The organism is Pseudomonas sp. GNP014 (assembly GCF_054344005.1).
The window spans coordinates 4952219-5008322 of sequence record NZ_JBTGUS010000001.1 but is presented as its reverse complement, the minus strand read 5'-3'; the positions used below and the strand labels follow the sequence as shown (position 1 = coordinate 5008322).

Genomic DNA, 56104 nt, shown 5'->3' with positions numbered 1-56104 from the left:
TCTGCAGGCCGACATAGAAGGTGTTGCCGCCGTATTTGGCCGAGAGCAGGGCGAAGGCGGTCTTGTTGTCGAGGTCACCGGCGCGGGCACTGCCGTCTTCCTTGCCAGTGAAAAAGCCGAGGTTGGCACCCAGTGTCCAGTCGCCCAGCGGCTGGCTGTGGCTGACGTTGAAGTACTGTTGCTGGTAGATGTCGCTGAGTTCGGCGTACCACACGCCGACCAGGGTGCGTTTGTCGTTGAAGGTGTATTCGCCGCCGCCAAAGTTGAAGCGATCGGAAGTGAACGCGCCGCGGCCGTTCATTGACATGTCTTCCATGCTTGCGTCATTGCGTGGGCTGTTGCCGCGAAACTGACCGCCGTAGACGGACAGGCCGTTGATCTCGGTGGAGGTGATCTGGCCGCCGCGAAAGGTCTGCGGCAGTGAGCGTCCGTCGTCCGAACGCAGGACCGGCAACACCGGCATCCATTCGCCGACCTTCAGTTCGGTCTTCGACACCTTGGCCTTCAGCGCCACACCGAGCCGGCCGAAATTGTCGGCCGGGCGCCCGTCATCGTGGATCGGCAGCAGTTGCGTACCGCCGGTGCCTTTACCGCCGTCGAGCTTCTGTGAATACAGCCCCAGCACGTCGAGACCGAAACCGACAGTGCCTTGGGTGAAGCCGGATCTGGCGTCGAGGATGAAGTTCTGCGTCCACTCTTCAGCTTTGCCCTGCGGGTAGGCCGGGTTGACGAAGTTGCGATTGAAGTAGGCGTTGCGCAGGTTCAGCGTGGCCTTGCTGTCGTCGATAAAGCCTTCGGCACCGGCGCTCATCGGCAGGGCGAGGGCGAGGCTGCTGCAGCCGATCAGGCTCAAGGTCGTGCGTGGGCGAGGGGCGGAAAAGCGCGAAGGGCGGACGAAATTGCAGACGAGTGTGCTCACTGTGACGCTCCCTGTTTCGGTTGTTGTTTTTATTATTTGTTATACGTCGTCGTACAACATGGTTGCGGATATTTCCTACGTTTTCGGGGAATGTCAACAGCAAGTTATACGATGACTTGCTGGCGCCTGAATGTTCAATTCGCCACCCAACCCGGTGGGAGCTGGCTTGCCAGCGATTGCGCAGTGTCATTCAACAAGGATGCTGGATATGCCGGCCTCAGCGCTGGAAAGCCAGCTCCCACAGGGTTTGATGGATGACAGGGATGAGTGTGTTGCCGGTCAATTTGCGGCAAACTTCACCCACGTTCCGCACAAGGCCTTTCCATGGATCAATACGCCCCGCGCAACTGGCAGCCCCACGAAAAGCCCAGCCTGCCCGGTTCCCCTTCGACGCCGTTGCACTCCAATCCCAAGCGCCTGGCGTATGCGCTGGTCGGTGTGCTGGTGGCGGTGACCGGTGGTTTGGGCAACTCGCTGGTGGTCGCCAACCTGCCTTACCTGCAAGGTGCGCTCGGGGCGACCACGGCGGAGATGGCCTGGTTGCCGGCGGCGTTCGTGATGACCAATGTGTCGATGAACCTGCTGCTGGTGAAGTTTCGCCAGCAGTTCGGTTTGCGCGCGTTCACCGAAGTATTTCTGGTGCTGTATGCACTGGTGACCTTCGGCCATTTGTTCGTCAATGACCTGAACTCGGCGGTGGCGGTGCGGGCGGCCCACGGCATGGTCGGTGCGGCACTCAGTTCGCTGGGCCTGTATTACATGGTCCAGGCGTTTCCGGCGAAGTGGCGGATGAAGGCACTGGTGCTCGGCCTGGGCACGTCGCAACTGGCCTTGCCGCTGGCGCGGCTGTTTTCCGAGGACTTGTTGCAGATCGCCGAATGGCGTGGCCTGTACCTGTTCGAATTGGGCATGGCGCTGCTCTCGCTGGGCTGCGTATTGATGCTCAAGTTGCCGCCGGGCGATCGCTTCAAGACGTTCGAACCCCTCGACTTCCTCACCTTTGCGATTCTGGCTACCGGTGTAGCGCTGCTGTGTGCGGTGTTGTCGTTGGGGCGTATCGACTGGTGGCTGGAGGCCAACTGGATCGGCTATGCGCTGGCCGCCTCGATTGCCTTGATCCTCGCCGGTCTGGCCATCGAACATAACCGCAGCAACCCGCTGCTGATGACCCGCTGGCTCGGCAGCGGGGTGATGATCCGCCTGGCGCTGGCGGTGACCCTGATTCGTATGGTCACCTCGGAGCAGTCCACCGGTGCGGTCGGTTTCATGCAGAACCTGAACATGGGCTATGAGCAGTTGCACAGCCTCTACGTGGTGATGCTGATCGGCAGTGTCGCGGGGCTGTTGACCAGTGCGCTGACCATTGACCCCAAACACCTGCTGATGCCGCTGATCATCTCGCTGGCGCTGATGGCCACCGGGTCGATGATGGACAGCTTTTCCAACAACCTGACCCGCCCGGAAAACCTCTACTTCAGTCAGTTCCTGCTGGCCTTCGGCAGCACGTTTTTCCTCGGCCCGACCATGGTCTTCGGTACTCGCAATGTGCTGACCAATCCACGCAACCTGGTGAGCTTTTCCGTGCTGTTCGGGATCTGCAACAACCTCGGCGGCCTGCTGGGCGCGGCACTTCTGGGCACCTTCCAGATCGCTCGGGAAAAATTTCATTCCAGTCACATCGTTGAGCACCTGACGCTGTCTGACCCGTTGGTGGCCGCGCGCGTGCAGAGCGGCGGTTCGGCGTACGGCTCGTTGCTGGCCGACCCGAGCCTGCGCAACCTGGCGGGTATTCGTAGTCTGTCGAATGCCGCGACTCGCGAGGCCAACGTGCTGGCCTACAACGATGTGTTCATGCTGATCGCCGTGATTGCGGTGCTGACCATGATCTGGCTGTCCATTCGTGCACTGTGGCTGATGAGCACCACCAAAGCCGTCGCCTCTGCGCCTTCCGTACCACCTAGCGGTGCTTCTACTTCATGACCGAACCGACCACCACAACCACCAATGCCATCGCTGCCACGCCTGAAGGTGCGGCGCCGCCGTCCTCGCCCAACACCGAACCGCGCTCGCTGCGGGTGCGGATCATCTCGTCGCTGGGCTTTGCCGCGATCGCCATCGTCGGCGTGTTGATCGTGTTGTATGCCTGGCAATTGCCGCCGTTCAGCAGCGCGGTGGAGACCACCGAAAACGCTCTGATACGCGGGCAGGTGACGATCATCGGGCCGCAGCTCAGCGGCTACGTGTTCGAGGTGCCGGTGCAGGATTTTCAGTACGTGAAGGCTGGTGATTTGCTGGTGCGTCTGGACGACCGGATTTATCAGCAACGCCTCGATCAGGCGTTGGCGCAACTGGCGGTGCAGAAAGCCGCGCTGGCTAACGTGGTGCAGCAGCGCAACAGTGCCGAAGCGACCATCAAGTTGCGTCAGGCGGTGCAGGCCGACAGTGAAGCGCAGTTGCGCAAAAGCGAGGCCGATCTGCGGCGCAACAAGGAGCTGGTGAGTGACGGCTCGGTGTCCAAGCGTGAAATGGACGTGGCGTTGGCGGCCAATGCGCAAAGTGTCGCGGCGGTGGCGCAAGCCAAGGCCAATCTGGAAATCGCCCGGCAGGACCTGCAAACGGTGATCGTCAATCGCGGGTCGCTGGAGGCGGCGGTGGCCAGCGCGGAAGCGGCGGTGCAACTGGCGCGGATTGACCTGTCGAACACCCGCATCGTCGCCCCGCGTGACGGCCAGCTCGGGCAGATTGGCGTGCGCCTCGGCGCCTACGTCAACTCCGGGGCGCAGTTGATGGCGCTGGTGCCGAACCAGAAATGGGTGATCGCCAACATGAAGGAAACCCAGATGGACAGCGTGCGCGTCGGGCAACCGGTGCGTTTCACCGTCGATGCGTTGAACCACCGCAGATTCACCGGTCACGTGCAGCATATTTCGCCGGGCACCGGTTCGGAATTCGCGCTGTTGCAAGCCGATAACGCCACCGGCAACTTCGTGAAAATCGCCCAGCGGGTGCCGGTGCGGATCACCATTGATGAGGGGCAGCAGGAAGAGGAGCGGTTGCGTCCGGGGATGTCGGTGGTGGTCAGTATTGATACCGCGGCGGGCGACACACAACCTCATTGACCCAATGCATAACCCTGTGGGAGCGAGCTTGCTCGCGAAAGCGATGTATCAGTGACATTTCTTTATCTGACACACCGCCTTCGCGAGCAAGCTCGCTCCCACAGTTGAACGGCGTTTATCCTGTGATCATCGGGGGCAGGGTGCCGAGTAGCGAAACCGCCGCCACCGCCCCCATCCCCAACAGCCATTCCAGCACCACACTGCGCTTGAGCGCGCCCATCCGTTGTTCGCAATCATCAATCCGCAAGCGGTTGAACAGCGCCAGCGCCAGCATGCCCACCACCAGCGCCGCCTTGATCAGCAGAATCAGGGCAAAACCGCTGAACAACGGCGTCGGCCACCACTGGTCGGTCAGCACGCGCACGTTGATCAATCCGGTGATCAGCAGCCCGGCCACCAGCCAGTAACCGACACCGCTGAAGCGTCGCAACACCTCACGCGGCTCACTCGGCTGACGCAGAATCATCACCAGCAGCAACAGTCCGCCGAGCCACGCGGCGACGCAGGTGAGGTGGATGACCTGGTTGAGAATCAGCAGTTGCCCGCTCAAGCCATCGAGCATCGCACCGTGACCAACCGGCGCCAGCGTTGCCAGCAACGCGCCGCTCAAGCCCAGCCGTAACGCCAGGTTTGAACGCCATGGAGTGAACAGCAATGCCAGCAGCAGTGCATTGATCAGCAGGTGCCAGCGCCACACCTGGCCAAAAAACGTATTGCCCAGCACCAAGGCAACCGTGTCCACGTCAAACGCTGCCGCCGCCGAACCGGCCATGCTCGCCGTGATCAACAGCGCCCAGGCAATGCCGCTGGCCAGTGCAATGGCCGTCAGCCAACGCGTCAGGTGCGTCAACTGCCGATCCAGCGCCAGCGCTTCACCGTTGAGCAGCAACGGCCGGAACAGCCAGGCGCCGAACAGCATCAACACCACGGTGAAATGCAGGAAGCGGCACAGCACCAGCGCTTCATTCATCAATCACTGGCCAACCTTGAACTGATAGGCGCCTTCGCTTTTGTGCGTATCGACGGATACGGCGTGCCACTCGACTTTGTATTCACCCGCCGTCAGTGGTGCGGCGGGGGTGACGATCAGGGTTTTCTTGTCACCTTGGGTGGTCAGCGGCTTGAGCGCGATCGGTGCGCCATCCTTGGTCAAGGTGACTTTGGTGAAGCTGGCTTCGACGCCTTCGGAGAAGGTCAGGCGCAGGTCGGCCGGTGCAGTGACGGTGCTGTCGGCAGCCGGGGTCTGGCTTTTCAGGTGGGCGTGAGCTAACACGGAGGTGGCGGCGAACAGCGAAGCGAGCAGGGCAGTGGTGGTCAGGAGATTCTTGAACAGCATCGCGGATACCTCGTTGGCAGAATAAAAAGCGTCAGTTTAGCTACCCGCTGTCCTTCGTACGAAGTTTTGTTTGTCGCGGTCGCCCGCGCACCAGAGCGGATGCTAGTCTTGGGCAACGCTGTTGCCAGGGAGCCCACATGGGCAATCACAAGATCGAGATTCGTCGCAGTAACGTCGAGAAAATCCTGCTGGCGGCGGAAAAAGTCTTCGCCGAAAAAGGCTTCGGCGGCACCGCCATGGCTGACATCGCCGCCGAAGTGCAACTGCCGCGCTCCAACCTGCATTACTACTTTTCCACCAAGAGTGAGCTGTACAGCGCGGTGTTGTTCGATTTGCTGGAAGTGTGGAAGCAGGATGCGCTGTGTTTCGAAATGTTCGACGATCCACGGGTGGTGCTCAGCAGCTACATCCGCGCCAAGATGAATCATTCGCGCAGCCGGCCATACGGTTCGAAAGTCTGGGCTAACGAAATCATCCACGGCGCGCCGACGCTGGGCGAGGCGCTGGATGTGAGCCTGTACGACTGGGCGAAAATGAAAGAAGCGAAGATCCGTCAATGGGTGGAAGACCAGCGGATTCTGCCGGTGGAACCGTCGAGCCTGCTGTACATGATCTGGGCCTCGACCCAGCATTACGCCGACTTCGATCATCAAGTGAATATTCTCAACGAACACCAACCGCTGTCGGACATGCAGTTCGAGCGGGCGGTGCAGACGGTGACCAGTGTGATCTTGCGTGGGATCGGGCTGGAGCCCTGAAAGTAAAAGCCGACCCTCACCCCAACCCTCTCCCGGAGGGAGAGGGAGCTGACCGAGGTGTGTTGAGAGGTACATCGACCTGTAAGACCGGGTCGATTATGGATTCAAGGCGGTTCTTATCTGTGAATCCCAGGCGATTCATGCAGTTCGAGCGGGCGGTGCAGACGGTGACCAGTGTGATCTTGCGCGGGATCGGGCTGGAGCCCTGAAAGTAAAAGCCGACCCTCACCCCAGCCCTCTCCCTGTATGTACCGGACACATGGTGGACAGGTGTTCGGAGACATGGTGGACACTTTTTAATAGGCACATTGCTCATCACTAAGGAGATGACCTGTGTCTTGGGAAGAGGTGTCCACTGTGCAGCTTCGTTCAGAATTCGTGCTTTTGGCTCGGCAAGAAGGGGCCAATGTCCGGCAGCTTTGCCGTCGATTTAATATCAGCCCAAGCACCGCCTATAAATGGCTTAACAGGTTTGAAAACCTGGGTGCAGAAGGACTGAACGATCAGTCTCGACGACCGAAGACATCACCCAAGCGATGTGCTGATGAGGTTGAACAGCAGATTCTGACCGTGAGTCAGGAGTACGCGGCCTGGGGCGCTCGCAAGCTCAAACGTGTGTTGGAAGACAACGGCTTAGTGATGCCTTCGGTCAGTACCGTGCATGCGGTTTTACAGCGTCATTCACGCGTTGATCCAAAGGCCGCCGAGATCAAACCGTTTATCCGTTTTGAGCATGAAGCGCCCAACGATCTTTGGCAGATGGACTTCAAGGGGCATATCAGTCTGGGTCAGGGGCGTTGCCATCCGTTGACGATGCTGGACGATCATTCGCGGTTTTCACTGTGCATCGCGGCGTGTATCAATGAGCAGCGCGACACCGTCCAGGAGCATCTGGTCCGGGCCTTTCGGCGCTATGGCCTGCCTTTGCGCATGACGATGGACAACGGCTCTCCATGGGGTGATCAGACAGGCGTTTATACCGCGCTGGAGGTCTGGCTGATGAGTCAAGGCATCAAGGTCGGCCACTCACGACCTTATCATCCGCAAACCCAAGGAAAGCTGGAACGCTTCCACCGCAGTCTGAAAAATGAAGTCCTCCAGGGTCAGCACTTTAACGATCTCAACAGCGCGCAACGGGCGTTTGATATCTGGCGTGATATTTACAACCAGAAGCGCCCGCATCAAGCGCTGGACATGCAGGTTCCTGCTACTCGGTACAGCAGCAGCTCAAGGGAATATCAGGAGCAACCCGCAGCGCCGGAGTACGACGATGGTGATGTGGTCAGGAAGGTTCAGGTAAAGGGCGAGATCTACTGGAGGAACCGTGAATACACAGTCGGGAAAGCTTTTTACGGGAAGTCAGTAGCTATCCGGGAAACGACGGAGGACGGCATCCACGATGTCTACTGGAGTAGACATCGCATCGCCCGAATCGACTTGAACTTGCAGATCGTTACAGCAGGTAAGAAGATCTAAAACCGTCCACCATGTCTCCGAACATGTGTCCACCATGTCTCCGGTACATACACTCCCGGAGGGAGAGGGAGCTGACCGAGGTGTGTTGAGAGGTACATCGACCTGTAAGACCGGGTCGATTATGGATTCAAGGCGGTTCGTATCTGTCGATCCCAGTCGATTTTGGATTCAAAGCTGTTCTTATCTGTGAATCCCAGGCGATTCATGCAGTTCGAACGGGCGGTGCAGACGGTGACCAGTGTGATCTTGCGCGGGATCGGGCTGGAGCCCTGAAGGTAAAAGCCGACCCTCACCCCAGCCCTCTCCCGGAGGGAGAGGGAGCTGACCGAGGTGTGTTGAGAGGTACATCGACCTGTAAGACCGGGTCGATTATGGATTCAAAGCGGTTCGTATCTGCGGATCCAAGGCGATTTTGGATTCAAAGCGGTTCTTATCTGCGGATCCCAGTTGATTTTGGATTCAAAGCAGTTCTCATCTATGAATCCCATTCGATTATGGATTCAAAGCATCTCTCATCTATGAACCCCAGTCGATTTTGGATTCACAACAATACTTTCAGGTCGGCGGAGTTTGGCAGCACCCCCCAATCGGTCCCCTCTCCCTTTGGGAGAGGGTTAGGGTGAGGGGGCTTTTGGATCGGCCGCCGGTCTAGACCGCAACGTGGTACGGATTCCTCGGATCATGGTTCCAGTCGAGAAACGGCTTGCCCGTCTCCATCGGCACCATTTCGATGCAGTCCTGCACCGGGCAGGTGATCTGGCACAGATTGCAGCCCACGCACTCGTCATCAATCACTTCATATTTATGCGTGCCGTCGGCCTGCTTCAGGCTGCTGATCGCCTGGTGTGAGGTGTCTTCGCAGGCAATGTGGCAACGCCCGCAACCGATGCACGCGTCCTGGTCGATCTTCGCAATCACCTGATAGTTGATGTCGAGGTACTTCCAGTCCGTGGTATTGCCCACCGCACGCCCGGAAAACTCGGCGATGTTGGCGTAGCCCTGACTGTCCATCCACCGCGACAAGCCGTCCTTCATCTCTTCGACAATGCGGAAGCCATGCAACATTGCCGCTGTGCACACCTGCACCGCGCCGCTGCCCAGCGCCATGAATTCCGCCGCATCACGCCAACTGCCGATGCCGCCAATGCCACAAATCGGCAAGCCCTGGGTCTGCGGATCGCGGGCGATTTCGGCGACCATGTTCAGGGCAATCGGCTTGACCGCCGAGCCGCAGTAACCGCCATGGGTGCTTTTGCTGCCGACGGTGGGCAGGGCGACCATGTGTTCCAGATCGACACTGGTGATCGAGTTGATCGTATTGATCAGCGACACCGCATCGGCGCCACCGCGATGCGCGGCGCGGGCGGCGACGCGGATGTCGGTGATGTTCGGCGTCAGTTTGACGATCACCGGCAGCGAGCAATAAGTCTTGCACCAGCGGGTGACCTGCTCGACATACTCCGGCACCTGACCCACCGCCGCGCCCATGCCACGCTCGGGCATACCGTGCGGGCAACCGAAATTCAGCTCGATACCGTCAGCGCCGGTGGCTTCGACCAGCGGCAGGATGTGTTTCCACGATTCCTCCACGCACGGCACCATCAGCGAGACGATCAGCGCGCGGTCCGGCCAGTCTTTCTTGACCTGGGTGATCTCGCGCAGGTTGATCTCCAGCGAGCGGTCGGTGATCAGTTCGATGTTGTTGATGCCCAGCACTTCGCGGTTATTGCCGTAGTGTGCCGAGTAGCGCGACGAGACGTTAACCGCCGCCGGGTCCTCGCCGAGGGTTTTCCAGACCACGCCGCCCCAACCGGCCTCGAAGGCACGGACTACGTTGTAAGCCTTGTCGGTCGGCGGCGCGGAGGCCAGCCAGAATGGATTGGGGGCTTTGATACCGGCGAAGACAATCGAGAGATCGGCCATTTACGCAGCCTCCACGTTAAGCATCAGTTGAGCATTGATCGCCTCGGCGGCGCGTTTGCCGTGCTGCACGGCTTGCACGGTGAGGTCCTGATCGAGGCTGGTGCAGTCGCCGCCGGCATACACCCCGGGGATGCTGGTGCGCAGGTTGTCATCGACCTGAATCCGCTCGCCCTGACGCTTGAGTTCGCGGGCCAGCGGGTCGGCGAGGGCGCTGCTGTCGAAGGCCTGACCGATGGCTTTGAAGATCGCATCAGCTGCCAGTTCGAAGGTTTCGCCAGTGGTTTGCAGGCGTCCTTCGACCAGATGCGTGCGGGCGAAACGCATGCCGCGCACCTGGCCTTGCGCGTCGAGCAGCACTTCGTCCGGTTGCGCCCAGGTCAGCAGGCGCACCTGATTGGCTTTGGCGATGTCCTGTTCGTGGCCTGTGGCGCCCATGTCCGCCGCACCCCGGCGATACACCAGATTGACATCGCGGGCACCGAGGCGGGCCATTTGCACGGCCATGTCGATCGCGGTGTTGCCGGCGCCGAGGACGATGCAGCGCTCGGCCAGCGGCAGTTGCGAGAGGTCATCGGCCTGACGCAGTTCGCGGATGTAGTCGGTGGCGGCGAGCAGGCCGGGGGCGTCCTCGTGTTGCAGGCCGAGCTGTTTGCTGGCATTGAGGCCGAGGCCGAGGAACACCGCGTCGAATTGCTGATGCAATTCGCTTAGGGTCAGGTTGTCGCCGAGTTTCTGCCCGTGGCGAATCTCGATGCCGCCGATCTGCAGGAGGAAATCCAGTTCCTTTTGCGCGTAGTCGTCGACCAATTTGTATTTGGCGATGCCGTATTCGTTGAGGCCGCCGGCTTTCTCCCGCGCTTCGAAAATCACCACGTCATGCCCGTGCATGGCGCTGCGATGAGCGCAGGACAATCCCGCGGGCCCGGCGCCGACCACGGCGATGCGTTTGCCGCTGCTGGCGGCGCGCTGGAACGGGTGCTCGGTGAAGTGCGCGTTGTCCACGGCGTAGCGTTGCAGCAGGCCGATCAGCACCGGCGCGCATTCCTGCGCGTTGTTGCGCACGCAGGCTTGCTGGCAGAGGATTTCGGTCGGACAGACTCGCGCACAACTGCCGCCGAGGATATTCGCCGAAAGGATTTTCTGCGCTGCACCGGGCACGTTGTCCTGATGGATGTTGCGGATGAACGACGGAATGTCGATCTCGCTCGGGCACGCATTGACGCATGGCGCGTCGTAGCAATACAGGCAGCGTGAGGCTTCCAGATGCGCCTGCCGGGCGTTGAGCGGTGGCGCCAGATCGGTGAAATGGCCGGCGAGGGCGGCGGCGCTTTCGTGTGGGTGCGGGAGATGGTTCAGGGTCTCGATCACGGTTTTTTGCCTCACGGTTATTTGAGGTTTCTGCCTCTGTCGGGCAGTGGTTTTTGTGGCGTTCGGAATGGCCTCTTCGCGAGCAAGCTCGTTCCCACATTTGGAATGCATTCCCCTGTGGGAGCGAGCTTGCTCGCGAAGGCCGAAGGCCTGGATTTCAGCGTTTCACAGCAGTCGGCTTGTGCATCTCAGCGCGCTTGCTCAGCAAATCAAACACCGCCGGATACGCCGGCCGTTCGATGTAGCGCCCGGCCCCACGCTCGGCGCGCAGGTCGCCGTCCGCCCAGACCACTTTGCCCTGGCTGACGGTATGGCTCGGCACGCCGCGCACGGTCTTGCCTTCGAAGATGTTGAAGTCCACCTGCTGATGGTGGGTCTTGGCGGAGATGGTGCGGGTACCTTGCGGGTCCCACAGCACCAGGTCGGCATCGGCACCCACACGAATCGCGCCTTTGCGTGGGTAGAGGTTGAAGATTTTCGCAGTGTTGGTGGAGGTGAGGGCGACGAAGTCCTGCATCGACAAACGCCCACTGTTGACCCCTTCGTCCCACAACACTGCCATGCGGTCTTCGATGCCGGCGGTGCCGTTGGGGATCTTGCTGAAGTCGTCGCGCCCGGCGGCTTTTTGCTCGGCGCAGAAGCAGCAGTGGTCGGTGGCGGTGGTGTGCAGGTTGCCGCTTTGCAGACCATGCCACAGCGCTTGCTGATGCCCGCGCGGACGGAACGGCGGGCTCATCACGTAACCGGCGGCGGTCTGCCAGTCCGGGTGCTGATAGACGCTGTCGTCGAGCAGCAGATGCCCGGCCAGCACTTCGCCGTACACCGGTTGGCCCTTGCTGCGGGCATAGGTGATTTCGTCGAGGGCTTCCTTGGTGGAAACGTGCACCAGGTACAACGGCGTACCGATGGTTTCGGCAATGCGAATCGCCCGGCTCGCCGCTTCGCCTTCCACCTGCGACGGCCGCGACAGCGGATGCGCTTCCGGCCCGGTGATGCCCTGGGCCATCAACTTGCGTTGCAGGTGATAGACCAGCTCGCCGTTTTCCGCGTGCACGGTCGGCACGGCGCCGAGTTCCAGGCAGCGCTCGAAACTCGCCACCAGCGTGTCATCGGCGGCCATGATCGCGTTCTTGTAGGCCATGAAATGCTTGAAGCTGTTGATCCCGTGATGGCTGACCAGCTCGGCCATCTCCTCACGCACCTGCTCGCTCCACCAGGTGATCGCGACGTGGAAGCCATAGTCGGACGCGGACTTCTCGGCCCAGCCGCGCCACTGATGAAAGGCTTCCATCAGTGACTGTTGCGGATTGGGAATCACGAAGTCGATGATCGAGGTGGTGCCACCGGCCAGACCGGCCGCCGTGCCACTGAAGAAGTCTTCACTGGCCACGGTGCCCATGAAGGGCAGTTGCATGTGGGTGTGTGGGTCGATGCCGCCCGGCATCAGGTATTGACCGCTGCCATCGAGCACTTCGGCGTCGGCGGGAATATCAAGGTGTTCACCAATGGCTTTGATCACGCCGTCGGCGCAATAGACGTCGGCGCGATAACTTTCATCATGGGTAACAACGGTGGCGCCACGGATCAACAGAGACATTCCGAGTTCCTCGCAGGCATGACCGACTGGTATCGGTTCTATATGTTTTATTGATGTACAGCGATGAACGGCGTATTCCTGTCATGGCTGTCAGGAATAGAAACTAGTCGCAGTTTTGAAATTGATCAAGATTATTTTTTATAAGCTTATGAATGTTTTAAGTGTTTGAAAAATAAAGATAAAAAACATAAATCACCAAAATGGTGAGGCTGTTCACCATTTTGACGCACTTGACAGGATGGAAATATGAGCAAGATTTCCTATGTGAAATCAGCCGCTTGAAGTTGAGCTGCGGTCGATCGCCCCGAATGAAAAAAATTGCAGTGCACCAGATTGAGTCCTGACAGTTCGAACAACTTGGCAAACGTTTAGCCTGAGCGTGCAGACAGGTTTTCACGGACTCTCTCGATAAATAATTAAAACCGAGCAATATCAGAAAGTTGCAATGTGTTTGAACCACGGCCCGATGCGTAAGCGGGGCACCCGGCACGTTTATTGATGCCGCCGCTGACACCATGGCCGGTACACGAAAGTTGTCAGTTCCTCCGGCCATCGTCCGGCTCGCACCCTGGTGTGCAGCCGCCTGATGAGCAAAAAAATAATCAGAAGAACAGTGGAGCGGCCATGCAACAGAACAGATCGCAAGTGACCGAGCGCGACGGCTTGTTCGAACTCGAAGCCGGCAGCGACGTCCTCGACAGTCCCCGTTACAACCACGACATGGCACCGACCAAGGTGCGCGAACGAACCTGGAACAAATGGCACATCACCGCGCTGTGGGTCGGCATGTCGGTGTGCGTGCCGACCTACACCCTCGGCGGCGTGCTCACCGCGTATTTCGGCCTGAGCGTGGGCGAAGCGCTGATGGCGATTCTGCTGGCCAACGTCATTGTGCTGATCCCGCTCACGCTCAACGCTTTCCCGGGCACCAAGTACGGGATTCCATTCCCGGTGCTGCTGCGTTCGTCGTTCGGCGTGCTCGGCTCCAACGTGCCGTGCCTGATCCGCGCGCTGGTGGCGTGTGGCTGGTTCGGCATTCAAACGATGTTTGGCGGCCTGGCGATTCACCTGTTTCTCGGTTCGGTGTTCGAGGGCTGGAAATCCCTGGGCGGCACCGGCGAGGTGATCGGCTTCATGATCTTCTGGTCGCTGAACCTGTGGGTGGTGATTCGTGGCGCCGAGTCGATCAAATGGCTGGAAACCCTGTCCGCGCCGTTGCTGGTAGCGGTCGGCATTGGCTTGCTGATGTGGGCGATGCCCAATGTGTCGATGACCGAGCTGCTGGCGATTCCACCGAAACGCCCGGAAGGCGCCAGTGTGGTCAGTTACTTCGCCGCCGGGCTGACCGCGATGGTGGGCTTCTGGGCCACGTTGTCGCTGAACATTCCTGACTTCAGCCGTTATGCCAAGAGCCAGAAGGACCAGATCCTCGGGCAGATTTTCGGCTTGCCACTGACCATGTTCCTGTTCGCCTCGCTGGGTGTGGTGATGACCGCCGCCTCGGTGAAACTGGTGGGTGTCACGGTGTCCGATCCGGTCAGTCTGATCGGCCACATTCAAAGCCCGGTGTGGGTCGCGGTGGCCATGGCGCTGATCATCATCGCCACGCTGTCGACCAACACCGCAGCGAACATTGTTTCGCCGACCAACGACTTCCAGAACATTGCGCCCAAGGTCATCAACCGCACCAAAGCAGTGTTGCTCACCGGGTTGGTCGGGCTGGCCTTGATGGCCCACGAACTGCTGAAAAAGCTGGGGCTGATCGTTTCCGACGTCAGCCTGGAGACCGTGTATTCCAACTGGCTGCTGGGCTATTCGAGCCTGCTCGGGCCGATCGCCGGGATCATGGTGGTGGACTATTTCCTGATCAAGAAACAGCAACTGGACCTGGCCGGGTTGTACCGCGACGACGTGTATCCGGCGTGGAACTGGGCCGGATTTACCGCGTTTGGCGTGCCGGTGGTGTTGACCCTGTTGTCGCTGGGCAGCGATGCGTTCAGTTGGTTCTACAGCTACGGCTGGTTCACCGGCTCGGCGCTGGGCGGGGTGATTTATTACGGGTTGTGCGTGATGCGGGCGCAGCCTTCGGTCATGAAATCAGCGGTGTAAAGGAAGGCTTCATCGCTGGCAAGCCAGCTCCCACAGGGATCGAGTCGTACACAAATTGTGGGCACACCCAAAAACCTGTGGGAGCTGGCTTGCCAGCGATGGCGGCCCAAAAAGCACCACAGAAATATCATAAGAAACTGCCTGAGGAGATCAACATGAACGCAGCCGTAGACGTTCTGCAATCCACCCATCAGCACATCAACCGCGACCGCCTCTGGGCCTCGCTCATGGAACTGGCCAAGCTTGGCGCCACGGTCAAGGGCGGGGTCTGTCGCCTGGCCCTGACCGACCTCGACCGCCAGGCCCGCGATCTCTTCGTGCAATGGTGCAAGGACGCCGGGTGCAGCGTCACGGTCGATCAGGTGGGCAACATCTTCGCCCGCCGTCCGGGGCGTAATCCCGATCTGCCGCCGGTGATGACCGGCAGCCACATCGACACTCAGCCCACCGGCGGCAAGTTCGACGGCTGCTTCGGCGTGCTCGCCGGCGTCGAAGTGTTGCGCACCCTCAATGACCTCGGCGTGGAAACCGAAGCGCCGCTGGAGGTGGTGGTCTGGACCAACGAAGAGGGCTCTCGTTTCGCCCCATGCATGATGGGCTCCGGAGTGTTTGCCGAAAAATTCACCCTCGAAGAAACCCTGGCCAAGGTCGATGCCGAGGGCGTCACCGTCGGCGAAGCGCTCAACGCCATCGGCTATGCCGGGCCGCGCAAAGTCAGCGGGCACAAGGTCGGCGCGTATTTCGAGGCGCACATCGAGCAAGGCCCGATCCTTGAAGACCAACAGAAAACCATCGGTGTGGTGCTCGGCGCGCTCGGGCAGAAGTGGTTCGACCTCAAGCTGCGCGGCGTTGAAGCTCATGCCGGGCCGACGCCGATGCACCTGCGCAAGGACGCCCTGGTCGGTGCCTCGGTGATCGTCGGTGCGGTCAACCGCGCCGCCCTCGGCCATCAACCCCACGCCTGTGGCACCGTCGGTTGCCTGCAGGCCTATCCCGGCTCGCGCAACGTCATCCCCGGCGAAGTGCGCATGACCCTCGATTTTCGTCATCTGGAGCCGGCACGCCTGGATTCGATGATCGCCGAGGTGAAACACGTCATCGACGCCACCTGCGAAGAGCACGGGCTGACCTATGAACTGACCCCGACCGCCGACTTCCCGCCGCTGTACTTCGAGAAGGGCTGTGTGGCGGCGGTGCGCGGCGCGGCGAAAGGGCTGGGTCTGTCGCACATGGACATCGTCAGTGGCGCCGGGCATGACGCGATTTTCCTCGCCGAACTCGGCCCGGCCGGGATGATTTTTGTGCCGTGCGAAGGCGGCATCAGCCACAACGAAATCGAAAACGCCGCGCCGGATGACCTGGCGGCGGGGTGTGCGGTATTGCTGCGGGCGATGCTGGCGGCTTCGGCGATGGTGGCGGGCGGTCAACGCGCAGCGTGAGCGCGCATTAAAAACGGGATAACCACTCAACAGCGGTTATCCCGTTGTCATTGTTCAGACGTCGAAATCTCTTCGTCTTGTCATGTTTCCGTCATCAGAGTGTGCAATTTTGCCCCTGCCTGAAACATGGGGTACCGGGTTCGGAGTGGGGTAACAGGAAAAACCACCTGTCCAATACCGTTACGCAATTGGGCTACCCGGCGGATTTCCATCGCAGAAGAGGTGGAAGTCATCGACCATCATCCCGGTTACGAGCAGTACTGAGCGCAGAGACTCGGCTCTGCCGCCGATATCCAGCCGATCGGTGCTGCCGTCACACAGGTCTTTCAGCGTTGGGACAAGGCGGACTTGTTGCTGAAGATCAGTCAGCAAAGCGCTGCGCTCCTGGCTACGGCGATACTCGACAACACCCTGAATTTCACCGGGCAAATGACCACGGCGCAGGATGTGCAGGCGTATGCGGTGCTCGCGCGGCTGGTGAATTCTTCCATGCTACGCAAGGAATTACTGAAACTGGGACTGTGCGCTGGCCATCAAGGCGCGCCAAACACCATCGTCCAGTAAACCCCTTCATCGCTGCGCGCCTCACTGGCGAAGCCGGCGCCGACCTGGGTGAACATCGGGTTCATCAGGTTGGCGCAATGCCCGGGGCTGGCCAGCCATCCGGCCATCGCCTTGCCCGGTGAGCTCTGCCCGGCGGCAATATTTTCGCCTATTTGCCGGCCACGGTAGCCCGCTGCCCGGGCGCGGTCGGCGGGCAGGTCACCGTCCGGATCGCGGTGAGCGAAATAGTTGCCGTAGGCCATCGCTTTGCTGTGGCCCTGCGCGGCGGCGCCGAGCGCGGCATTCCAGCTTAAGGGGCGGGCGGCGGCGAACCGCTGACGGCCACACATTCTTGGGCGCGCCCGGGCGGCGTTGACCTCGGCGAGCAACGCCTTGCCGACGCTGCGGTTATCGCCAACACGACTGTCGAGCACCGGCTGTGCCAGCACCACTTGCCATTCATTGCGCGAACGACTGACGCCGATGTCGGCGTAGCTCGCATCCAGCAACGCGGCGCAGTGGTCGTTCTGCAGCAGGTCGAAGGCTGCTTCGGCGTCCTCGGCGCCGACCACGCGAATACTGCGCACCGCCACGGCGGAATACCCGGACGACTTCAACGCTTCACGCATGCCACCGGCGTAGCGATAACCGATCGGCAAGGCCAGGTTCGACTTCAATGCCAAGGGCGCCAGGCGTTGTGCGGGGCGCCGATCGCAGCGTTGCGGATGGGCACGGTAGTCATTGATGGCCGCCACCAGTTGCCGTTCCGCACCCGCATGGGCGGTTTCAGCGAACAGCGGCGAAAGGATCAGCAGGCACAGCGAAACGAAGCGAGACGAACGGACGGCGTGGCGCATGGGACAGACAGCTCTGAAAAAGGGGAACAGCGCTTGAGTGGGGTTCACCGCAGAACACGGCGCGCGTAGGACTGGGCTTTTCGGACTTGGTTCAAGGGGTGGCAAAGGCTTTTTTTTCGAGGCGACGAAGCGTGGATCAAGCAGATATTCAAGTGGCCTTGGATGGCCCTGTCGCGAGCAGGCTCACTCCTGCAGTTGAAATGCATTCCTCTGTAGCAGTGAGCCTGCTCGCGATGGAGCCATGAAAGCCACACGACCCTCAGCGATTCAACACATCCCCCATCCACTGCAGATATTCCCGCCGCTCGGAAATCGAGTTATGCCCCGAATCCGGCACCACCTTCAACACCGCCACACCCTTGGGAAAGCTGCTCAGCAAGCGCTCGGTACTGGCCCGTGCAATCACCTCGTCATCACTTGCCGCGAGCAGCAACGTCGGCACACGGATATGCGCGGCGTACTTGCCCGACTCGAAGCGATCCCTGAGCAACCATTTCACCGGTAGCCACGGATAATGCTGTTCGGCGATTTCTTCGAGACTGTTATACGGCGTCACCAGAATCAGTTGCTGCACCGGGCGCTGACTGGCCAGGCGTACGGCAACGCCGGAACCGAGGCTGCGTCCGACCACGGCTATCTGTGGATGACTGGCGTACACCTGATCGAACAGTGCCAGGGCGTCCTTGGCAATCGCCTCCTCAGACGGCGAGCCGCCGCTGCCGCCGAAGCCCCGATAGTGCAGGAAATACAGCGCGTCATCCGGAAAGGCTTCGGCGAACCCCGGTAGATTGCGCGACACGTCCTCGGCATTGCCGCCGAAATAGATCACTGCTCGCGGTCCGGCACGTGCTCGCGTGGTCACCCAAACGTCGGCATCCGGCATCGACAGTTTCAGGCGAGCGTCCGCTGCTTCGACCGCAGCGGGCCGCGGGAAGTAGATCAACGAGCGCTGAAACACGAACAGCGCGGCGCACAGCGCCAGGTACAGGGCAACGATCAAGGCGACGAGTGACATCAGGCGTCGGGACATTCGGCTACTTTTAACGGGTGTGAGGGTTCGCTGTCGCAGTGTAGTCCAGCATGGCGAGCGGACAGCGTGCGCACACAACGTGCAACAGATCCAGGCAGCAGGGGAACCAGCATGAGCCACACTGAGGGTTACTCCCGTCGCCGTTTGCTCACACTGGCTGCCGGGGTTTCGGCGGTCTTCACCCTTGAGCGGGCGCTGGCCATTGCCACCACGCCCGCGATTTCCGGAGGCCAGACCATGCAGACCCGCGCCATCCCCTCAAGCTCCGAGTCGCTGCCCATGGTGGGCCTGGGCACTTATCGCGGTTTTGACGTTGCGCCGGGCGATCCGGTCTACCGGCAACTGCCGGCCGTGCTCGATGAGTTGTTCGGCAAGGGCGGCACTGTCATCGACAGCTCGCCGATGTATGGCCGTGCCGAACAGACCACCGGTGAACTGCTGTCGATCCACGAACCGCGCTCGCCAGCGTTTCTGGCCACCAAGGTGTGGACCCGCGGGCGCGCCGAGGGCATCGCGCAGATGGAGCAGTCATTCAGCTTGTTGCGCACCGAACGCATCGACCTGATGCAGATCCACAACCTGCTCGACTGGCAAACCCACCTGCCGACCCTGCGGGAGTGGAAAGAGCAGGGGCGCATCCGCTACATCGGCATCACCCATTACACGCCTTCGGCTTATGACGAAGTCGAAGCGGTACTCAAGGCCGAGCCCGTCGACTTCCTGCAAATCAACTACGCCCTCGACGATCGTGGTGTGGAAAAGCGCCTCTTGCCGCTGTGCCGCGAGCGCGGTGTGGCCGTGATCTGCAACCGGCCGTTTGGCGGCGGTGGGGTGCTCGCCAGGCTCAAGGACAAGCCGCTGCCGGGCTGGGTCTCGGACGTGCAGGTCAACAGCTGGCCGCAACTGGCGCTGAAGTTTCTGCTTGCGCATCCAGCGGTGACCTGTGTGATTCCGGGCACCAGCAATCCGCGCTACATGGCCGATAACGCCCGGGCCGGGTTCGGGCCGATGTTGACGGATGCGCAGCGGCACCAGTTGATTGCGTTGCTCGGTTAGCGCCGCTCAACCGCGAAACCGCAACGCCTCCAGTAACAAGGCAAACGCCGGTGCCGCCTGGCGTCGGCTCGGGTAGTACAGGTGATAGCCGGCGAACGTCGGGCACCAGTCCTCCAGGACTTGCTGCAAACGGCCCTCGGCCAGATACGGCGCGACGATGTTCTGCGGGATGTAACTCAGGCCAAAGCCATCCAGCGCCGCATTGAGCAGCGGGTAGACGCCGTTCAGGGTGATCTGCCCCGAGACACGCACTTTCAGGCGTTCGCCATCCTTCTCGAACTCCCAGGTATAGAGCCCGCCGTTGGTCGGCAGGCGCAGGTTGTTGCAGGCATGCCCGGTCAAATCCCGTGGGGTGTGCGGTGCCGGATGACGGGCGAAGTACTCCGGCGCGCCAACCACCGCCATGCGCATGTCCGGGCCGATGCGGGTGGCGATCATGCCTTGGGCGACGTCCTCGCCCAGGCGCACGCCCGCATCGAAGCCTTGTCCCGCGATATCGACGAAGCCGTAATCGCAGCAGACCTCGACGGCGATGTCCGGATACTTGGGCAGAAAAGTCTGCAGCACCGGGCGCAGCAGCCAGTCCAGCGAATGGTCGGTGGCGCTGATGCGGATTCTGCCGGCCGGGGTTTCACGCAGGTGACTCAGGGCGGCGAGTTCGCGCTCGATCTCTTCGAAACGCGGGCCGATGCTTTGCAGCAGGTGTTCGCCGGCCTCGGTGGGCGAAACGCTGCGGGTGGTGCGGGTCAGCAGGCGCAGGCCCAGACGGGTTTCGAGGGCGCGGATGGTGTGGCTGAGTGCCGATTGCGAAACGCCCAGTTTGGCGGCTGCCTTGGTGAAGCTGCGCGCGCGCGCGACGGCGAGGAAGGCGAGCAGGTCAGTGGCGTTTTCCCGAAGCATTGATGAGTGTCCTGCATAAGTTTTTTCGAATTCTAGTCGATTATCTGAAGAGTACGGCCCGCTAAAGTGACCTGCAGGCGCTGCCGAAGGCTGCACCTACCGATTTTTTTTGCATTCTGGAGGGCATGTCATGAACCCGATTACTGCTTCAGCGTTGACGTTGTCTCTGTTGGCTGCGGATGTGCAGGCCAATGAAAGTGCACGCGTGACGGTCACGCCCAATGGCTCACAACCTTCGGCCCGCGGCCCGGCGGATTGGTTCACCGGAATCGTGCGGGTCGATGCGCCGTTCAAGGGCTCGGATGCCGCGCGGGTCAGCGGCGCCACGGTGACGTTCGAGCCGGGAGCGCGAACGGCATGGCACACCCACCCGTTGGGGCAGACGTTGATCGTGACGGCCGGTGCCGGTTTCGTGCAGGAATGGGGCCAGCCAATACGCGAGATTCGCCCGGGTGACACGGTGTGGATTGCACCAGATGTGAAGCATTGGCATGGCGCAGCACCGACGACGGCGATGACGCACATTGCGATTGCCGAGGTGCTGGACGGCGAGGTGGTGGAGTGGATGGAGCAAGTAGGGGAGGCGCAATATCCGCGGAGTGAGTGACGCGCCAGTTCCCCATGCCCATGTGCTACAAGGCCCTCACCCAATCCTCTCCCTTTGGGAGAGGGTCAGGGTGAGGGGCTTTCAGATCATCTCGGGCAAGGACGAGAGAATCTTGTCCAGGGTGATCGGATACTCGCGCACCCGTGCTCCGGTGGCGTTGTAGATCGCATTGGCCACCGCCGCGCTCACCCCGCAAATCCCCAGCTCACCTACACCCTTGGCCTTCATCGGCGACGAAAGCGGATCGGTCTCGTCAAGGAAGATCACCTCCTGATGCGGAATGTCGGCGTGCACCGGCACTTCATATCCGGCCAGATCATGGTTGACGAAGAAACCGAGCTTCTTGTCCACCGCCAGCTCCTCCATCAACGCCGCACCGACGCCCATGGTCATCGCCCCGATCACCTGGCTGCGCGCTGCTTTCGGGTTGAGGATGCGCCCGGCGGCACACACCGCGAGCATGCGTCGCACACGCACTTCACCGGTGGCGGCATCCACCGCCACTTCGACGAAATGCGCACCGAAGGTCGACTGCTGATACTGCTTGTCCAGGTCGCCGAATTCGATACTGTCCTCAGCCACCACCACACCATCGCGCGCGGCATCGCGCAATGGCACGCGCTTGCTGCCGACGCTCACCTGGCCGTCGACGAACGCTGCCTGATCCGCTGCCATGCCCAACTTGCCAGCGACAGCTTCACGCAACTTCATGCACGCGGCATACACCCCGGCCGTCGAGCAGTTGCCGCCAAATTGTCCGCCGGAACCGGACGACACCGGAAAATCCGAATCGCCCAGACGCACCACGACATCCTCTAATGCCACCCCCATCATCTCGGCCGCCGTCTGCGCGATGATCGTATAGCTGCCGGTGCCGATGTCGGTCATGTCGGTTTCCACCGTGACCTTGCCATCACGTTCCAGCCGCACCCGTGCGCCGGACTTGAGCAGCAGGTTGTTGCGGAACGCTGCGGCGACGCCCATGCCGATCAGCCAACGGCCTTCGCGGCGGCTGCCAGGGGTGGCAGCGCGTTGATTCCAGCCGAATGTTTCGGCGCCGGTCTGCAGGCATTCGATCAGGCGTCGCTGGGAGAACGGACGCTCGGTTTTCACCGGATCGACCTGGGTGTCGTTGAGGATGCGGAACTGGACCGGATCGAGCTTGAGCTGCTCGGCCATCTCGTCCATGGCGATCTCCAGTGCCATCAGGCCTGGAGCTTCACCCGGCGCACGCATGGAATTGCCCTCGGGCAGATCCAGCGGCGCCCGACGCATGGTCACCCGGCGGTTTTCGGCCGCATAGAGCAACTGACTCGGCTGCGCCGCGACTTCGACCTTGCCGTCCTTGAGGTTGCCCGACCACCCTTCGTGGGCAATGGCGCTGAGCTTGCCGTCGGCCGTGGCACCCAGGCGAATGCGCTGGATGGTGGCCGGGCGGTGGGTGGTGTTGTTGGCCATTTGCGGGCGGGCGAGGGCGACTTTCACCGGTCTGCCGGCCATGCGCGCGCCGAGGGCGGCGAGGATCGCGTCGGCGCGGATGAATAATTTGCCGCCGAAGCCGCCGCCAATGTAGGGCGAAATCAGGCGGACTTTCTCCTTGGGCAAACCGAGGGTGGTGGCAACGTCGTCGACACTCCAGGCGATCATCTGGTTCGACGTCCACAGGGTCAGTTGATCGCCTTTCCACGCCGCGAGTGTGGCGTGCGGCTCCATCATCGCGTGGGATTGATCGGGGGTGGTGTAGGTCTGGTCGAACTGCACCGGGGCGGCGGCAAAGGCCGTGTCGAAGTCGCCATGGGTGACGTCGGGCAATTCGTCTTTGTCTTCGACACCCTGGTCGCGCACGTTGACCAGATCGAACTGGCCTTTGTCCGCGACGTAATCGACCTTGACCCGTTGCGCGGCGGCGCGAGCCTGCTCGAAGGTTTCGGCGACCACCAGTGCCACAGCCTGGTGATAGTGCTGCACCTCGGGACCGGCGAGCAACGGCGCCGCGTTGTATTTGCCTTTGCCGAGCTTGCCGGCGTTGGCGGCGGTGACAATGGCCAGCACGCCGGGCGCGGCTTTGGCGGCGTCCAGATCAATGTGGGTGATCCGACCCTTGGCAATGGCCGAACCGACCATGAAACCGTAAGCCTGATTGGCCACGGCCTCGTGTTGCTCGTAGGCATACGGCGCCTGGCCGCTGGTTTTCAGCGGGCCTTCGATGCGGTCGGTGGGTTTGCCGACGACCTTCAACTGGTCGATCGGGTTGGTGGTGGCGGGCGTGTCGAATTTCATGCGTCTTCCCTCGCTTGCGCCAACACCGAGCCGAGCGTGCGCTCGACCAGGGTCAGTTTGAATTGGTTGTCGTGGGTCGGCGTGGCGCCGTCGAGCAGGCGCTCACTGACCGCTTTTGCACCGTTGGGCAGCAGCGCTTCGGCCGCTTCGACCCGCCACGGTTTCGGCGCGACGCCGCCGACCGCCACACGACCGCTGCCATCCTTGTGCAGAATCAGCCCGACCGACACCAGGGCAAAGGCGTACGACGAGCGATCGCGTACCTTGTGATAAAGGTGTGTACCACCGACCGGGGCGGGCAGCGTCACCGAAGTGATGAACTCGCCGGGGCTGAGGCTGGTTTCGACGTTCGGTGTGTTACCCGGGAGCTGATGGAAGTCGGCGATGGCGATGCTGCGGGTGGTGCCGTCCGGCTTCACCGTTTCCACCTGCGCGTCGAGTGCGCGCATGGCAATCGCCATGTCGCTGGGGTGGGTGGCGATGCAGGCGTCGCTGACACCGATCAATCCCAGTTGCCGACTGACCCCGCCAATCGCCGCGCAACCGCTGCCGGGCTGACGCTTGTTGCAGGCCTGATTGACGTCATAGAAATACGGGCAGCGTGTGCGTTGCAGCAGGTTGCCGGCGGTGCTGGCCATGTTGCGCAATTGGCCGGAGGCACCGGCGAGCAAGGCGCGGGAGAGCAGGGCGTAGTCGTTGCGCACGCGGTGGTCGGCGGCCAGGTCGGTGTTGCGCACCAGGGCACCGATGCGCAGTCCGCCGTCGGGCGTGGCTTCGATTTGATCCAGGCCCAAGTGGTTGACGTCGATCAGATGCAGCGGGGTTTCGATGTCGAGTTTCATCAGGTCGAGCAGGTTGGTGCCGCCGGCGATGAACTTCGCGCCTTCGACCTGTGCCGCCAGCGCTGCGGCTGCGGCAGGGGAATCGGCGCGGCTGTAATTGAACGGTCTCATGCGGGCACCTGCGCGACTTCAGTGATGGCTTCGATGATGTTGGAGTAGGCGCCGCAACGGCAGATATTGCCGCTCATGCGCTCCTGGAATTCACTGGCGATCAGTTGCGGCGCTTCGGTCAGGCTGGGGCTGACGTGGCTGGGAATGCCCTCGCGAATCTCCTTGAGCACCGCCACCGCCGAGCAGATCTGCCCTGGCGTGCAGTAACCGCACTGGTAGCCGTCGTGCTTGATGAACGCGGCTTGCATCGGGTGCAGGCTGTCGGGCATGCCAAGGCCTTCGATGGTGGTGATCTCGCTGTTTTCGTGCATCACTGCCAGGGTCAGGCAGGCATTGATGCGGCGGCCATCGGCGATAACGGTACAGGCGCCGCACTGGCCGTGGTCGCAGCCTTTTTTACTGCCGGTCAGGTGCAGGTGTTCGCGCAGCGCATCGAGCAGCGTGGTGCGGTTGTCGACCTCAAGGGCTTGAGGTTTACCGTTGACGTTGAGGGTTACTTTGGCCATGGCCGGTTGCTCCAGACTGGCCGCGTAGGCCTTGAGGCTAATGAAAGGCGGCATTGCAAACGCGGTGGCGGTCACCGCGCCGAGGATCAGGAATCTTCGTCGGGAAATCGTCATGCTTCGATTCCTCTCTGGCTTAATCAGGACGGCAGGGATTGAAGGCCCAATCGGGCGCGCCGGCATGCTTGCCGGTCTCGTTCTTGAAATGACCTGCACGGAGGGGAAAAGGTTTTTGCGGATTTTCGCTATAGAGTTATGCGTAGAGCTCATGAGTCTGCTGCGCGACTCAGCGCTCACTGGGGAGGAGGCTTACTCCCGACAGCGTCGGATCAGTCAGCCTGTTGGCTGAATCACACAGCGCCTTCGCGAGCAGACTCTCACAAACGCCATCAACACCGGACTGATGCGGAGCTGTTCCGATGTGACCCGCTGCAGCCCGCCAAACAGCACGTTGGAGGCCGTGTCCGAACCGGTCAACGCCACCCCGAGCCAACCAAGCAAGGTGCCGGACATCGGATAGAAAATCCCCGTCGCCGCGAATGCCAGGCCCATGGTCGCGTCCATCGCTGGCCAGTGAATCATCGGCGCTTTTCCCGGTCGTATCTGCGGCTGCGCGCACCGCGTCCTGAAGGCGAGGGCAGCGTTGGCCGATTCCGTCGTCAAGACCTTGGTTTTAGGGAAGTGTTGAATGAAGCGTGTGACAACGATGCTGCTGACTGTGACTGCCGCCGTTTTGCTGGGTGGATGTGTGGCGGATTTTGATGAGGGTCACCGCCATGGCCGGCACTACGACCGCGATCATGAGCGTTATTACGATCATGACCGGCGCTGGGATGACCGGGATGACGACCGCCGTGATGGCCGTCGCTACTACCGCGATCGGGATGATGACTGACTGAATCCCGCGCTCCGCAAGAGGCTGGAATCGTGCGACGGGAGGGGCTGGACGCAATGATGGCAATTCAGTAGCATCGGCGTTTTTTTGCCCCTTCCCCTCAAGGATGATCATGTCTGTCGCTTGTTCGTTGCGTCGCTCACCCGTTGTTGTCGGTGCCGTTCTGTCGGCGCTTTTGCTGTCAGGCTGCACGCAGATGGGCACCTATCAGGATGCTGCCGATCCCGATGCCGCCAAGCTGCGCTTTGTTGCCAATACCGATAACGCGACGGTGGACTATTACGATGCCGAGCATTGCGACGGGCAGACCACCGGCATCATCAACAATCTGTTCATCGCCGACAGCCAGCGTCGGGTCGGCATGTCGGTGGCCCCGCCGGAAAAGGCCAGAGGCTATCTGGAAATCAAACTGCCGCCGGAAAAGGACATGTACCTGAAGGTCAACACTCAGGTCGGGTATGCGGTATGCGGGTCCGGTTTCACCTTCAAGCCGCAGCGTGGCACGGAGTACGAACTGACCCTCGACCTCAAGGGGCGTCACTGCTCGACGCTGATGCAGCGTGTGCAGCGTATCGACGGCAAGGATGTGCGCACACCGGTTGCGATCAAACGCGAAGGACTGGCGGCCTGCGCCGGGCGCAATGCGATCTTCCCGAAACCGCCGGCGTTGCTGCCGGACACCCCGGAACGCACGGCCATGATCGACCGTATCGTCAATGGCAGCCTCTTTGTGGTGATGAAGTCTGGCGCAACGAAGCCGACGACGTTTACCCCGGAAAAGCTCGATTCGCTGATCAGTGAGCGCAAGGCCAAAATGAACATTGCCCTGCCGGACGATTACTGGACGCTTTACCGCCAGAATCTGGTGCAGTTCGATACCGAGAACGCCAGTAATGCCGACGAGGCGATCAAGCGCGCCAGCGACGAGTATCGCCAGCGTTTGCGCAGTGTCGATGACAAGCGCCTGAAAGATTGGTCTAGGCTCAAAGGCTCGGACGGTAAACAAGTTAACGCCGCGCCGAACGAAATGGAGACCGACATGATCATGTACTACTTCCAGTCGTCAAAAGGCGTGGTGGTTGAAACCGTCGGACGCCATCTCGAGCGCATGGCCAAGATGGATGCCCAGTACAACGTCTGCTCACGTTACGCCGACTGCTGGAAGCGCTGATCTCCGTAAGGCCGATGTGAACAAGCCCACTGCGCCGAAACGGCCAGTGGGCTTTTTTGTGCGTGCTGCGATTAAAAGTGAGCGCTCGCCTGGACGCGGGATCGCGCAGGCAGCGAGGCCTCGAGATCCAGCAAATGGGTGGCGAGAATGTCGCTCAGAAAACGGAACTGATCGTTGAAACCGACCACTTCATTGCTGAAATGATTGCTGGCGGCAGGCATCAGCAGGTCTTCGAAATCTTCGTTGAACACCAGCGCCCGGGCTTTGTGCGACACCGCGTGCTGAGCGTAATAGTTGCTGCCGAACACCGGGAAACTCACGGAGAGTGTGACGATGGTGTGAATCATGATGTGAACTCCTCGTTGTGTCTCGGATGGGTGGATCGTGCCTTTGAAGGGCGGCGGGTGGAAGGCAATCGTCGCAATGGTGAGTATTGATGGCGTTGATGGTTCGGGTTTCGGGCGGGCGATGAGGTCGGTGCATCCAGCATCAGGCCCGACTGACCCACCTATACTCAAATCTGCCTCCCACTCATCTCAAGGAAAACCCCACCGTGGACCTGCGCGCGCTGGTGGTTGCCGCACTGTTTCTGCTGGCTGGCTGTGCCACATCGGCGCGGGCCCCGGTGCCAGCGCCACAGGCCATCGTGGTGTCGCCGGCCACCTGGCAGCAGATCGACCGTGAAATCGTCAGCGCCTCGCAGCAGTCCACCGAGCAAGTCAAGGTTTTCGCCCGTGGTTCGATGGAACATTGGCGTACTCGCGTCTATCAGCAAACTGAAGAAAATTTCATCCCGTGGTTCAGCAGCTACTGGACCCAGGAATGGCTGTCGATGAAGGTCAGCTGGTACACCCTCAACGCCGGTGGCGAGCAGGACGCCTCGGCCAAGCGCCTGGCGGCGTATCTGCTTGAGCAATATCAGGAAAGAGTGCTGGCGCCGGTGGCGGTCGAGATTGATCCGGACGCGATCCTCGGCCAGGCCACGGCGTTCTATGCGCAACTGATGGCGCAGCAGATGCCGCTCATCGCCCGGCGTCATGGCGTGCCGGTTGCGCAGCTCAACGGGCGGTTGCAGAAGATCCCGGCGATCGCCCTCGGTCCGCCGCCGGCGCGGGATGCTTCGCTGTATCAGGTGGTCAGCACCGAACCGTTGAACACGCTACCGGCCTATGCGGCGCTGATCGACAAGATCCACACCGACGGCGGGGCCAAAGGGATTGCCTCGACCGACGCGGGCATGGCGCCCGTGGCCAAACGCGCCAGCCAGCGCATGGAAGCGGAAATGGCCCCGCGCGGCGCCGCGAGTGCGGTGGCGGCAGCGGCGGGGAAACTGGCGGGGGCCATGATCTCCGTCGGGGTGGCGGGCATTCGCGCCATCCTGCAGGCCAATGACCGTCCCGACAGCGAGGCGCTGATTCGCAGCAGTCTGGGCAATACCTTCGACAAGGCGTGGCTGAAACTGGTGCAGAACCCGACCACCGGCGTCATGGCCGGCACGCTGCACATGGCCGGGCAAGTCGAGCGCAATCTGGGCGGCGCTGATGAGCCGTCGGTCGGGTTGGGGGGCAATCGTGTCGAATGGCTGCCACCGCAATCGACCAATCAGCAGATCGAACCCAACGTGCAAGGAGAATGACCATGGCATACATCGACATCTTTGTGGCCCCCGTACCGACCGCCAATCGCGAGCAATACAAAAAACACTGCGTCATCGCCGCTAAATTGTTCAAGGAATACGGCGCCCTGAGTGTCGTCGAATGCTGGGGCGATGACGTGCCGGACGGCAAGGTCACGTCGTTCCCGATGGCGGTGAAACTCAAGGAGGATGAAACCGTGGTGTCCGGCTGGCTGATCTGGCCGGACAAAGCCACCCGCAACGCCGGCATGGCGAAAATGATGGAGGACCCACGCATGAAACCCGACGTGAACCCGATGCCGTTTGACGGGCAGCGCATGATCTATGGCGGCTTCATCGACCTCCTCGAATCCTGAGGCCTGCACCATTGCCACTGCGGCATGCGTTTCATCTCAAGTACGCAATTGGACAGGGTAGGAGCGGGCTTGCTCGCGAAAGGGCTGCGTCAGATAACAACGAGGTCGACTGACACGACGCCTTCGCGAACAAGCCCACTGCCACTGGTGTGCTGTTCACTCCGTGGCGGGGGTGATGCGGCAGCTTTTACGCTGACGAATTTCTTCGTCGGTCGGACGTTCGCGGACAAACTCGAAACGCGGTTCACCCTCGCTGTAATGCACCAGCCAACCCCATTCCAGCTCGGTTTCATCCTGCCCGGGATTCGGTGGGCGGGCCCACCACGGCTCTTTGCTGAGGACCTCGCGCATGACGGCCTCCGGTTGATGGCAATCCTTGAACTATAGACTTGTGTGGCGAGTCGTCAGAAAGAGGCGGGTAGAATCGACGATCACGAACCTTAAAGGAGCCAGGCCATGATGGATGAAAAGCGGTTGTTCTTTGCCCTCGACTGCCCACCGGCACAGCGCAAGGCGATTGCTCAGTGGCGTAGCGAGTTGGGTTTGCGAACCGGCAAACCAGTGCCAGCGGATAACTTCCATCTGACGCTGCTGTTCCTCGGCGCAGTGCCGTTGGCGCTGATTGGCGAAGTCTGCGAAGCCGCTAGCAAGGTACGCACGCCGGGGGAGGCTTTGAAAATTTCGCTGGACCGCGTGCAGGTCTGGCACCGCGCCGGGGTGTTGTCGTTGGCACCGGAGCAGGCACCGCAGGCGCTGCTGCGCCTGGTTTATGCACTGGAACAGGCCATGTTGCCATTTGGTTTTGAAGAGCCATCGCACGAGTTTCGCCCGCATCTGACCCTGGCGCGGGACTATCGCGCGCCGGAACCGGAATCCGCCACGTCGCCGGAATTCTTCCTGCGCGCCGAACGTTTTGCCCTGTTCGAATCGCACAAGGGCCGCTACCGGATTGTGCAGGACTGGCCACTGATCTAAAGCCACAAAAAAAGGCGCCCGAGGGCGCCTGAAATTTACCTGAGCCGAGGGAGCCAGGTGAGGCTATTTAGAGGCAGGCGACTGGGGATGGGGTAGTTTGTAGTGGCGAAATGGCATCCATGCGTCTAGGATCTTGTTTTTTCTACCACGGATTGGTTGCATGAAAGCGCTTAAAGATTTTCCCGTTACACCCGAACAGTTGGGGCTATTCTCTCGAATAAATGTTGGTGTTGAAATTATCAAAGGAGCAGCAGGAAGTGGGAAAACCACGACTGCATTGTTGAAGCTAAGAGCTCTAACACCAACATATGTTAATCGAAGTAGAAAAAAAGACATCCCAAGTCCTGTTAATATTCTTGTTCTTACTTATAATAAAACTTTAAGTGGGTACGTTCGCGAACTAACATCAAGCCAGAAGTTTGATAGGCTGGTAAATCTGGATGTGTCGACATTCAATAAGTGGGCATATCATTTCGTCCGTCCCGGTAGTGTAATGAACTTTACGGATACAGATGGACTTCTCCGATATCTTGCGTTAACGATTTCTGGCGATACTGATTTTTTTGTGGATGAAGCTAGATATGTCCTTGGTCGCTTTGTACCCGAAAAGTTAACGGATTATTTGGGGGCGAGAAGGGAAGGCAGAGGGGCGAGTCCAAGGATGGAGCGATCAACTAGGCAGTTGCTATTGGATAAAGTAATTTATCCTTATCTGGCGGCGAAAATGGCGATGGGAAAGCAAGATTGGAATGATCTTGCCATACATCTGAGCCAAAATAAAATGGCAAATTATGACTTGGTGGTTGTGGATGAGGCACAGGATTTTTCTGCTAACGAACTGCGAGCAGTGTTAAATCAATGCTCGGCTGAGTCGTCTGTAACTTTTGTACTTGATAGTGCTCAGAGGATTTATAGCCGTAGTTTTATTTTTTCAGAAATTGGGGTGGTTGGTTATCCTAGTTTTAATTTGAAGAAAAACTATCGAAATACAAAGCAGATCGCTATGTTTGCTGCTTATTTTTTAGATGGGCTTGAAAGTGATGAGAGTTGGACTGTTCCGGATTATGAAAGCGCAATTCGCGTTGGGTCTAAGCCTTTGGTTCTTCTTGGTGAATATGTAGATCAGGTATTATATGCCATTTCATTTATTCAAAAAAATGTCGATCTTCTGGAAGAGAGTGTGGCATTTTTGCATCCAAGGCTACATTTCAATGAGCTAAAGGAACAACTGGATGCGCGGGGGATGGGATGGGTGAATCTGAGGGCAGAAGCGGAGTGGCCCGAAGGTGACACGAATATTGCCCTGAGTTCCCTACATTCCTGCAAAGGCCTGGAGTTCGATCACGTCATCATGATTGGGTTGGACGGCCAGTTCGTAGACGTGCAGGGATCTCCCAGCGAGTATGAAATGGCTGCGAGAATGCGTCGTTTGGTTGCGATGGCGGTGGGTAGAGCGCGAAAAAGCGTGATTATTGGCTTCAAATCCTATGACGTCCCAGATATGATCCGTCGATGTGATCCAAATCTTTACCAAGGAGTCCAGGTGTGAGTGAAGCCGATATTGAGAAACTAATTGAACGAAGGGGAATTCAGTCGGTTCTTCATTTCACTACTAATAGAGGCTCTTTAGGAACATTCGCTTCGAAGGCTTTGAAGTCACGCTTTTTACTGGACTCCGATGATCAGCTTGAGCATATTTTTACCCCGAATGCACTTTATAGATCTAGAGATTTTAAGTGGTTAAACTACGTTAATCTTTCTATCTCTCAGATTAATACTAATTTTTTTCAGGTTGCCGAAAATAACTGGCACCGAGAGAAGGGTTTTTTTTGGTGTATCTTTGACTTTGATCCAGAGATTTTAACTCATCCTGGTGTTGTTTTTTCTACTACGAATAATATTTACAGTGATGTTATTCGTGGTGAGGGTAGTGTGGGGCTCGAAGCAGCTTTCGCGCCCTTCATTAGTCATTGGAATACAACTACGTCAAGCTCAGTTGTTCGCCCTGCTGATTATCCTTCTTGTTTGCCAACTTGTAGGCAGGCTGAAGTGCTCTATCCTAGTGAGGTTTCAACTGAATTTATTCAGAGAATATATGTGCGTAATGAATCTGAGGTTGATGAATTAATGGGGCAGATGGCGATAGCATCGCATCCCGACATTCCAATAAAAGTTGCGCCTGAATTATTTGTCGGAATAAAGTGAGAACCATATGCCAAACACTAGGCTGAAACGTACTATCTCATCCGCGCTATGGTCCGCTTACGCTGATGCGTTGGGTTTTCCGACGGAGTTGGCTAATGAAAAAGTAGTCATACAACGACTCGGCAAGTCCAAGGCGACTCGCACTGAACAATGGAATCGTCAAGTCGGTGGCCGTTTTGGTGCAATGATTGCCTTGCCTGCGGGTGCCTATTCTGATGATACACAATTACGGCTTGCGACTTGTCGTGCAATTCGAGGCAACGGATACTTTGATGTTGAATCATTTGCCAAAATAGAGCTTCCAGTTTGGCAAGCATATAGTTTAGGCGCGGGCCGTGGTAGCAAGGCAGCGGCGACAGCTCTTAGTAATCGTAGTAACACGTGGTTTAGTAATTTTTTTAGCGGATACACTGATGGCGGTGGAAATGGGGCGGCCATGAGGATACAACCTCATGTTTGGGCTGCTGAAAATCTCCGGGATTTTGATGCTTTTATTCCTGATGTAATTAGGAATGCTGTCTGTACTCATGGGCACATGCGGGGAATAGCCGGTGCTGTAGTTCATGCGGCTAGTCTAGCTTTAGTTATGAGTAACGAGCGGGTGGTTTCACCCGACCAATGGTACGGGCTAGCGAGTTACATTCGTGCAATTCCTGATCAAATTGCTCAAGATTCTGATTTGGCTACTTTTTGGCTTCCTACGTGGGAGCAGAAGAGTAAAAAAAGCTTGATGGCGTCTGTAGAGGAGGTTGCCGTAGAGTGGGAGTCGGCATCGAGTAATGTGTTAGATATCCTAAAAAGAGAGCAGGCATCGTCTGTTAAGGATGTATACGAATGCGTTGTGAAAGCTGAGAATGGATTAAGTAAGGATGAGCGAGGGTCCGGTCTTAAGTGTGCGTTATTTGCGAATGTGGCCGCTTGGTTAGCATCATTATCTGGTGCACAAGACGTCATTAATGTCGTTGTAAATTTGCTTGATAGTGATACAGATACTATTGCCACTATGTCCGGTGCTCTTATTGGTGCAGCTTATCCAGATGCAGTATTTCTTGGTGATGTGCAAGATGAAAAGTATATCCGTTCTGAGGCGGAGCGTCTTTATGATGTGAGCTGCGGCATCAAGGCTGATAGTTATTCATACCCTGATATACTTTTCTGGCAAGCTCCTCGTGTCGCCTTAGACGTTATGCGATTGGATGGAGGAAAATTCTATTTTGAAGCTTTTGGATACGTTAAACCAATCGGGCAGCCATATACCGGAATTCAGAAAAATTCGAGTTGGCAGTGGCTAATGCTAGAAACTGGTCAGACTATTCTTAGCAAGTTTCGTACGCAAATAGCTAAAAATTTAGAGCTTAGTCTTGGGGATGAGCCGGTTCGAATAGAGTCGTTAAAAAGAACCGGCGCGAAAAATTTCGAATTGTTTCATAAGGACGAAGTGGGGGCAGATGTTTTTAGTGGCGCAGAAGATAATATTGCATTTGCCAATGCTGGGCCACTTACATCCTTTGATAGCGACAAGTCAGAAGCTGAGTCTGCTTTAAATCTTGGCGAGAAAAATCAAGCCGCTGTAGGTGGGGTGTTTGTACCTCCAGATGATGGCTGGATATTGCATTATGAACCTTCAATTCCACGAGGTATGGATATACTTACCTCAGAAGCTATAAAAAACTTTGATCCCTTACTTATTGGGCAGCACTTGCTTTATCTGGCGGAGCGTCCTAACGGTATTGAATTGTCTGCGGTATATGCCGGAATTATTGCTAAAGCAAAAATTGCGCGTCTTAATAGAGATAAACAAAAAACGAATGCTAAGGCTGATGAGCTGAGTAATTAATAGTTCATTGTCACAGTGAAAATTAAAAAAGGCGCCCGTGGGCGCCTGAAATTCACCTGAACCGAGGAAGCCAGGTGAGGCCGTTCATTGCAGGGTGCAGCGGTGGTAAGGCGCTGCGTGAACGGGAAATCATTGAGTTACTTAAGCTAAGAAAATCCTGGGCCTGCACTGTCCGAATGTGATCTCAAAACCCTGTGGGAGCTGGCTTGCCAGCGATGGGGCCAGCACATCCTGCATCACCTTTGCCTGACCCACCGTCATCGCTGGCAAGCCAGCTCCCACCTATTCATCAGTGTTGTTGGAATCCCGACTCCGCAGGCTTACTTGCCGAGTTTCACCCGAGTCCAGCCACGGGTCATGATCCGTTGCGTGGCAATCGGTTGATCCGGTACCGCATACAGCGTCGCCATCACCGCTTGCGACGGGTACGAACCCGGATCGTTGCGGATCGCTTCGTCTACCAGTGGCGTCGCCGCCGAGTTGGCGTTGCTGTAGCCGTTGCTGTTGGTGATTTCGGCGATGATCTCCGGACGCATCAGGAAATCCATGAACAGGTAGGCGTTCTCGACGTTCGCCGCATCACGCGGGATGGCGACCATGTCGTAGAAGCTGCCGGCGCCTTCCTTGGGAATGCTGTAGTCGATCACCACGTTGTTGCCCGATTCCACCGCACGGGCCTTGGCCTGTAGCACGTCACCGGAGTAACCGACCGCCACGCAGATGTTGCCGTTGGCCAGGTCCGAGATGTACTTGGAGGAATGGAAGTACGCCACAGACGGGCGGATCTTCATGAACAGCGCTTCGGCTTCGAGGATGTGTGCCTTGTCCTTGTCGTTCACCGGATAGCCCAGGTAGTGCAGGGCGGCCGGGAGCATTTCGGTCGGCGAGTCGAGGAAACTGACGCCGCAGGCCTTCAGCTTTTCAGCGTTTTCCGGCTTGAACAGCAAGTCCCAGGAGTTGGTCGGGGCATTGGCACCGAGCACTTCCTTGACCTTGGCCGGGTTGAAGCCGATGCCGATCGAGCCCCACATGTACGGGAACGCGTGGGCGTTGTCCGGATCACTGGCGGCGGCGTTTTTCAGCAGCACCGGGTTGAGATTCTTCCAGTTCGGCAGCTTCGATTTGTCGAGGGTCTGATAGACGCCGGCCTTGATCTGCTTGGCCAGAAAACTGTTGGACGGCACGACGATGTCGTAACCGGATTTGCCCGCCAGCAAACGCGCCTCAAGGGTTTCGTTGCTGTCGAAGACGTCATAGGTCACGCGGATGCCGGTCTCGTCTTCGAACTTCTTGACGGTGTCCGGCGCAATGTAATCGGACCAGTTGTAAACACGCAGCACCTTGTCGTTGGCCTGGGCGCCCATGACCATTGCGCCCATTAAGGACAGTGTCAGCAGAGTCCTGCCAAACATTTTCATCGGTGAAACTCCATTCTTTTTATTCAAAAACTTTTAATCAAAAGCACAAACCCACTGCACGCATCACCTTGTGGCGAGGGGATTTATCCCCGTTGGGCTGCGAAGCGGCCCCAGCAGTTCTACCTGAAAACTGCGTATTCAGGTTTTACGACTGCTTCGCAGCCGAACGGGGATAAATCCCCTCGCCACAGTTGTTCATCCGTGTTGCTTAAGCAGTGGCGGCGCGTTGCGGCTGCTGCCACGACTCATTCGCCGTCTGGTCCATCGCTTCCTGAATCGCTTTCTTGCGATTGGCTTCTGCCTTGCGGCCGAAGTACCAGACGAGGAAGGTCACCAGCGACACCGCCAGCAGAATCAGACTGGCCACGGCGTTGATCTCAGGCTTCACGCCTAGACGCACCGCCGAGAACACTTCCATCGGCAGCGTCGTCGAGCCCGGGCCGGAGACGAAGCTCGCCAGCACCAGGTCATCCAGCGACAGGGCAAACGACATCATGCCGCCCGCCGCCAGCGACGGCGCGATCATCGGAATGGTGATCAGGAAAAACACCTTGAACGGCTTGGCGCCGAGATCCATCGCGGCTTCTTCGATCGACAGATCCAGCTCCCGCAGGCGGGCGGAGACTACCACTGCCACATAGGCTGCACAAAACGTGGTGTGGGCGATCCAGATGGTGACAATGCCACGCTCCTGCGGCCAGCCGATCAACTGCGCCATCGCCACGAACAGCAGCAACAGCGACAGACCGGTGATCACCTCAGGCATCACCAGCGGCGCGGTGACCAGGCCACCGAACAGCGTACGACCCTTGAAGCGCGTCACACGAGTCAGCACAAAAGCGGCGAGGGTGCCCAGTGCAACGGCGGCAATCGCGGTGTAGCAGGCGATTTCCAGCGAGCGCACCACCGAGCCCATCAGTTGCGTGTTGTCGAGCAGGCCGACGTACCACTTCACCGACCAGCCACCCCACACCGTCACCAGTTTCGAGGCGTTGAACGAGTAGATCACCAGGATCAGCATCGGCAGATAAATGAACATCAGGCCGAAGATCAACATGAACTTGGAAAAACCGAAGCGTTTCATCCCCGTGCCTCCATCTCTTTGGCCTGGCTGCGGTTGAACAGCAGAATCGGCACAATCAGGATCAACAGCATCACCACCGCCAGGGCAGACGCCACCGGCCAGTCGCGGTTATTGAAGAACTCTTGCCACAGCACGCGACCGATCATCAGCGTCTCCGGGCCACCGAGCAGTTCCGGAATCACGAACTCACCGACCACCGGAATGAACACCAGCATGCAGCCGGCGATGATCCCGTTCTTGGCCAGCGGTACGGTGATTTTCCAGAAGTTGTTGAAGTTGCTCGAACCCAGGTCCGACGCGGCCTCCAGCAGGCTACCGTCGTGCTTCACCAGGTTGGCGTACAGCGGCAACACCATGAACGGCAGGTAGGCGTAAACCACACCGATATACACCGCAGTGTTGGTGTTGAGGATCTCGATCGGGTGATCGGTCAGGCCGGTCCACATCAGGAAACTGTTGAGCAAACCGTTGTTGCTGAGGATGCCCATCCACGCATAAACGCGGATCAGGATCGCGGTCCAGGTCGGCATCATGATCAACAGCAGCAGGACGTTTTGCGCTTCCTTGCTCGCCTTGGTGATGGCGTAGGCCATCGGGAAACCGATCACCAGGCACATCAATGTGCTCAGCGCTGCGACCTTCAGCGAACCGAGGTAGGCCGACAGGTACAGCTCGTCTTCGCCGAGCATGGTGTAGTTGCCGATGTTGAGCATCAGCTGGAATTTCTGTTCGGCGTAGGTGTAGATCTCCGAGTACGGCGGGATCGACAGCGCGGCCTCCGAGAAGCTGATCTTCATCACCAGGAAGAACGGCAGCATGAAGAACAGGAACAGCCAGATGAACGGGATGCCGATGACGAACTTGCGCCCGCTGGGCACCAGGCGCAGGCATTGCTGATTGAAGGTTCTCATGAGCGCAGTACCACGCCGCTGTCGTCTTCCCACCAGACGTAGACCTTGTCGTCCCAGGTCGGGCGCGCGCCACGGCGTTCGGCGTTGGCCATGAACGACTGGACGATTTTGCCGCCGGGCAATTCGACGTAGAACACCGAGTGACCGCCGAGGTAGGCGATGTCGTGCACCTTGCCTTCGGACCAGTTGTAGCGGAACTCCGGTTGGGTGGTGCTGACGAGCATTTTTTCCGGGCGGATCGCGTAGGTGATCGACTTGTCCTGCACCGAGGTGCTGACGCCGTGACCGACGTAGATCTTCTGCTGCAAGTCCGGGCTATGAATGATCGCGTGACCTTCAAGGTCTTCTACCACGGTGCCGTCGAAGGCGTTCACGTTGCCGATGAACTCGCAGACCATGCGGCTGACCGGGGCTTCATAGATGTCGACCGGGCTGCCGATCTGGGCGATCCAGCCCAGGTGCATGATCGCGATGCGCTCGGCCATGGTCATGGCTTCTTCCTGGTCGTGGGTCACCATCACGCAGGTCACGCCGACGCGCTCGATGATCTCGACCAGTTCAAGCTGCATTTGCGAACGCAGCTTTTTATCCAGCGCGCCCATCGGCTCGTCGAGCAGCAACAGCTTCGGACGCTTGGCCAGCGAGCGGGCGAGGGCGACGCGCTGACGCTGGCCGCCGGACAACTGATGGGGTTTGCGTTTGGCGTATTGGGTCATGTGCACCAGGCGCAGCATCTCTTCGACGCGGGCGTCGATTTCGCTGGCGGGCAAACGGTCCTGCTTCAGGCCGAAGGCAATGTTCTGCGCCACGGTCATGTGCGGGAACAGCGCGTAGGACTGGAACATCATGTTGATCGGCCGCTCGTATGGCGGCATGTCGGTGATGTCCACACCGTCGAGCAGAATCCGCCCTTCAGTCGGGCGCTCGAAACCGGCGAGCATGCGCAGCAGGGTCGATTTGCCCGAACCGGAGCCGCCGAGCAGGGCAAAGATTTCGCCCTGATGGATCTCCAGGGACACATCGTCCACAGCGGTGGTTTCGTCGAACTTCTTGGTGACACGGTCGACTTTCACCAGAACCTTTTTCGGTTGCTGATGACCTTCAAGTGCCTTCCTGTAAGTGCTGGAGGCGTTTGCCATGTGAAACTCCCAACAGGTTTCGTTCGCTCGGCCAACGCGGCCGGGCTTAAGTGGATTGCAAGCCTGCAGGTGCATTCCCGGTCGGATCACATCCCCCTGTGGGAGCTGGCTTGCCAGCGATGGCGGTGGGTCAGTCACCATTAATGTTGAAGGTGACGGCCTCATCGCTGGCAAGCCAGCTCCCACAGGGTTTTGCATTGTTCTGACAGGTATTGCACTTACCGATCCGGCTTGTTCGGCGCCGCCGTCCTGGCTGCCTGGGTCGTGCTTGTTGTTATTACGGATGTTGTTGTTCACGAATGACGGATGTGCGCAGGCACACCCGACTTCCGAGGGGGCAGTAAATCGTTACGTATTCTTGGGTTGAGTCAGCGCTGGTTGCGTCGCGCCGCCCGTTGCCGGCAAGCCTCACCGAACGCCTGGAAAATCTTCAGGTACGGCGGGTTGTCCAGCACTTGCCATTCCGGATGCCATTGCACGCCGAGGGCGAAAGTCGGGCTGTGCTCGACCGAGATCGCCTCGATCAGGCCATCCGGCGCCACGGCTTCGGCACGCAAGCCGGGGGCGAGGCGGTCGATGCCCTGGCTGTGAATCGAGTTGACCTGGAACTCGCCCGGCAATCCCAGCGCTTCGAACACACCACCGCCGAGTGCTGTCACGGCATGGGCCGGTGCGTATTGCACGGCGACATCCGGACTGTCGGCTTCGCGGTGATCGAGCATGCCGGGCAACTCATGCACTTTCTGGTGCAGGCTGCCGCCGAACGCCACGTTCATTTCCTGGAAGCCACGGCAAATGCCGAGCACCGGAACGCCCGCCGCGATGGCTGCACGCAATAAAGGAAGGGTGGTGGCGTCCCGCGCCGGATCGTGATCCGTGCCGGGGGCACTGGCCGGGCCGTGATAGTGGAAGGGCTCCACGTTCGAGGGCGAGCCGGTCAGCAGCAGACCGTCGAGTTGACCGAGCAGGTCTTCGATTTCAGTCAGGTTGCCAAGGGAAGGAATGACCACTGGAAGCCCCTGAGCGCCAACGCTGACAGCACGTACGTACTTGTCGCCGCTGATGTGATAGGGGTGCAGGCCAATCTGTTTGACGCACGCAGTAACGCCGATCAATGGCTTGAATGCCATTTTTATTCACCTCGAAGTTTGACACTTGAACGAGCTTTTCCGGAGCTTAGCCTCGTTGATTTTAATTAACAACTGCCATGTAAAAAATTCTAAACGCCGTTCATCAAATCTTCATGAATTCCGGCCTTGTGGCGCCTGCGTTGGCACGTGAGTGTTAAAAAAAGCCCGAAAAATAAACGCTGAACGGCCAGCTGTTCGCTATTGACTTCACTTTGCCTTTCGGATTGACTGGCTCGGCGAAACAGCAGTGAACATAATAATTAACAGCTAAATAGGTGCATCATGTCGGTCCCTCTGCGTACCGTTCAACTCAACGAAGCAAACGCATTCCTTAAGAAATATCCTGAGGTTTTGTACGTCGACCTTCTGATTGCGGATATGAACGGTGTGGTGCGCGGCAAGCGCATCGAACGCACCAGTCTTCACAAGGTTTACGAGAAAGGCATCAACCTGCCGGCCTCGCTCTTCGCTCTCGACATTAATGGCTCCACGGTGGAAAGCACCGGTCTGGGCCTGGACATCGGCGACGCTGACCGCATCTGCTACCCGATCCCGGGCACCCTGAGCATCGAGCCGTGGCAAAAGCGCCCGACCGCACAACTGTTGATGACCATGCACGAACTGGAAGGCGAGCCGTTCTTCGCCGATCCGCGAGAAGTGCTGGCCAACGTCGTGCGCAAGTTCGATGAGATGGGCCTGACCATCTGCGCCGCGTTCGAACTGGAGTTTTACCTGATCGACCAGGACAACGTGAACGGCCGTCCGCAGTCGCCACGTTCGCCGGTGTCCGGCAAGCGTCCGGTGTCGACTCAGGTGTACCTGATCGACGACCTCGACGAATACGTCGACTGCCTGCAAGACATCCTTGAAGGCGCGAAAGAGCAGGGCATCCCGGCTGACGCCATCGTCAAGGAAAGCGCCCCGGCGCAATTCGAAGTCAACCTGCATCACGTCTCCGACCCGATCAAGGCGTGCGATTACGCGGTCCTGCTCAAGCGTCTGGTGAAGAACATCGCCTACGACCACGAAATGGACACCACCTTCATGGCCAAGCCGTATCCGGGCCAGGCGGGTAACGGTCTGCATGTGCACATTTCGATTCTGGACAAAGAAGGCAACAACATCTTTGCCAGCGAGGATCCCGAGCAGAACGCCGCGCTGCGACACGCGATCGGCGGTGTGCTGGAGACCCTGCCTGCGCAAATGGCTTTCCTCTGCCCGAACGTCAATTCGTACCGTCGTTTCGGCGCGCAGTTCTACGTACCGAACTCGCCGAGCTGGGGCATCGACAACCGCACCGTGGCCGTGCGCGTGCCAACCGGTTCGCCGGACGCCGTGCGTATCGAGCATCGGGTCGCCGGTGCCGACGCCAACCCGTACCTGCTGATGGCGTCAGTGCTGGCCGGGATTCACCACGGCTTGACCAATGAAATCGAGCCGGGCTCGCCGGTCGAAGGCAACAGCTACGAGCAGAACGAACAGAGCCTGCCGAACAACCTGCGCGATGCACTGCGCGAACTGGACGACAGCGAAGTCATGGCCCGCTATATCGACCCGCTGTACATCGACGTGTTCGTCGCTTGTAAAGAAAGCGAGCTGGCCGAGTTCGAGAACTCGATCTCCGACCTTGAGTACAACTGGTATCTGCATACGGTGTGATGGGTTCGGGCCTTTAAAAGCCGAAGAGCCCCTCACCCTGACCCTCTCCCGGAGGGAGAGGGGACTGACCGGGTTGTATTGAGATAGTCAGCGACCTGAACGATCGAGTCGATTATGGATTCGGCAAAGATTTTTCAGGTCGGCGAAGATTCCAAGCAACCCCCAATCGGTCCCCTCTACCTCCGGGAGAGGGCTAGGGTGAGGGCAGCCCTCTCAAACCAGACACAACACCCCGACACCCCCAATTCCCCCCCTTGTCGAGCCACAACAATGACCACAACCCGCAACGACTGGGAACAGCGCTTCCAGTCCCTGACCATCGAATCCCGCGCCTTCATCAACGGTGAATACCGCCCGGCAATCAGCGGCGCCACCTTCGAATGCCTGAGCCCCGTCGACGGCCGTTTCCTCGCCTCCGTGGCCAGCACCGACGAAGCCGACGCCAACCTCGCCGTCGAAGTCGCACGTCAATCGTTCAACTCCGGTGTGTGGGCCAACAAGGCCCCGGCCGAACGCAAGCGTATCCTGATTCGCTTCGCCGATCTGATCCTGCAACACCAGGAAGAACTGGCGCTGCTGGAAACCCTCGACATGGGCAAACCGATCAGCGACTCGATGAGCATCGACATCCCGGCGACCGCCAACGCGATCCGCTGGAGCGCCGAGGCCATCGACAAGATCTACGACGAAGTCGCTGCCACGCCGCACGACCAACTGGGACTGGTGACCCGCGAGCCGTCCGGCGTAGTCGCCGCGATCGTGCCGTGGAACTTCCCGCTGATCATGGCCAGCTGGAAATTCGCCCCGGCCCTGGCCGCCGGTAACTCGTTCATCCTCAAGCCTTCGGAAAAATCGCCGCTGACGGCGATCCGCATCGCGCAACTCGCGCTGGATGCCGGCATTCCGAAAGGCGTGTTCAACGTCCTGCCGGGCTTCGGTCACACCGTCGGCAAGGCGCTGGCGCTGCACATGGACGTCGACGTGCTGGCCTTCACCGGCTCCACGGCGATTGCCAAGCAACTGATGATTTATGCCGGGCAAAGCAACATGAAACGCGTCTGGCTCGAAGCCGGTGGCAAGAGCCCGAACGTGGTGTTTGCCGACGCCCCGGACTTGCGCGCAGCAGCCCAGGCGGCGGCCGGCGCCATCGCGTTCAACCAGGGCGAAGTGTGCACCGCCGGTTCGCGCCTGCTGGTCGAGCGTTCGATTCGCGAGCAATTCATTCCGCTGCTGGTGGAAGCGCTGCAAGCGTGGAAACCCGGTCACGCCCTCGACCCGGCAACCACCGTCGGCGCCGTGGTCGATCAGCGTCAACTGGACAACGTGCTGCGCTACATCAGCATCGGTCGCGAGCAGGGCGCCGAGCTGATTGCCGGCGGCCAGCGCACCCTCGAAGAAACCGGCGGCCTCTATGTGCAACCGGCGATCTTCGACGGCGTGACCAACGCGATGACCATCGCCCGCGAAGAAATCTTCGGTCCGGTGCTGTCGCTGATCACCTTCGACACCGTTGAAGAAGCGCTGCAGATCGCCAACGACAGCATCTTCGGCCTCGCCGCCGGCGTCTGGACCAGCAACCTGAGCAAGGCGCACACCTTCGCCCGTGGCCTGCGGGCCGGCAGCGTGTGGGTCAACCAGTACGACGGCGGCGACATGACCGCACCGTTCGGTGGCTTCAAACAGTCGGGTAACGGTCGCGACAAATCGCTGCACGCGTTCGACAAGTACACCGAGCTGAAAGCGACCTGGATCAAGCTCTGATTTTCTACAGCGGTGGTCGCCTTCAATGGGCGACCCTCGGAGAACAATAAAATGAAGCAACAACACGTCAACAGCTACTACGCCGCCACCCGCAACGAAGTCATCGACTTCCCGACCCTTGAAGAATCGGTCGAGTGCGATGTCTGCATTATCGGCGCCGGCTACACCGGCCTGTCCTCGGCGCTGTTCCTGAGTGAAGCGGGCTATAAAGTGACCGTGCTCGAAGCGGCGAAAGTCGGCTATGGCGCCAGTGGCCGCAACGGCGGGCAACTGGTCAACTCCTACAGCCGCGACGTCGATGTGATCGAAGAGCGCTACGGCGAAAAGACCGCAGAAATTCTCGGCAGCATGATCTTCGAAGGCGCCGACATCATCCGGTCGCGGATCAAGGAATACGACATCAAATGCGACTACCGCCCGGGCGGCATTTTCGCAGCGATGAACAAGAAACAACTCAACGGTCTGGCCGAGCAGAAGCGCAATTGGGAACGCTACGGCAACCGCAATCTGAAGATGCTCGACGCCGCGGACATTCGTCGCGAAGTCGGCTCCGACGCCTACGTCGGTGGCCTGCTCGACATGCAGGGCGGTCACGTGCATCCGCTGAACCTGGCCCTCGGTGAAGCCGCAGCTATCGTGCGTCTGGGTGGCAAAATCTACGAGCAATCGGCTGCCGTCGAAATCAAATACGGCGAACCGAATGTCGTGCGTACCGCCAAAGGCCAGGTGCGCGCCAAGTACCTGCTGATCGCCGGCAACGCCTACCTGCCGCAAGGCCTCGACAACCGGGTGACCGCGAAAAGCATGCCATGCGGCTCGCAGATCGTCGTCACCGAACCGTTGACCGAGAAACAGGCGCGCAGCCTGATCACCAACAACTACTGTGTCGAAGACTGCAATTACCTGCTGGATTACTACCGCCTGACGGCCGACAACCGTCTGCTGTACGGCGGCGGTGTGGTTTACGGCGCGCGTGAACCGGACGACATCGAACAGCTGATCCGGCCGAAGATCCTCAAGACCTTCCCGCAGCTCAAGGACGTGAAAATCGACTACCGCTGGACCGGCAACTTCCTGCTGACCATGTCGCGCATGCCGCAATTCGGCCGCATCGAGAAAAATGCCTACTACATGCAGGGCTACAGCGGTCACGGCGTCACCTGCTCGCACCTGGCCGGCAAACTGATCTCGGAAATGATCCGCGGCGACGCCGAACGCTTCGACGCCTTCGCATCGCTGCCGCACATGCCCATGCTCGGCGGCCGCACTTTCTCGGCACCACTGACCGCCCTCGGCGCCGTCTACTACTCGTTGCGCGACCGTTTCGGCATCTAAGTTACCTCCCCGGCGGCGGCCCCCAAGACCCCGCCGGTTTTTGACCTGCCAGTGCAGCCACCCTCACTCCCGCTGACACACCACAAAACCTGTGGGAGCTGGCTTGCCAGCGATAGCGGTCTTTCAGCAAAAGGGATGTTGAATGTGCCACCAATCGCTGGCGAGCCAGCTCCCACAGGTTTTGCATTTACTTCGCAATTAGCACCAGCAGGCTCTTTTACCCCACCGTCCATCGAACCTGCTGAGCAACACCGACAAACGTGATTTAATAGCCGCCTTTCACGGTTCCGGGACACGGGAGCAACGTGATCCGCGCCCTCGGCGCGTCACCCGCCACCCACCCCCATCGCCCTTAAGTCGTTCTCACATAAGGCAGTCATGGATACGGGTTCTCGACTCAAACTAGTACGCGAAAGCTACAAACTCTCCCAGCGCGAGCTGGCCCGGCGTAGCGGCGTGACCAATGCCACCATCTCCCTGATCGAACAGAATCGCGTCAGTCCCTCAGTCAGTTCACTGAAAAAACTGCTCGAGGGCATCCCGATGTCCCTGGCCGACTTCTTCACCTTCGACCAACCGCCACGCGAACACCAATACGTGTTCCGCGCCAACGAACAGCCCGACCTCGGCCGCCACGGCCTGCGCCTGCTGCTGATCGGCGCCTCCGTCCCAAGCCGCCAGATGCGCCTGCTGCGCGAGCAATACGCACCGGGCGCGAGTTCCGGGGAAGAGCCGATTGTTCACTCGGAAGGTGAGGAGTGTGGGTTGGTGACGCGGGGAACTGTTGAGTTGACCGTGGATGGCTCGGTGAGTGTTTTGAATGCGGGGGATGGGTATTACTTTCCTACCACGCTGCCGCACAAGTTCCGCAATATCGGGGCGGATGAGGCTGAGATTATTAGTGCGAATACGCCGGCTAACTTCTGATTGATGCTCTAGGTAAAAACCATACGCTGTAAGAAAATCCGACGCCTTGTTGAAGGGCGTCGGATTTTTTTTGATTCGAGGAAAGGTTTGTAGGTTTGATGGTTTTCATTTGTAGGAAGGCTCTGAATGAGTGCGTGATGATGCAGGGTTAATGACGTTAGGGGATTTCTGGCATGTTTACATTGCTACGCGCGATTTTTTAGGGCAAAGGTGGTGGTGGAATTATGAGTATTCGGGAAAAATGTCTTGTTTCACTCTCAATGATAAAAGGGTGTCATATAACGTTCTTGAGGCGTGTGAAGTCGTGACGTTAAGATTTATAACTCAAACAATATTTTTATTTTTATTGACTTTTGCTTTGAGTGGTATTGGCGCGTTAGTGCAAGTGAATTTTTTCAGTGGGATGTTTTTAGTGTTGAAGGATGTAAAAGAAATTGTAAGTGGTCTGATTTTCGTATTGCTTCTGTATGTTAATTTTCGCTACTGCTTTCCTGATCAGCTGGCTGAGTTGCGAGGGCGAAATGTCCGAAGTGATCGGTATCCTGTATGGGTGAGGCAGTATATTCTCTTTAATTGTGCCTTGTTTGTTGAGGAGGTTTTTTATTACACAATTAAGGATCTGGTGAGTCTGTCTGAAGTTGTTTTTAGGTTGTTAGGTTTTTTGATCTTTGCTTCTGTTTATGCTTACATGATGTCTAGTGAGGAGTTCAAGATAAAATGGTGATTTATTTGTTTTGTCGAAAGTCTATCTCTTCGCTTATGTTTTTGACTGTTATGCTGTCGATCAGTAGTTCAAATACCAAAGCCAGATTCCCCGTTTGGTTGTAAGCGCGCTCGTAATTAATTGGGTCATGATGGAATAGCTCTATTGAACCTGGTTTCCGCACGTGCTGCAGCATGCCAAACCCCGAAAGAATTAGATCTACGCTGTAGTAAGCAGTGTTTCCTATATGAGTATCGTTTGTCACTAATTGATAGAATTTACGAATCGGACCCACTGTGCTTTGAGCATCAGGGCCGTTGTAGATATTTACTACCCCTTCATGAATGTTGTTGATGCCGTGCGCCGAATAGAGTGCTCCTGCAAATATACCTTGTGGGCTTTTGCTGGAGAATTGTATGGCACCTATGTGCAATTGCATCATCCCCGCTGCAACACCTACACCGTTTTGAGCATAAAAAGATACTTTGTTCAATAACTCAGCGTGTTCCTCCCTAAGCTCTTGCAACCCCTGCTTGGCACTAATAACACCTTCATCTACCGCCCGAATAATCTCGTTCGCATAAGACGAGACAATCTCGCCAAATTTGAGCTGGCTGAAGCTATCGTACAACTGAGTCGCGCCGATGTGGCACCCGAATGCGACCAGATCGGAAGCAGCTCGGGTAACGTCGTTGATGTCACACGAATCCTCATTCACCGTCATTTCCCCAAGTGCTGAAACCGCACGTGCCTGCCTGGATATGTGTCCAGCTGATTTCGCGATAAGTAAACGACACCAACTCTTGCGGCTGGGCGTCGTTCAGGTGAATGGCGTGGGGAACCTGAAGGTTGATGTGTGCGATTTTTGCGCCGGTTATGTGGATTTTGAAGTACTTGTCCTGTGTGCCAGCGGGGGAGGTTCGGTAGAAGAAGATTGTGCAGTCCAGCACTTCACGCTCATGAAGTGCGGCGGCCAGTAGTGGTGAGGATTTGTCGATGTTTTTGGTGATCATGATCGGCAGGTGTTTGCCACGGTCAGCGGTAACGCCGCCGTTATTGCCGGTGGTCATGTTGTGCGAGTAGGCCAATACCATTATTTCGTCAAGGTGACCCACTTGGCACTTGTTGCCGATGGAATTAGTGTCGGAACAGCCGGCGGAGATCAGTCCTTGTAGGTTTCCGGTAATGCTCATGTAACTGTGGTTGGCCATGGATGCTCTGCTTTATTGAACGGAATACTCTTGTTTGAAGAGTAACCGTCAACTAAAGCCGGAACAGTGAGGCGTCGGTCCGCTGTTGATGATATTCAGACGCGTCTTACAAGGGGCGCGGAAGTCATGAGGTGATTATTCCCAAGTGCCAGCGACGTTATCGCTGGTTGGATGACCGGGCGTTTATGAAGTTGGCACTTTGGTAATGTGTTGGTTATCAGGCTGGCGCGTCGAAACCTCGCTGTTCGATTACCCGAAACACATCACTCACGTCCTGCACCATGATCCTGGCGATGTTGGTCACAGTGTTGATGTCGTGTTCGGCGTAGTCGGGGAGGCTGGTGCAGGCGATGAGGTCGAGGTATTTGAGGACGGCGTTTAGGCGTTCGGCGAGGCAGGCGTGGAGGTCGCGTAGTGGGGCGTCGGCGTTGATGAGGAGGACGGGGTGGTCGGTGGCGGGGTGTGACATGTGGGCGTAGTGGTGGAGCGGTTTTTTGATCGTCATAAGATTGCTCTTCAAATAATTAAGAAGTGCCACCTTTCTGCTGCGAAACAAAGGGGTGGCAGCTGTATGCGGGTTCGCAGACCGGAGAAGAGTCAAACCGGCAGACCCGAAGGTCTCCCACACACAGCCGCCATATAACGAAACGGCGGCGAATTTTGCCACAGTTGTCATCTAGCGGTGTGTGTCACTTCTGAGGGCTGCGAAACCCATCGCCAACTGCGGTCAGCGACAGCCCCACTCTAGGCAGCAATTCCCGCATCCACAACCGAACTGTAGGACGCAAACCCGGCCCTGTGGCGAGGGGATTTATCCCCGATCGGCGACGCAGTCGTCGTAATCCGGCGCCCACGTTGTGTCAGGAGAATTCAGCTCGCCGGTTTGGGGCCGCTTCGCAGCCCATCGGGGATGAATCCCCTCGCCACAAGGGGTGTTTTCCTACGCGTTTTTCAGACTTCAAATTCGGTCGAATCTCAAATCATGGCTTTGCATGTTGGTACAGGGGCTGCTTCGCAGCCCAGCGGGAGCAAGCTCCCTCGCCACAATGGATGTGTTGATGCACGAAAAAGGGACACCCAGCGGTGTCCCTTTTTATGTGCCCTAAACAACCGTCACTTCGCCTTCCAATGCCCACCGCCACTTTCACAAACAATCTTCGCCTGCCCCAGATTCTCCGCGCCGTAGTAATACGTGGTCACCTGCGCGCCCTCGGGAATGTTCAACGCTTTGGCGTTTTTGTCCTTGCTGGTGGAGTGCGGGTTGGCCAGGGATTCCTGGGTGAGGGTGGCGATGCACGTGGCTTGATAGTGGTCATCGCACTGCTGGACCTTTTTCTTGACGGCGTTGACCATGTCCTTGCTTTCGTTGCTGCATGACCAGTCGATGGAATTGACCGGCATGCCCTCGTATTCGTAGCAGCTGTGGCCGGAAACGGTAGGCACGGAGGTGCTGGAGGAGCGGGTTTCGACGTCGCAGCCTTCGGCCATGACGCAGGTGGGGATGACGCAAAAGGTGGCGAGCAGAAGCAGGAATCGAATGTTCATCGGGGTTTCCTCTTCAATGGCGCCGGTTTTGATCAATGAATTGGCGCTTATGGTTTCGAGATTGTGCAGGGGAAGGAGGTTCCATCAGGTTTTTGATTTGCGCTGTTCGCGTAGACTGCGAAACAATCGGACACATCTAGCGCCCAAGGATTGGAATATTGCCCATGATTGAAATCGGCAGCCGCAACAACGCCCCCACGTCGCAGCACCCAACCCACGACGTCTACATTTTCAACATCGACCTGTCCCGAGCGGCCACGCCTTTCTGTTTCGAACAATCGACGGCCGGGGGGCATGGTGGGCAGGGCGGTGCGCGCTGGTTGGCGCTGGATGAGCTGTAAGCCTGGCCCGGTGAGTGGCGTGAGCACTTGAAGAAGTCTGATTGTGCCTGGGTCGCTGAGTTGATTGACGCGCATCCTGGTGCGGATCAAGTGACATTGGTGTCGATGATTCTCAAGCGTCACGCCGAGTCAGCGAAGCCTGTCGGTCGCTGAAAGCCATTGGCGCCTGGCTCAAACGCAATATCCACGTTGGCGGCCGGTATGGCGTTTAACCCGAGGAAACCCCTATGACTCAAACACTCGAACGCGCCATTGCCATCGCTGCCACCGCACACGCGGGGCAGGTGGACAAGGGCGGGGCGCCGTACATTTTGCATCCGCTGAAAGTCATGTTGCGCATGACCACGCTGGAGGAACGCATCGTCGCGGTGCTGCACGATGTGGTCGAGGATTGCGGCATCAGCCTTGATGACTTGCGCAAGGAAGGCTTCAGCGAAGAGGTGCTGGCGGCGATTGCATCGGTGACCAAAGTGCCAGGCGAGTCCTACGAGGATTTCGTCGAGCGCGCGGCGCAGAACCCGATCGGCCGGGTGGTGAAACTGGCGGACCTGGAAGAGAACAGCGACCTGTCACGGATCGCCTCGCCAAGCTGGGAGGATCTGGAGCGGATCGAAAAATACCGGCGGGCGATTGGACGGTTGCGCGCTTAAGCCATTTGAATAGCCAGGAAGGCGACCATGAAATCGATTCTGTGTCTGTTGATCGCCGCCGGTTTTGGCGCGGTGCTGCAATCCCTCGGTGTGCCGCATGGCTTGCTGTTGGGTTCGATCCTTGTCACGGCACTGCTCGTGACAAAATCGGGTTTCGCACCCGCGACGCCTTATGGGCTGGGTTATATCCAGGTCACCCTGGGCATCGCCACCGGGCTGATGTTCGAGGCGTGGGACAGTGCGATGGCGTCGACCATGTTGCCGAGCCTTGGTGTGTTGCTGCTGTGCTTGACGGTGCAGATTGCGCTGGCCGGTTGGTGGCTGACGCGCGGCGCAGGGTGGAATCGCACGGATGCGCTGCTCGCAGTGTATCCGGGGGCACTGGCGGCGGTGTTCGATTTGCTGGAGTCGGAGAAGGCGTCGAGCAAAGTCATCATCGTGCACCTGATGCGGTTACTGCTGATCACGGTGCTGGTGAGTTTTTTGATTCCGGGACCGGTGTCGATTGCTGCTGTTGAAAGCGCTCCGTTGACCACCGGCATGGCGTTGACGGTTGTCTCGGTCATCGGCTTGAGCGTCGTGCTCGGTCGCTTGCTGCTGGTGATCGGCGTGCCGGCGCCCTTCATGCTCACGGCGATCATCATCACCGCCGTCTTTGTAAAAGCAGGGTGGTTGCACGGTTTTCACATGCCCGACTGGAGCTTGAATCTGGCCGCGCTGATTCTCGGCGTGCGCATCGGCTCACGGTTTCAAGGCTTGGGCGTCAGGGAATTGGGGCTGCATGGTCGCACGGCGCTGGTCTCGGTCGGGCTGATGATCGTCGTCGCGGCGGCATTTGCTGAAGTGGCGGCGCGATGGTTGGGCAGCGATCCATTGTCGCTCTGGCTGGCGTACATGCCGGGGGCGATCGAGACGATTGCGATTGTCGCGTTTGCGGGTGGGTTGAATGTGGTGTTTATCCTCACTCACCACTTGGCGCGGATGGTGCTGCTGCATTTTGCGCCGGCGTTGTTGGTGCAGGTGCGGCGGGTGCGGGAAGGGGCTTGAGCGAATCAATCGTTGCCGTACATCAAGTCCAGTTGTTCTATCCACGCGGCGCTGGCATTGAATCTGGCGTAATAGCGCTGTTTTTCAGCGTCACTCAAACACGTAAAAAACGGCAGGAAATAACGCTCGTTGTAGAAACCTTGGGCTCCTTGCATGTTGCCTCCCCACCATGAGGGGTTGTAACCCTCGAAGGCGACCCACGGTGGGGGGACAGTGAGTTTTTCGTGGTTCAGCCAGTCGAGGAACTTCGCGCTGTTAGTCACTAAATGAATCGTGACCGCGTTGAACGCTTGCTTGGCGGTGAAGAATATCAAGCGCTCTTTGCTCAAGGCGTCCTCATATTCAAAGGTGCGCAGGCCGTTGAGCGTGCTTTCCCTGACCTTTTGGAAGGACGAGTCGACCCACTGCCCGAAACGGTTGACGTCGTTTTGCTCAGTCAGAAGTGAGAGGTAACAGGCCAATACTCCGGATTGCTCAAGCGATGTCATCATCGGCAGGTTTGGCAGTCTGGCGACCGACAAAGGCATCACAAAGTACGACTGCAGGACTTTCAGGCTGTATCCGGCAAAAAGCGGCTTCGCCTCAGGCTTGATCAGCGCGGCGAGTCGGCTCAGTAAACGACGCATCGGAATCCGTGATCAGCGAAATTGAGAGTGTCGGGATGGTATCCATAACGGCGAGTGCGAACCACTGATTCCATAACGTTGAGTGCCGTGTTCAAGAGTTCCTTGCCGAACACTTTGAACTAGACTCTCTGATTACCCCGCATCACAGCCAACCCCAGGCCCCGCCGGAGGTAATCATGAATCGCCTGACGCCCATCCCGCTATTGATCGCTGTCGCCCTGTGCGCCAGTCAAGCCAGCGCCGAATCCGTCGTCCCGCTCAAAGGCCAGACCTCGCAACAAACCCAGATCGACATCAACGACTGCCACTCCATCGCTTCAACCTCCACCACTTCCACACCGCAAGCCGGCGGCCGTCTCAAGGGCGCCGCTGTCGGTGCGGCGGCGGGCGCGGCAGGTGCGCAAGTGCGCGGCCGTCAACACGACGAGCTCTACGAACGCGTCGACGATGACCGCAAGCAGGATTACCGACAAAACCGCGCCAAAGAGACTGCAGCCGCCGGTGCGGTCATCGGAGGCTCGCGGCAGCGCCAGGAGCGACGGGCACAGGGCAAGACCGAGGCGGCAGCAAGTTCCAGCGCTTACACCGGATGCCTGCAAGGGCGCGGCTATCAGATCACACCTTGACGGCTCGGCTTGTGCGCTTCGATCAGGTGCATCATCAACGCACTATAGAGCGTCACCAGAATGAACAGGCCCATGCGCACCGCAAACGCGGTGTACACGTCCTTGCCCGCCGCACTGTCCTGCACCGATTGCCCGAGCAGGATGATCATGGTGATGAATGTGTTGATCCAGAATCCGGGGCTGAATTGCGTCGGGCTCAGGCGATAGAGTTTGCGCGCCAGCCACAGGCCGAACAGCAGCGTCCACAGAAAGAACATCCACAGGTGCACGAACAGACTCAGGCCGCACCACAGCAGTACCGCCAGTACGCCGGCGAGTAGCGTCGAACCCAGCAGTTCGCGGCCGGCGTGGTGAGTCCGGGTGGTGGAGGTTTGCTGGCCGAGGCTGACGGCTTTGAGGATGATCGGCAGGTAGCTCGCCGGATCGCTCAGGGCCAACAGAAAGGTCGGCAGCACGATCAGTGTGGCGCGCAGGGCCACGCGGGGGACGTCATCGGCAGGCATGGCGGGTGGTTTCGGCGCCGTGGGGCTGTCGGGGCGTTCCGGGAATAGAGTGTGACTGAGGCCGACCACTGCAACCGCCAGCAACAGGCCTTTGACCAGCGCGCCAATCACCGCCATCGCCAGGTCGAACTCGGCGAAGCCGGCGGCGGAGATCATGGTCATGCCGATCACCAGAAACATCATGATCAATGGATTGCCACCACGCAGGCCGAAGCGGAACACCAGAAACAGACCGAGGCCGATCAGCAGCACACCGCTCACCGGGTAGTAACGCAGCAACGGTACCAGCAGCAGGCCGATGCTGGTGGTGAATGCCGCCACCAGCGCCAGTGCCAACGCACCTTTCAGTGGCAGCGGGCGGGGCAGACTGGCGAGCAGCAACACCGCCAGCACTGGCGAGATAAAGGGCAGCGGCAAGGCAAAAGCATAACTGGCGGCGGTGCACAGCGCCGTGCCGAACGCCAGGCGCAACGCCCGTTGCGCCGGCACGCTGCGTTCAATAGGCATACGACAGCCAGCTCATCAAGCCGACAAACAGCCGCCCCAGCGGATTGAGCAGATTGCCCTCGGTGGGGAAGGCCATGACCTCCGCCTGGCCGCCGGCGCGGATGGCACGGCTGTCGAACAGGCGCTTTTTCGCCTCGTCACTGAACTCGATGATCACCGGGAAACGTTGCGCCGGACGCAGCCAGTCGCGGCTGTTCTGGATGCTCGGCAAGGTGCCGGGCGCCGGCGTCTGGCCGACGCTGACGCCATAACCGACGCTACGCACGCGACCGTCGAGCACTTCGCCGGGTAGCGCGTCGAGGACGATCGCCACCGGGGTGCCGGGTTGCACGCGGCCGAGGTTGTTTTCGGTGAGGTCGGCGCTGATCCACACGTCGTGAATGGCGATCAGGGTCATCAGCGGGCTACCGACCGCAGTGAACTGGCCGACGTCGGTGCGCAGGTCGGTGATCAGTCCCGCCGAACGCGCGCCGATGCGGGTGTTGGCCAGATCCAGTTCCGCCTTGGCCAGTGTGGCGGCGGCGCTGAGCAGTTTGGCGTTGGTGTCGGTGTTGCCGCCTTCCTGCTCCTGCGCACGCAGCACTTCGGCCCGGGCGGCGGCGACCTTGCTGACCGCCGCTTCGTGGTTGGCCCGGGACACTTCCAGAAGCCTTACGGACACCGTGCCCGGATCTTCTTTGTACAAACCTTCAAGCCGTCGATTGTCCTGCCGCGCCTTGAGTTCATCAGCCTGGGCTGCACGTAGCGATGCCTGGGCCGAAGCGATACCGGCGGTGCTGGCGCCAACTGTGCGACGGGTGTTTTCCAGATCGGCACGGGCGCGGTCGACGGCAATTTGCAGCGGCTGCGGATCGAGTTCGAAGAGGATGTCGCCGGCTTGCACGTCCTGATTGTTGCGCACGTTGACCTTGATCACCCGGCCCGCGACTTCCGCCGCCACCGGGATCACGAACGCGCCGACCCGCGCCTGTTGGGTGTAGGGCGTAAAACGGTCGGCCAACAAGTACCAGGTCAGGCTCAGCACAATCACCAGCAGCACCCAACGGATGCCTTTTTTCGCCGGATCCGGCGGCGCTTCATCACTCATGGCGGTCTACCTGCGAGGGAATCGGATAGGTCGGTTGCGGCGGCGGGGCGCTCAGCAGTTCGCCCCAATCGGTGCGTTGCCGCATCTGCTGCCGGGTCGCTGCATCGATCTGCGGCCCGGCGCTTTGCCAGCCGCCGCCGACGGCGCGGTACAGGGCGATCAGGTTACTCACGGCGTTGCTGCGGCTGACCAGATAGTTGTCCTGTAACTCCAGCAACGCACGCTGGGCATCGAGCACCCGCTGAAAGTCTGAATAGCCTTCTCGATATTGGGTGTTGGCCAGCACCAGAGAACGCCGCGCCGCGCCTTCGGCCTCGCCGAGAATGCGTTCGCGTTCCAGCGCTTTGGTCAGGCCGCTGGCGGCGTCGTCGGCTTCGCGGGCGGCCTGGCGGACTTTGTCGCGATAGGCTTCGATCAGTTGCTGCAGGCGCGCGTCCTGCACGCGGATGTTGTTGCGGATCCGCCCGTAATCAAAGATGTTCCAGCGCAGGCTCGGGCCGCCGATCAGGTCGAGGCTGCGCGGGCTGGCGCCGAGGGTGTCGCTGGACCAGACGATGCTGCCGAGCAGGGTCAACGAGGGATACAGGTCGGTTTCAGCCACGCCGACCAGCGCCGATTGCGCGGCAACGTTCAGCTCCGCTGCGCGCACATCGGGGCGGCGCAACAGCAGGTTGGCCGGGACATCTTGCAACACGGCGCGATCCACCAGCGGAATCAGCCCCGCTTGCTCCGCCAGGAACGCCGCGCCACCGGGTGGCTGGCCGACCAGCACCGCCAGCGCATTGCGGGTGCGCAGCAACTGGTCTTCGAACGCTGGAATGCTGCTCAACGTGCCGAGGTATTGGGTTCTGGCCTGTTGCAAATCGAGTTCGGCGGTCTGGCCGCTCCGAAAGAGTTTTTCGGTGATCTCGAAATTGCGTTTTTGCTGGGCGGCGTTCTCCCGGGCGACTCGCAGCCGGGCTTCGGTGGTGCGCAGGGCAAAGTAGGTGTCGGCCACTTGCGCACGAAGCAGCACGAGGGCGTCTTCGTAATTGGCCTGGGCGGCGAAGTAGCTGGCGTCGGCGGATTCGATGGCGCGACTGAAACGACCCCAGAAATCCAGTTCCCAGCCGACATCGAACGCGGCGCTGTGCTGCCAGAAGTGCACGTCTTGCGGGTTGTTGCCGCCGGACTGGTGGCGGTCGATGTACAGGCTGTCGGCGCTGGCCTGTTGCAGTTGCGGGTAGCGACCGCTGTCGGCGATGCCCAGTTGCGCCCGGGCTTCGAGGACCCGCAGGCCGGCGATCTTCAGGCTGCTGTTGCGGGCTTCGGCGTCGCTGATCAATCGGTCGAGCACCGGATCGGCAAACACCTGCCACCACTGGCGCAGATCCGGCAGCGTGCCGCGTTCGCTGGCCTGCTCCAGTGCCGGACTTTGCCACTGCTTGCTCCAGGCCTCGGCCGGCGGCTGGAAATCCGGGCCCAGCCGCAGGCAGCCGCCAAGGCTCAGCGCACCGAGCAGCAGCAGGTGGCCGGGATGGATCAGCAGGGCTGGCGTTGCAGGCATACCGGGAGGCCCCAGTGGGAAATGTCACTGGAGCATAGACCGCAGATTGCGGGTTGATCGAAGCAATCAGCTGCTACGCTTTTTCAGGCGAACTCCCCTGAACCGCCCCCGACGAAAAGGTAGGAAACCATGGACACTGCTCAAGATCCGCTTGCCCCCACCAGCGCCAACTGGCGTTTCAAGGTCGGCGTGGCAATCATCTGCCTGATGCTCGGTTCGTGGCTGATGGTGCCGATTGCCGCCGCCCTCGATGTGCCGGGCTCGAAAGTTGCGGCGCTGACCGGGGTGTTGTTCATCAGTAACAAGGTGCTGTTGCTGCTGGTGATCGCGGTGATGGGCAAGGCCGGGTTCGCCGAACTCAAGCGCACGATCGGCCACTATATTTCCGGCGTGATTCCGACCCCTGTGGCCGAAGTCAGCCCGATGCGCCACAAGGTCGGCGTGGTGATGTTCTGCCTGCCGCTGCTGTCGTCCTTCCTGGAACCTTATTTCGACAACTT

52 protein-coding genes and 5 pseudogenes (2 of these 57 cut by a window edge) are annotated in these 56104 nt (G+C 59.1%); 29 read left to right on the top strand and 28 right to left on the bottom strand.

What is annotated here, in order from left to right:
* On the bottom strand, window positions 1-919 hold the 5' portion of the coding sequence (locus ACXX9E_RS22450; protein WP_458556219.1) for an OprD family porin. 377 nt of this gene lie to the left of the window's left edge; the window shows 919 of its 1296 coding nt (coding positions 1-919); it begins with the start codon at window positions 917-919; its stop codon lies off the left edge, out of view.
* A gap of 324 nt (window positions 920-1243) precedes the next feature.
* On the opposite strand from ACXX9E_RS22450, the gene ACXX9E_RS22445 reads away from it, so the two are divergent.
* Window positions 1244-2899 carry an MFS transporter gene (locus tag ACXX9E_RS22445; protein ID WP_123462635.1) on the top strand — a complete coding sequence of 552 codons (1656 nt, stop codon included), beginning with the start codon at window positions 1244-1246 and terminating at the stop codon, window positions 2897-2899.
* Window positions 2896-4038 (top strand): HlyD family secretion protein, encoded by a 1143-nt coding sequence (locus tag ACXX9E_RS22440; RefSeq protein WP_128615090.1) that lies wholly within the window; start codon window positions 2896-2898, stop codon window positions 4036-4038. Before ACXX9E_RS22445 ends, ACXX9E_RS22440 begins: the two co-directional genes overlap by 4 nt.
* A gap of 115 nt (window positions 4039-4153) precedes the next feature.
* Here ACXX9E_RS22440 and copD read toward each other — a convergent pair whose 3' ends face one another.
* Window positions 4154-5008 carry a copper homeostasis membrane protein CopD gene (gene copD / locus ACXX9E_RS22435; RefSeq protein ID WP_458556218.1) on the bottom strand — a complete coding sequence of 285 codons (855 nt, stop codon included), beginning with the start codon at window positions 5006-5008 and terminating at the stop codon, window positions 4154-4156.
* 3 nt (window positions 5009-5011) lie between these two features.
* Window positions 5012-5374, bottom strand: a complete 363-nt coding sequence (gene copC / locus ACXX9E_RS22430; RefSeq protein WP_458556217.1) for a copper homeostasis periplasmic binding protein CopC — start codon at window positions 5372-5374, stop codon at window positions 5012-5014.
* A 137-nt stretch (window positions 5375-5511) separates the two neighbouring features.
* On the opposite strand from copC, the gene ACXX9E_RS22425 reads away from it, so the two are divergent.
* From ACXX9E_RS22425 to ACXX9E_RS22410, 4 genes and pseudogenes are all read left to right on the top strand, one after another.
* Window positions 5512-6132, top strand: a complete 621-nt coding sequence (locus ACXX9E_RS22425) for a TetR/AcrR family transcriptional regulator (RefSeq protein WP_064587091.1) — start codon at window positions 5512-5514, stop codon at window positions 6130-6132.
* Window positions 6133-6260: 128 nt separating this feature from the next.
* Window positions 6261-6341 (top strand): annotated as a pseudogene (locus tag ACXX9E_RS22420) (TetR/AcrR family transcriptional regulator); the annotation flags it as partial.
* A gap of 124 nt (window positions 6342-6465) precedes the next feature.
* Window positions 6466-7608, top strand: coding sequence for an IS481 family transposase (locus ACXX9E_RS22415; RefSeq protein ID WP_409202038.1), 1143 nt, complete (start codon window positions 6466-6468; stop codon window positions 7606-7608).
* A 192-nt stretch (window positions 7609-7800) separates the two neighbouring features.
* Window positions 7801-7881 (top strand): annotated as a pseudogene (locus ACXX9E_RS22410) (TetR/AcrR family transcriptional regulator); the annotation flags it as partial.
* Window positions 7882-8256: 375 nt separating this feature from the next.
* Here ACXX9E_RS22410 and preA read toward each other — a convergent pair.
* The 3 genes from preA to hydA form a co-directional block, all read right to left on the bottom strand.
* A complete protein-coding gene (gene preA, locus ACXX9E_RS22405) occupies window positions 8257-9531 on the bottom strand; it encodes an NAD-dependent dihydropyrimidine dehydrogenase subunit PreA (protein WP_123462644.1) in 1275 nt (424 codons plus the stop codon).
* Window positions 9532-10899 (bottom strand): NAD(P)-dependent oxidoreductase, encoded by a 1368-nt coding sequence (locus ACXX9E_RS22400; protein WP_123462964.1) that lies wholly within the window; start codon window positions 10897-10899, stop codon window positions 9532-9534.
* Window positions 10900-11056: 157 nt separating this feature from the next.
* Complete coding sequence (hydA, locus tag ACXX9E_RS22395) at window positions 11057-12496, bottom strand: dihydropyrimidinase (RefSeq protein ID WP_123462646.1); 1440 nt, start codon at window positions 12494-12496, stop codon at window positions 11057-11059.
* A 624-nt stretch (window positions 12497-13120) separates the two neighbouring features.
* Between hydA and ACXX9E_RS22390 the strand changes: the two genes are divergently transcribed.
* From ACXX9E_RS22390 to ACXX9E_RS22380, 3 genes and pseudogenes are all read left to right on the top strand, one after another.
* Window positions 13121-14605, top strand: coding sequence for an NCS1 family nucleobase:cation symporter-1 (locus ACXX9E_RS22390; protein ID WP_458556216.1), 1485 nt, complete (start codon window positions 13121-13123; stop codon window positions 14603-14605).
* Between the two features lie 155 nt (window positions 14606-14760).
* Window positions 14761-16044 (top strand): Zn-dependent hydrolase, encoded by a 1284-nt coding sequence (locus ACXX9E_RS22385; protein WP_267804540.1) that lies wholly within the window; start codon window positions 14761-14763, stop codon window positions 16042-16044.
* Between the two features lie 219 nt (window positions 16045-16263).
* Window positions 16264-16515, top strand: a pseudogene (locus ACXX9E_RS22380) (DHH family phosphoesterase); the annotation flags it as partial.
* Window positions 16516-16577: 62 nt separating this feature from the next.
* On the opposite strand, the gene ACXX9E_RS22375 reads toward ACXX9E_RS22380, so the two are convergent.
* On the bottom strand, window positions 16578-17444 hold the full coding sequence (locus ACXX9E_RS22375) for a CAP domain-containing protein (protein ID WP_186744241.1): 867 nt from the start codon (window positions 17442-17444) through the stop codon (window positions 16578-16580).
* Window positions 17445-17703: 259 nt separating this feature from the next.
* Complete coding sequence (locus ACXX9E_RS22370) at window positions 17704-18474, bottom strand: alpha/beta hydrolase (RefSeq protein WP_186744239.1); 771 nt, start codon at window positions 18472-18474, stop codon at window positions 17704-17706.
* Window positions 18475-18585: 111 nt separating this feature from the next.
* Here ACXX9E_RS22370 and ACXX9E_RS22365 point away from each other — a divergent pair, with 111 nt between their 5' ends.
* Window positions 18586-19530: an aldo/keto reductase gene (locus tag ACXX9E_RS22365; RefSeq protein WP_186744236.1), complete on the top strand. Its 945-nt coding sequence runs from the start codon at window positions 18586-18588 to the stop codon at window positions 19528-19530.
* Window positions 19531-19536: 6 nt separating this feature from the next.
* Here ACXX9E_RS22365 and ACXX9E_RS22360 read toward each other — a convergent pair whose 3' ends face one another.
* Window positions 19537-20430 carry a LysR family transcriptional regulator gene (locus ACXX9E_RS22360; RefSeq protein ID WP_123462655.1) on the bottom strand — a complete coding sequence of 298 codons (894 nt, stop codon included), beginning with the start codon at window positions 20428-20430 and terminating at the stop codon, window positions 19537-19539.
* A 130-nt stretch (window positions 20431-20560) separates the two neighbouring features.
* Between ACXX9E_RS22360 and ACXX9E_RS22355 the strand changes: the two genes are divergently transcribed.
* Complete coding sequence (locus ACXX9E_RS22355; protein WP_123462657.1) at window positions 20561-21037, top strand: (R)-mandelonitrile lyase; 477 nt, start codon at window positions 20561-20563, stop codon at window positions 21035-21037.
* An 81-nt stretch (window positions 21038-21118) separates the two neighbouring features.
* Here the strand turns inward: ACXX9E_RS22355 and paoC are convergent, their stop codons facing one another.
* From paoC to ACXX9E_RS22335, 4 genes and pseudogenes are all read right to left on the bottom strand, one after another.
* Complete coding sequence (paoC, locus tag ACXX9E_RS22350; protein WP_458556215.1) at window positions 21119-23317, bottom strand: aldehyde oxidoreductase molybdenum-binding subunit PaoC; 2199 nt, start codon at window positions 23315-23317, stop codon at window positions 21119-21121.
* Window positions 23314-24270 carry an FAD binding domain-containing protein gene (locus tag ACXX9E_RS22345; protein WP_222832619.1) on the bottom strand — a complete coding sequence of 319 codons (957 nt, stop codon included), beginning with the start codon at window positions 24268-24270 and terminating at the stop codon, window positions 23314-23316. The genes paoC and ACXX9E_RS22345 overlap by 4 nt, the downstream gene beginning before the upstream one ends.
* On the bottom strand, window positions 24267-24956 hold the full coding sequence (paoA, locus tag ACXX9E_RS22340; RefSeq protein ID WP_256591247.1) for an aldehyde dehydrogenase iron-sulfur subunit PaoA: 690 nt from the start codon (window positions 24954-24956) through the stop codon (window positions 24267-24269). The genes ACXX9E_RS22345 and paoA overlap by 4 nt, the downstream gene beginning before the upstream one ends.
* 201 nt (window positions 24957-25157) lie before the next feature.
* Window positions 25158-25436: pseudogene (locus ACXX9E_RS22335) on the bottom strand (L-lactate permease); the annotation flags it as partial.
* Window positions 25437-25461: 25 nt separating this feature from the next.
* On the opposite strand from ACXX9E_RS22335, the gene ACXX9E_RS22330 reads away from it, so the two are divergent.
* Window positions 25462-25668 (top strand): hypothetical protein, encoded by a 207-nt coding sequence (locus ACXX9E_RS22330; RefSeq protein WP_123462665.1) that lies wholly within the window; start codon window positions 25462-25464, stop codon window positions 25666-25668.
* A 112-nt stretch (window positions 25669-25780) separates the two neighbouring features.
* Entirely contained in the window at window positions 25781-26839 is a 1059-nt protein-coding gene (locus ACXX9E_RS22325) for a hypothetical protein (RefSeq protein ID WP_225931026.1), read from the top strand.
* Window positions 26840-26910: 71 nt separating this feature from the next.
* Here ACXX9E_RS22325 and ACXX9E_RS22320 read toward each other — a convergent pair whose 3' ends face one another.
* Window positions 26911-27186 (bottom strand): hypothetical protein, encoded by a 276-nt coding sequence (locus ACXX9E_RS22320; protein ID WP_123462668.1) that lies wholly within the window; start codon window positions 27184-27186, stop codon window positions 26911-26913.
* Between the two features lie 206 nt (window positions 27187-27392).
* Here ACXX9E_RS22320 and ACXX9E_RS22315 point away from each other — a divergent pair, with 206 nt between their 5' ends.
* Together ACXX9E_RS22315 and ACXX9E_RS22310 are read left to right on the top strand one after the other, a co-directional pair.
* Window positions 27393-28475 carry a hypothetical protein gene (locus tag ACXX9E_RS22315; protein ID WP_458556214.1) on the top strand — a complete coding sequence of 361 codons (1083 nt, stop codon included), beginning with the start codon at window positions 27393-27395 and terminating at the stop codon, window positions 28473-28475.
* 2 nt (window positions 28476-28477) lie between these two features.
* The gene (locus ACXX9E_RS22310; protein ID WP_123462673.1) at window positions 28478-28831 is read left to right on the top strand and encodes a DUF1428 domain-containing protein; all 354 of its coding nucleotides are present in this window, start codon (window positions 28478-28480) and stop codon (window positions 28829-28831) included.
* A 156-nt stretch (window positions 28832-28987) separates the two neighbouring features.
* Here the strand turns inward: ACXX9E_RS22310 and ACXX9E_RS22305 are convergent, their stop codons facing one another.
* A complete protein-coding gene (locus tag ACXX9E_RS22305; RefSeq protein ID WP_123462675.1) occupies window positions 28988-29182 on the bottom strand; it encodes a hypothetical protein in 195 nt (64 codons plus the stop codon).
* A gap of 105 nt (window positions 29183-29287) precedes the next feature.
* Here ACXX9E_RS22305 and thpR point away from each other — a divergent pair, with 105 nt between their 5' ends.
* The 4 genes from thpR to ACXX9E_RS22285 all read left to right on the top strand — a co-directional run bounded on the left by thpR (window position 29288) and on the right by ACXX9E_RS22285 (window position 33848).
* Entirely contained in the window at window positions 29288-29806 is a 519-nt protein-coding gene (gene thpR / locus ACXX9E_RS22300; RefSeq protein WP_458556213.1) for an RNA 2',3'-cyclic phosphodiesterase, read from the top strand.
* A gap of 160 nt (window positions 29807-29966) precedes the next feature.
* Entirely contained in the window at window positions 29967-31355 is a 1389-nt protein-coding gene (locus ACXX9E_RS22295; protein ID WP_458556212.1) for an AAA family ATPase, read from the top strand.
* Window positions 31352-32011, top strand: a complete 660-nt coding sequence (locus tag ACXX9E_RS22290) for a DarT ssDNA thymidine ADP-ribosyltransferase family protein (protein ID WP_458556211.1) — start codon at window positions 31352-31354, stop codon at window positions 32009-32011. The genes ACXX9E_RS22295 and ACXX9E_RS22290 overlap by 4 nt, the downstream gene beginning before the upstream one ends.
* 7 nt (window positions 32012-32018) lie before the next feature.
* Window positions 32019-33848 carry an ADP-ribosylglycohydrolase family protein gene (locus ACXX9E_RS22285; protein ID WP_458556210.1) on the top strand — a complete coding sequence of 610 codons (1830 nt, stop codon included), beginning with the start codon at window positions 32019-32021 and terminating at the stop codon, window positions 33846-33848.
* Between the two features lie 320 nt (window positions 33849-34168).
* Here the strand turns inward: ACXX9E_RS22285 and ACXX9E_RS22280 are convergent, their stop codons facing one another.
* The 5 genes from ACXX9E_RS22280 to ACXX9E_RS22260 form a co-directional block, all read right to left on the bottom strand.
* Window positions 34169-35266: a polyamine ABC transporter substrate-binding protein gene (locus tag ACXX9E_RS22280; RefSeq protein ID WP_458556209.1), complete on the bottom strand. Its 1098-nt coding sequence runs from the start codon at window positions 35264-35266 to the stop codon at window positions 34169-34171.
* A 208-nt stretch (window positions 35267-35474) separates the two neighbouring features.
* Window positions 35475-36350 (bottom strand): ABC transporter permease subunit, encoded by an 876-nt coding sequence (locus ACXX9E_RS22275; protein WP_003226106.1) that lies wholly within the window; start codon window positions 36348-36350, stop codon window positions 35475-35477.
* A complete protein-coding gene (locus tag ACXX9E_RS22270; protein WP_185015766.1) occupies window positions 36347-37228 on the bottom strand; it encodes an ABC transporter permease subunit in 882 nt (293 codons plus the stop codon). Before ACXX9E_RS22270 ends, ACXX9E_RS22275 begins: the two co-directional genes overlap by 4 nt.
* A 29-nt stretch (window positions 37229-37257) precedes the next feature.
* Complete coding sequence (potA, locus tag ACXX9E_RS22265) at window positions 37258-38400, bottom strand: polyamine ABC transporter ATP-binding protein (protein ID WP_095136575.1); 1143 nt, start codon at window positions 38398-38400, stop codon at window positions 37258-37260.
* Window positions 38401-38768: 368 nt separating this feature from the next.
* Window positions 38769-39530 carry a gamma-glutamyl-gamma-aminobutyrate hydrolase family protein gene (locus ACXX9E_RS22260; protein WP_128614798.1) on the bottom strand — a complete coding sequence of 254 codons (762 nt, stop codon included), beginning with the start codon at window positions 39528-39530 and terminating at the stop codon, window positions 38769-38771.
* 282 nt (window positions 39531-39812) lie between these two features.
* Here ACXX9E_RS22260 and ACXX9E_RS22255 point away from each other — a divergent pair, with 282 nt between their 5' ends.
* The 5 genes from ACXX9E_RS22255 (at window position 39813) to ACXX9E_RS22235 (ending at window position 45936) form a co-directional block, all read left to right on the top strand.
* On the top strand, window positions 39813-41189 hold the full coding sequence (locus ACXX9E_RS22255; RefSeq protein ID WP_128614797.1) for a glutamine synthetase family protein: 1377 nt from the start codon (window positions 39813-39815) through the stop codon (window positions 41187-41189).
* A 270-nt stretch (window positions 41190-41459) separates the two neighbouring features.
* The gene (locus tag ACXX9E_RS22250; RefSeq protein ID WP_103370534.1) at window positions 41460-42950 is read left to right on the top strand and encodes an aldehyde dehydrogenase; all 1491 of its coding nucleotides are present in this window, start codon (window positions 41460-41462) and stop codon (window positions 42948-42950) included.
* A 51-nt stretch (window positions 42951-43001) separates the two neighbouring features.
* Complete coding sequence (locus ACXX9E_RS22245) at window positions 43002-44285, top strand: NAD(P)/FAD-dependent oxidoreductase (protein ID WP_322374926.1); 1284 nt, start codon at window positions 43002-43004, stop codon at window positions 44283-44285.
* 378 nt (window positions 44286-44663) lie between these two features.
* A complete protein-coding gene (locus ACXX9E_RS22240; protein WP_042558757.1) occupies window positions 44664-45212 on the top strand; it encodes a cupin domain-containing protein in 549 nt (182 codons plus the stop codon).
* A gap of 130 nt (window positions 45213-45342) precedes the next feature.
* Complete coding sequence (locus ACXX9E_RS22235; RefSeq protein WP_458556208.1) at window positions 45343-45936, top strand: hypothetical protein; 594 nt, start codon at window positions 45343-45345, stop codon at window positions 45934-45936.
* A 1-nt stretch (window position 45937) separates the two neighbouring features.
* Here ACXX9E_RS22235 and ACXX9E_RS22230 read toward each other — a convergent pair whose 3' ends face one another.
* The 4 genes from ACXX9E_RS22230 to ACXX9E_RS22215 all read right to left on the bottom strand — a co-directional run bounded on the left by ACXX9E_RS22230 (window position 45938) and on the right by ACXX9E_RS22215 (window position 48671).
* Window positions 45938-46639 carry a DUF4225 domain-containing protein gene (locus ACXX9E_RS22230; protein WP_447808090.1) on the bottom strand — a complete coding sequence of 234 codons (702 nt, stop codon included), beginning with the start codon at window positions 46637-46639 and terminating at the stop codon, window positions 45938-45940.
* Entirely contained in the window at window positions 46626-47126 is a 501-nt protein-coding gene (locus tag ACXX9E_RS22225) for an Hcp family type VI secretion system effector (protein ID WP_458556207.1), read from the bottom strand. The genes ACXX9E_RS22230 and ACXX9E_RS22225 overlap by 14 nt, the downstream gene beginning before the upstream one ends.
* A 217-nt stretch (window positions 47127-47343) precedes the next feature.
* A complete protein-coding gene (locus ACXX9E_RS22220) occupies window positions 47344-47631 on the bottom strand; it encodes a fructose-bisphosphate aldolase (protein ID WP_123462695.1) in 288 nt (95 codons plus the stop codon).
* 608 nt (window positions 47632-48239) lie between these two features.
* Window positions 48240-48671, bottom strand: a complete 432-nt coding sequence (locus tag ACXX9E_RS22215; RefSeq protein WP_458556206.1) for a hypothetical protein — start codon at window positions 48669-48671, stop codon at window positions 48240-48242.
* Window positions 48672-48835: 164 nt separating this feature from the next.
* On the opposite strand from ACXX9E_RS22215, the pseudogene ACXX9E_RS22210 reads away from it, so the two are divergent.
* The 3 genes and pseudogenes from ACXX9E_RS22210 (at window position 48836) to ACXX9E_RS22200 (ending at window position 50709) form a co-directional block, all read left to right on the top strand.
* Window positions 48836-49224 (top strand): annotated as a pseudogene (locus tag ACXX9E_RS22210) (hypothetical protein).
* A 15-nt stretch (window positions 49225-49239) separates the two neighbouring features.
* The gene (locus ACXX9E_RS22205) at window positions 49240-49662 is read left to right on the top strand and encodes an HD domain-containing protein (protein ID WP_458556205.1); all 423 of its coding nucleotides are present in this window, start codon (window positions 49240-49242) and stop codon (window positions 49660-49662) included.
* A 27-nt stretch (window positions 49663-49689) separates the two neighbouring features.
* On the top strand, window positions 49690-50709 hold the full coding sequence (locus tag ACXX9E_RS22200; protein ID WP_458556204.1) for an AbrB family transcriptional regulator: 1020 nt from the start codon (window positions 49690-49692) through the stop codon (window positions 50707-50709).
* A 5-nt stretch (window positions 50710-50714) separates the two neighbouring features.
* On the opposite strand, the gene ACXX9E_RS22195 is transcribed toward ACXX9E_RS22200, so the two are convergent.
* Window positions 50715-51335 (bottom strand): hypothetical protein, encoded by a 621-nt coding sequence (locus ACXX9E_RS22195; protein ID WP_458556203.1) that lies wholly within the window; start codon window positions 51333-51335, stop codon window positions 50715-50717.
* Between the two features lie 176 nt (window positions 51336-51511).
* Between ACXX9E_RS22195 and ACXX9E_RS22190 the strand changes: the two genes are divergently transcribed.
* Entirely contained in the window at window positions 51512-51961 is a 450-nt protein-coding gene (locus ACXX9E_RS22190; RefSeq protein ID WP_458556202.1) for a hypothetical protein, read from the top strand.
* Here the strand turns inward: ACXX9E_RS22190 and ACXX9E_RS22185 are convergent.
* The 3 genes from ACXX9E_RS22185 to ACXX9E_RS22175 are packed head-to-tail and all read right to left on the bottom strand — an operon-like array spanning window position 51946 to window position 55604.
* Window positions 51946-52971, bottom strand: coding sequence for a DUF2955 domain-containing protein (locus ACXX9E_RS22185; RefSeq protein ID WP_458556201.1), 1026 nt, complete (start codon window positions 52969-52971; stop codon window positions 51946-51948). The two genes, ACXX9E_RS22190 and ACXX9E_RS22185, sit on opposite strands and share 16 nt — an antisense overlap.
* A complete protein-coding gene (locus ACXX9E_RS22180) occupies window positions 52961-54058 on the bottom strand; it encodes an HlyD family secretion protein (RefSeq protein ID WP_458556200.1) in 1098 nt (365 codons plus the stop codon). Before ACXX9E_RS22180 ends, ACXX9E_RS22185 begins: the two co-directional genes overlap by 11 nt.
* Window positions 54051-55604 (bottom strand): efflux transporter outer membrane subunit, encoded by a 1554-nt coding sequence (locus tag ACXX9E_RS22175; protein WP_458556199.1) that lies wholly within the window; start codon window positions 55602-55604, stop codon window positions 54051-54053. Before ACXX9E_RS22175 ends, ACXX9E_RS22180 begins: the two co-directional genes overlap by 8 nt.
* 129 nt (window positions 55605-55733) lie before the next feature.
* Here ACXX9E_RS22175 and ACXX9E_RS22170 point away from each other — a divergent pair, with 129 nt between their 5' ends.
* Window positions 55734-56104: the 5' portion of a transporter suffix domain-containing protein gene (locus ACXX9E_RS22170; RefSeq protein WP_336346418.1), read on the top strand. Its footprint extends 145 nt past the window's final position; the window shows 371 of its 516 coding nt (coding positions 1-371); it begins with the start codon at window positions 55734-55736; the stop codon falls past the right edge of the window.

Coding starts and splice junctions, on each gene's coding strand:
- preA (WP_123462644.1), bottom strand. CDS start 9,531: ATGGCCGATCTCTCGATTGTCTTCGCCGGTATCAAAGCCCCCAATCCA.
- ACXX9E_RS22220 (WP_123462695.1), bottom strand. CDS start 47,631: ATGACGATCAAAAAACCGCTCCACCACTACGCCCACATGTCACACCCC.
- thpR (WP_458556213.1), top strand. CDS start 29,288: ATGATGGATGAAAAGCGGTTGTTCTTTGCCCTCGACTGCCCACCGGCA.
- ACXX9E_RS22445 (WP_123462635.1), top strand. CDS start 1,244: ATGGATCAATACGCCCCGCGCAACTGGCAGCCCCACGAAAAGCCCAGC.
- ACXX9E_RS22275 (WP_003226106.1), bottom strand. CDS start 36,350: ATGAAACGCTTCGGTTTTTCCAAGTTCATGTTGATCTTCGGCCTGATG.
- ACXX9E_RS22345 (WP_222832619.1), bottom strand. CDS start 24,270: ATGAGACCGTTCAATTACAGCCGCGCCGATTCCCCTGCCGCAGCCGCA.
- copD (WP_458556218.1), bottom strand. CDS start 5,008: ATGAATGAAGCGCTGGTGCTGTGCCGCTTCCTGCATTTCACCGTGGTG.
- ACXX9E_RS22230 (WP_447808090.1), bottom strand. CDS start 46,639: ATGACGGTGAATGAGGATTCGTGTGACATCAACGACGTTACCCGAGCT.
- ACXX9E_RS22255 (WP_128614797.1), top strand. CDS start 39,813: ATGTCGGTCCCTCTGCGTACCGTTCAACTCAACGAAGCAAACGCATTC.
- ACXX9E_RS22310 (WP_123462673.1), top strand. CDS start 28,478: ATGGCATACATCGACATCTTTGTGGCCCCCGTACCGACCGCCAATCGC.
- ACXX9E_RS22185 (WP_458556201.1), bottom strand. CDS start 52,971: ATGCCTATTGAACGCAGCGTGCCGGCGCAACGGGCGTTGCGCCTGGCG.
- hydA (WP_123462646.1), bottom strand. CDS start 12,496: ATGTCTCTGTTGATCCGTGGCGCCACCGTTGTTACCCATGATGAAAGT.
- ACXX9E_RS22355 (WP_123462657.1), top strand. CDS start 20,561: ATGAACCCGATTACTGCTTCAGCGTTGACGTTGTCTCTGTTGGCTGCG.
- ACXX9E_RS22250 (WP_103370534.1), top strand. CDS start 41,460: ATGACCACAACCCGCAACGACTGGGAACAGCGCTTCCAGTCCCTGACC.
- ACXX9E_RS22375 (WP_186744241.1), bottom strand. CDS start 17,444: ATGCGCCACGCCGTCCGTTCGTCTCGCTTCGTTTCGCTGTGCCTGCTG.
- ACXX9E_RS22440 (WP_128615090.1), top strand. CDS start 2,896: ATGACCGAACCGACCACCACAACCACCAATGCCATCGCTGCCACGCCT.
- ACXX9E_RS22175 (WP_458556199.1), bottom strand. CDS start 55,604: ATGCCTGCAACGCCAGCCCTGCTGATCCATCCCGGCCACCTGCTGCTG.
- paoC (WP_458556215.1), bottom strand. CDS start 23,317: ATGAAATTCGACACGCCCGCCACCACCAACCCGATCGACCAGTTGAAG.
- ACXX9E_RS22205 (WP_458556205.1), top strand. CDS start 49,240: ATGACTCAAACACTCGAACGCGCCATTGCCATCGCTGCCACCGCACAC.
- ACXX9E_RS22320 (WP_123462668.1), bottom strand. CDS start 27,186: ATGATTCACACCATCGTCACACTCTCCGTGAGTTTCCCGGTGTTCGGC.
- ACXX9E_RS22190 (WP_458556202.1), top strand. CDS start 51,512: ATGAATCGCCTGACGCCCATCCCGCTATTGATCGCTGTCGCCCTGTGC.
- ACXX9E_RS22365 (WP_186744236.1), top strand. CDS start 18,586: ATGAGCCACACTGAGGGTTACTCCCGTCGCCGTTTGCTCACACTGGCT.
- ACXX9E_RS22305 (WP_123462675.1), bottom strand. CDS start 29,182: ATGCGCGAGGTCCTCAGCAAAGAGCCGTGGTGGGCCCGCCCACCGAAT.
- paoA (WP_256591247.1), bottom strand. CDS start 24,956: ATGCCGGCGCGCCCGATTGGGCCTTCAATCCCTGCCGTCCTGATTAAG.
- ACXX9E_RS22180 (WP_458556200.1), bottom strand. CDS start 54,058: ATGAGTGATGAAGCGCCGCCGGATCCGGCGAAAAAAGGCATCCGTTGG.
- ACXX9E_RS22295 (WP_458556212.1), top strand. CDS start 29,967: ATGAAAGCGCTTAAAGATTTTCCCGTTACACCCGAACAGTTGGGGCTA.
- potA (WP_095136575.1), bottom strand. CDS start 38,400: ATGGCAAACGCCTCCAGCACTTACAGGAAGGCACTTGAAGGTCATCAG.
- ACXX9E_RS22360 (WP_123462655.1), bottom strand. CDS start 20,430: ATGCTTCGGGAAAACGCCACTGACCTGCTCGCCTTCCTCGCCGTCGCG.
- ACXX9E_RS22195 (WP_458556203.1), bottom strand. CDS start 51,335: ATGCGTCGTTTACTGAGCCGACTCGCCGCGCTGATCAAGCCTGAGGCG.
- ACXX9E_RS22245 (WP_322374926.1), top strand. CDS start 43,002: ATGAAGCAACAACACGTCAACAGCTACTACGCCGCCACCCGCAACGAA.
- ACXX9E_RS22325 (WP_225931026.1), top strand. CDS start 25,781: ATGTCTGTCGCTTGTTCGTTGCGTCGCTCACCCGTTGTTGTCGGTGCC.
- ACXX9E_RS22240 (WP_042558757.1), top strand. CDS start 44,664: ATGGATACGGGTTCTCGACTCAAACTAGTACGCGAAAGCTACAAACTC.
- ACXX9E_RS22285 (WP_458556210.1), top strand. CDS start 32,019: ATGCCAAACACTAGGCTGAAACGTACTATCTCATCCGCGCTATGGTCC.
- ACXX9E_RS22390 (WP_458556216.1), top strand. CDS start 13,121: ATGCAACAGAACAGATCGCAAGTGACCGAGCGCGACGGCTTGTTCGAA.
- ACXX9E_RS22280 (WP_458556209.1), bottom strand. CDS start 35,266: ATGAAAATGTTTGGCAGGACTCTGCTGACACTGTCCTTAATGGGCGCA.
- ACXX9E_RS22225 (WP_458556207.1), bottom strand. CDS start 47,126: ATGGCCAACCACAGTTACATGAGCATTACCGGAAACCTACAAGGACTG.
- ACXX9E_RS22215 (WP_458556206.1), bottom strand. CDS start 48,671: ATGAACATTCGATTCCTGCTTCTGCTCGCCACCTTTTGCGTCATCCCC.
- copC (WP_458556217.1), bottom strand. CDS start 5,374: ATGCTGTTCAAGAATCTCCTGACCACCACTGCCCTGCTCGCTTCGCTG.
- ACXX9E_RS22200 (WP_458556204.1), top strand. CDS start 49,690: ATGAAATCGATTCTGTGTCTGTTGATCGCCGCCGGTTTTGGCGCGGTG.
- ACXX9E_RS22260 (WP_128614798.1), bottom strand. CDS start 39,530: ATGGCATTCAAGCCATTGATCGGCGTTACTGCGTGCGTCAAACAGATT.
- ACXX9E_RS22330 (WP_123462665.1), top strand. CDS start 25,462: ATGAAGCGTGTGACAACGATGCTGCTGACTGTGACTGCCGCCGTTTTG.
- ACXX9E_RS22370 (WP_186744239.1), bottom strand. CDS start 18,474: ATGTCCCGACGCCTGATGTCACTCGTCGCCTTGATCGTTGCCCTGTAC.
- ACXX9E_RS22385 (WP_267804540.1), top strand. CDS start 14,761: ATGAACGCAGCCGTAGACGTTCTGCAATCCACCCATCAGCACATCAAC.
- ACXX9E_RS22425 (WP_064587091.1), top strand. CDS start 5,512: ATGGGCAATCACAAGATCGAGATTCGTCGCAGTAACGTCGAGAAAATC.